Source organism: Microvirga sp., from assembly GCF_014699075.1.
In the GTDB taxonomy this organism is placed as follows: Bacteria; Pseudomonadota; Alphaproteobacteria; order Rhizobiales; family Beijerinckiaceae; genus Microvirga.
Window position 1 is genome coordinate 55,598 of record NZ_JACXAB010000007.1, and the last position, 57,042, is coordinate 112,639.

Consider the following 57,042-nt stretch of genomic DNA (forward strand, 5'->3'; position numbering starts at 1 on the left):
ACGGCCACCACCAGCAGGTTTTCGGGCTTGGAGGCCGCGATCTCCTGGGCCAGCGCCTCGTTGCGCTTGGCGATGGTGTCTTCGTCGAAAAGAACCCGGATGCGGTGGGCAGTGCTCATCATGATCGTCCAGAAAAGAAATACGAGGCTCTCAAAGCCGCCCCTTCACGACCATGCTTGGTCTGGGATGTCAAACAAACTCGGTGTTTTTTGAGCAAATCCATGACCCCAGTGTCGTTCCCGGCCGGAGCGCAGCGGAGGGGAAGGGAATCCATGGCGCTGCACCCGTGAGTGGATCCCCTTCCCTCGCTTCGCTCGCCGGGGATGACACCGCGCTTCGTCAGGGTCCTGCGGCACTATCCCGCGAGGGGTTCGCTTCCCGTTACAGTCCTGCAAGTTTATGGCTTGCTAACCATAACGGGGCGATAAGGAAGCGAATCGCCGCATTTCTTCCCTTCAAGGATGGCTCGGATACGTGTGAAAGCGCTCGATCACGACGATTATCACTACGATGAAGGCGCGCCGCCGGTCGTGCATTTCGAGAACGTGGGCGTGCGCTACGGCATGGGGCCCGAGGTTCTGCGCGACCTGACCTTCTCCATCGAGCCTAATTCCTTCCAGTTCCTCACCGGCCCGTCGGGCGCCGGCAAGACGACGCTGCTGCGCCTCATCCTGCTCTCGGTGAAGCCGACCCGCGGCCTGATCTCCATGTTCGGGGAGGATGTCTCCCGGATCTCGAAGGACGAGCTGACCTCCTTGCGCCGCCGCATGGGCGTGGTGTTCCAGGATTTCCGCCTGCTCGACCACCTGACGACCTATGAGAACGTGGCCCTGCCCCTGCGCGTGCAGGGCAAGGAGGAGGCGAGCTACCGGGCCGAAGTGGTCGAGCTTCTGCGCTGGGTGGGCCTGGGCGACCGCATGCACATGCTGCCGCCGGTGCTCTCGGGCGGCGAGAAGCAGCGTGCGGCGATTGCCCGTGCGCTCATCGTGCGCCCTGACCTGCTCCTCGCCGACGAGCCCACCGGCAACGTGGACCCGTCGCTCGCCCGCCGCCTCCTGCGCCTCTTCATCGAACTCAACCGGCTCGGAACCTCGGTGGTGATCGCCACTCACGATTTCAGCCTCATGGATCAGCTCGACGTGCGCCGCCTCGTGCTCGGCGACGGCCAGCTGCATATCGACGAGTGAGCTTGAGATGAACGCTCCCTCGCAACCGCGCCTGAGGAAGGCCGCCGCGGCCCCGGGCGGGCAGAAGCGCTCCCTGCCCGCGTCGTTGAGCCGGAACGCGCCCCTCGTGCCGGTGGACTCGGCCGGCGGTCAGGCGTTGGCGGCCGTCATCGCGATCCTCACCTTCCTGGCGGCCCTGTGCGCCGGCGGCGCAGAGCTTGTGGCGGCCTCTTCGGCCCAGTGGCGCTCCGAGATTTCCCGGGAAGTCACCATCCAGATCCGCCCCAACGCCCAGCGCTCCATCGACCAGGACGTGGAGCGCGCCGTGGCGCTGGCCCGGCAGGCGCCGGGGGTCGAGGTGGCCCAGGCCTTTTCCAAGGAAGAATCCGAGCGCCTGCTCGAGCCCTGGCTCGGGACCGGCCTCGACTTCAACGACCTGCCGGTGCCTCGCCTGATCGTGATCAAGATCCGGGAGGATGCGAAGCCGGATTTCAGCACTTTGCGGCAATCCCTCCAGCGCGACGTGCCGGGCGCGACGCTGGACGACCACGCCCTCTGGGTCTCGCGGCTCTCCACCATGGCCAACACCATCATCGGCGTCGGCGTGTTCCTGGTCAGCCTAGTGCTGGTCGCGGCGGCGCTCGCCGTCATCTTCGCCACCCGGGGCGCCATGGCGAGCAACCGGGAGGTGGTGGACGTGCTCCATTTCGTGGGCGCGAACGACGATTTCATCGCCAAGGAGTTCCAGCGCCGCTTCTTCCGGCTCGGGTTGCGCGGAGCGGCCATCGGGGCCGGCGCGGCCATGGTCCTGACCCTCATCCTGGGCCTCGTGACCCGCTCCTGGCGGGCAAGCCCCACGGGCGACCAGATCGAAGCCCTGTTCGGCGCCTTCACGATCAGCTGGCGGGGCTATGCGGTCGTGATCCTGATCGCGCTCTGCGTGGCCGTCATCACGGGCATCGTGTCGCGGCTCACCGTGAGACGCTTTCTTAACGAAAATGGTTGATGGTGAGAGTTAACAGGAAAGAGTGAGCTGCCTCTCCATTGCCGCAATCTCCATTATCCTCGTCCCGGATGACCTCGCAAACGCAGAGTTGGGGTGCGCCGGACGCCACGGAAACCGTCGGCTGGGGTTGGGCGATGCAGGAATCGCCTAAGGCTCCCGCCCGGCGGTCGTGGGCGCGACGCATCCTGGGCTACGGCTTCTGGGCCGCGACCTGTGCCGCCATCATCGGCTTCCTGGGCTTCCTCGCCTTCGTCTACAGCCTCGACCGCTCCGAGCAGCGGCCCGAAACCCGTGCGGACGGTATCGTGGCGCTCACCGGCGGCGCCCAGCGTATCGGCGATGCCATCGACCTTCTGGACAAAGGCTACGCCAAGAGGCTCCTGATCTCGGGCGTCAACGAGAACACCAGCCGCGACCAGATCGCCCGGCTCAATCCGGGCCAGCGGCGCCTGTTCGATTGCTGCGTGGATCTGGACTACCGGGCCCGCAACACCATCGGCAACGCCATCGAAACCCGGCGTTGGGCCGAGAAGAACGGCTTCGACACCATCATCGTGGTGACCTCGAACTACCACATGCCCCGCACGCTCGCGGAGCTCGACCACGCCCTGCCGAATCTGCAGAAGATCCCCTACCCGGTGGCCGCGACCATCGACCCGCATGACTGGTGGCACAATCCGGCGGTGGCCCGGGTGATCTTCACCGAATATCTGAAGTTCCTGGCGGTCTGGGTGCGCACCCATCTCGAGGACGACCCGGAGCGCTCCTCCGTCGCCCACCTCATCAGCGGCGGGTCCCCGGTCAAGGCGCAGGTCATCGCCGAGCCTCTCTGGCGCTAGACCCGAGGCGAAAACCTTCTATGGTGGGGCCGCGGGGCAAGAGGCTCCGCATTCCCTTTTCAAGACGCCATGCTGATCCTCCGCTCCCTGCTGTTCAACGTCGCCTTCTACGCCAACCTGATCCTGTGGCTGATCCTGCTCATCCCGGGCCTCCTGGTGCCGCGCCGGACCTTCATGCAGATGGTCAAGCTCTGGGGCCGCACGTCGATCTGGCTTCTGCGGGTCATCGCCGGCGTCAAGGTGGAGATCACAGGCCTGGAGAAGATCCCGCCGGGCGGGGCGCTGGTGGCAGCCAAGCACCAGTCGTTCCTGGAAACCTTCACCATCGTGACGTTCCTGGACGATCCCACCTACATCCTGAAGCGCGAGCTGATGTGGATTCCGATCTTCGGCTGGCATCTGGCCAAGGCTCAGTGCGTGCCGGTGAACCGCAAGGCCGGCACGGTCGCGCTGGTTCAGATGACTCAGCGGGCGAAGGAGGAAGCCCAGCACGGGCGCCAGATCATCATCTTCCCCGAGGGCACCCGCCGCCCGCCGGGCGCGCCGCCGGCCTACAAATACGGCGTGGCACATCTCTATCAGAACCTGGGCTTTCCCTGCATTCCGATCGCCCTGAACGCCGGCCTCTTCTGGCCGCGCCGACAGTTCATCCGCCGGCCCGGCACGGTGCGGATCGAGGTGCTCGATCCCATCCCGGCAGGACTGCCGCGCGACGAGTTCTTCCAGCGGGTTCAGGTTGAGATCGAGACGGCTTCGGACCGGCTCTACGAGGAGGGCCGGCAGGAGCTGGGGCTGGGTCCTGCCACGGCTTCGGAAGCGTCCCTATCGAAGGCTTAACCCCACCGGCATGCCCTCTCCCCGTCATGGCCGGCCTTGTGCCAGCCATCCCGATCCCGTGAGGTGCTACGCTTTTCCAATCGAGATCACCGGCGCAAGGCTGGTGATGACCAACGGAAAAATCCCGCAAACCCAAGCCCTGCCAAGCTTCTCGTTACCTTGACGACTCACCCGCCCGTTCTTACATATAAGAACATATGGCGAACAAACGAACCATATCCTGGAATGCGGCCATGCGGGATCTCCGCAACGACCGAATGCGGAGGGCTGGTGTGCGCGAGGAACGACTACGGGCGACCGCAGGGCTTCGCTCCTCTTCCACCTTGAGTTCCTGGCGCGGCCGCTCGGGCCGCCGCTACATCGTGGGCGTCCATCCTCTGAACGAAGAGGAGCTGCTCGACGTCACCGACGCCGTGATCCTGGCCGTCCGGCGCGACCGGGACGGCACCGGCACGGTGATCGACGCCGCCATGGCGGCGTCCGAGCCGGCCGAACACACCCGCATGCGCTGGCTGGCCAAGGTCCAGGAACTGGGCGCCACCGAGCTGCACATCCACCGGCTTGCCGCGACGGACGAGGATCGCCGCGCGATCTTCGAGGATCTGCGCGAGGACGAGACTCAGGCTTCCTGATCCAGCGCTTCCAGGATCTTGTGCAGCAGCGGATCGACCACGCTCATGCCGATGAGATGCTCATAGGTGTTGCGCACGTAATCCGGGTTGCGCCCGGAAACGCCCTGCGCCTGCCGCACATGCTTCAGCACATCCTCGAAGGACAGGCGCCCGGCATATTGCCCGTGATAACGGTCGACCACGTAGGCCAGGGCACGGACCCGCCGGCCATCGGCCAGCCGCACCGGCAGGCGGCGCTCCAGATAGACGGCCGTGACCTGCTCGCGCTCGCGCAGATATTGGATCGTGGCCTCAGCCTCCTCCGGGGCGACCCGGAATGCCACGCCATGGCAGCGCCCGCCGCGATCAAGGCCGAGCACCAGCCCCGGATGCTCAGGGGTTCCGCGGTGGACATGGGAGAAGACGCACAGCGAGCGGTGATAGCCGTAGAGATGGGCATGCACGCGCTCGAGAAAGGGAAAGCCCGGCCGCCACATGAGCGAGCCGTAGCCGAACACCCATAAATCCTCCGTGAGGTCCTTCATGTCACCCCGCCCGAACCTTGCCTGCTTCGGGCGCTACCAGCTAGGAAGCACCAACACAACAGGAGATCGCGCATGGATCAGGCCGCCCCCGGAGGGCATGTTCGCCGCAGTCGTTTCTGGCTCTATGCGCCCTTCATCCTGCTTCTCCTCCTCACCATCGCCTGGACCGTCGCCTGGTTCGTGATCCGCAACCGCACGGCGGAGGCGCTGGACGGCTGGCTCGCCGCGGAGGCGCGCGCCGGGCGGGAATGGACCTGCCAGGACCGCAGGATCGCCGGCTACCCGTTCCGCATCGAGGTGATCTGCACTGCGCTCGACTTCAAGCGGGGTGCGGTCACCGCCTCCTTCGGCCGCACCGAGGCCGTGGCGCAGGTCTATCAACCGCGCCGCATCATCACCGAGGTGGCCGGCCCCTTGAGGGTGACCGACGGCACCGTGACGGTGCAGGGCAGCTGGGACCTCTTCCAGGCGAGCCTCAACGCCTCGCAAACAGGACTGCAGCGCATCTCGGTTGCAGCCAATGCTCCGAAGGTGACGGTCACCGGTCTGCCGGCCGGCGAGTTGACTGGGTCGGGCAAGCGCCTGGAGCTGCATATGCGGCCCAACCCGTCGCGGAGCGCCGATCAGGCGCGCGACGTCGCGGCCTCCGTCACGGAAGCGCGCATTCCGCTTCTCGACGCGCTCATCGGCGGCGCCGAGGCGACGAACCTCAACGCGGATGTCACCGTCACGCAAGCCGACGGCTTCAAGGGCGGCACCATTGCGGACGAGATGGAGCTGTGGCGCAAAGCCGGCGGCAAGCTCGACATTCTGATGCTCTCGGCCACCAAGGGCACGCGCCAGATCGAGACCAAGGGCGAGCTGCGTCTCGACGAGCAGCACCGGCCGGCCGGTCAGCTCAACGTGGCGGCCGCCGGCCTCGACGGCCTCCTCGGCAACCTCACCGGCGGTCGCCTCGGCGGCAATCTGTTGGGCATGCTGCTGGGACAGGGGCCGCGCGCGAATGCCGCTCAGCCGAACGCGAAGCCGCAGCTCGCCTCCCTGCCGCCGTTGCGGCTTGAGAACGGCTTTCTCGCCATGGGTCCGTTCGTGATCCCCAACGTGAGGCTGCAGCCGCTATACTAATTCTCTTACCGCCACGTCATCACCGGCCTTGTGCCGGTGATCTCGATCCGAAAGGCATGGCGCTTCGCATCATCGGGATGGCCGGGCCAAGCCCGGCCATGACGCAGTGGTGTCATTCCCGGCCGGAGCGTAGCGGAGGGGAAGGGAATCCACTCACACGCTCAGCGCCATGGATCCCCTTCCCTCGCCTTCGGCTCGCCGGGGATGACACAGCGAGTATGTCTTAAGCCTTGTCTTCCCGCCTCCGGCCGAAATCCGGCTCCGGGGTTTCCTGGCCCGACGAGATGATGCCGCGGCGGATGGCGCGGGTGCGGGTGAAGAGGTCGAAGAGCTTGTCGCCCTCGCCCCAGCGGATGGCGCGGGCCAGCAGGGCAATGTCCTCGTTGAGGCGGCCGAGCATCTCCAGCACGGCCTCGCGGTTGTGCAGGAACACGTCGCGCCACATGGTCGGGTCGGACGCCGCGATGCGGGTGAAATCGCGAAAGCCACCGGCCGAGAACTTGATCACCTCGCCCTGCGTGACCGTTTCCAGATCCGCCGCCGTGCCGACGATGTTGTAGGCGATGAGATGCGGCACGTGGCTGGTGATGGCGAGCACCAGATCGTGGTGCTGCGCGCTCATGACCTCCACGTTGGAGCCCATGGCCTCCCAGAAGGCGCGCACGCGCTCGACCGCCGCCTCATCCGTGCCCTCGGGCGGGGTGAGGATGCACCAGCGATTGTGAAACAGCGTCGAGAAGCCCGCGTCAGGTCCCGAATGCTCCGTGCCCGCCACCGGATGGGCGGGCACGAAATGCACGCCTTCCGGCAGATGCGGCTGCACCTGGTTCACCACGGAGGCCTTCACCGAGCCCACATCCGACACGATGCAGCCGGGCTTGAGACCTGGGCGCATCGCTTCCGCAACCTTGCCGCAGACGCCGACGGGCACGCAGAGGATGACGAGATCCGCGTCCCGCACGCCGGCTGCCGCATCGGTGGTGGCCTCATCGGCGATGCCGAGCTCGCGCACGCGCGCCACCACGGTTTCGCTCGCATCCACCGCCACGATGGTGCGCGCGAGATTGAGATGACGGGCCGCGCGGGCAATCGATGAGCCGATCAGCCCGAGGCCGATGAGTGCGACGCGCTCGACGAGCGGCGTGTCACGCGGGGGACCGAGACGCTCAGGCATGTTTGCCACCGAGAAAATCGCGCAAAGCCGCCACGACGAGGCCGTTCGCCTCCTCGCTGCCGACGGTCAGGCGCAAGGCATCGGGCAGTCCATAGGCCGCGACCTGGCGCAGGATGAGACCACGCGATGAGAGGAAGCTATCTGCCTCCTTCGCCGTGCGGCCTGCTTCCTGCGGGAAATGGACGAGCAGGAAATTGCCGACGCTCGGCGTGACTTTCAGGCCGAGCGCCTCGATCTCGCGGGTGAGCCAGGCGAGCCAGCGCTCGTTGTGCTCGATGGCTTTTGCGATATGCGCCTCGTCCTGGATCGCCGCGATGCCGGCGGCGATGGCCGGGCCGCTCACGTTGAACGGGCCGCGGATGCGGTTGATCGCGTCAGCGATGTGGGGAGGCGCCACCATCCAGCCGAGACGCAGGTTGGCCAGTCCATAGATCTTCGAGAAGGTACGCGTCATCACCACGTTCTCGGACGTGGCGACGAGCTCCAGGCCCGCCTCGTAGTCGTTGCGGCGCACATATTCCGCATAGGCTGCGTCCAGCACCAGCAGCACATGCGGGGGCAGGTTGGCGTGCAGGCGCTTCACCTCGTCGAATGGAATGTAGGTGCCCGTCGGGTTGTTGGGGTTGGCGAGGAAAACGATCTTGGTCCTGTCCGTCACCTTCGCCAGGATCGCGTCCACATCCGTGCGCAGATCCTTCTCCGGCGCTACGACGGGCGTGCCGCCTGCGGCCTGGATCGCGATGCGGTAGACCAGGAAGCCGTGCTCCGTGAAGATGCCCTCGTCGCCCGGTCCCACATAGGCATTCGTGATGAGCGACAGCAATTCGTCGGAGCCCGTGCCGCAGACGATGCGGTTCGGATCGAGTCCGTAGCGGGCCGCAATCGCCTCGCGTAAGCGCGTGGCGGCGCCGTCCGGATAGAGCTCGAGATGATCGAACGTCCGGATCGCTTCCATGGCTTTGGGCGAGGGGCCGAGCGGCGTCTCGTTGGAGGAGAGCTTGTGGATCTTTGCAACCCCTGCGGCCTTGCTCTTGCCGGGCACATAGGCGTCGATCTGCATCACGCCGGGACGGGGCTGAGGGCGAGCGGACATTTTTTAGTTCCTAGCAATCGATCTGTTGGCTGATGCTCTAGCGCAGGCTTGATTTCATTTCACGTGGAAACGTTCGGCATGGCTGCCGACCTCGGCGAGCTGGGCGAGACTCGCCCCCGCCTTGGTCAGGGTCTCGTGCAGCTCGGCAGGCTCGACGGTGCCGGGCACCGCGATGAGCTCCGACAGGCCATGGGCGTCGGCGGCGCTCGCCACCACCTCGCCGCCGAGGCGGACGAGGGCCTGGTTGGCGCCCCGGTGCCAGCGCTCGAACTGGGCGGCATAGAGCACCACGTCGCGCACGGCCGCATCCACCAGGGGCTTCGAGATGACGAAGACCGGGGTTCCGGCCGGATGGTCGGGCCGCTCGATGAAGGGCAGGCGCGCGATGACCTTCGGGCGGTTGCGGTCGGCGAGCGTGCGCCACCAGGCGCCGCTGGTTGCCCCCTGGTCGAGGCGGAAGATGCCGAGATCGCCGCCGGAGGAGGCCACCGCCTCGATCACTGCCGCGGCGCTGGGATGGGTGACGTAGGGCACCGTGAAGCCGAAATGGAACCGGGCCGAGTCGCGCATGGGCGCATCGCCCCCGGAGATGTCGGCATGGACGGAATAGTTCGACTGCACATAGGTGAAGGTGCCGATGATCACCCGCCAGATGCTCTCCACCGTGTCGAGCGGCAGCAGGCCCTCGTGGCGCTCGGCGAGCGCCTTCATCATCGAGGCCTCGCGGCCGGGGCGGAAGGCTGACGCGATGCCCGTCTTCGAGGCCTTCTTGGAGGCGATCAGCCGGTCGATGATGGTGCCGCGCTCCATGAGCAGCCGGTGCATCGCCTCGTCGATGCGGTCGATCTCCTGGCGGAGTTCGGCAAGGGCAGGTGCGGCCTGCTCGGCGGGCTTCTCGGCGGACATGGGCTGGGATCCTTAAGGAGAGCCTCTTCTTTGACGGGTTTGCCCAATCTTGTCATCCCCGGACGACAGGCGGCCTAGGGCTCGCGAGGCATCATGCGCGTTGACGCCATGGCCGCCCCGCAGTACCGATTGTTCGAAAGAACGAACGTTTCCATAGAAAAGCATGTCCTTTGCCCCCCTTGTCTCCGAACCGCGAAATCAGGTCGACGATCCGTCGAGCCTGGTCATGCGCTTTGGTGCGGACGAGCCCCTGATGATGGATGCCGGGATCGCGCTCGCGCCCTGGCAGATCGCCTACCAGACCTACGGCACGCTGAACGCCGATAAGTCAAACGCGGTCCTGATCTGCCATGCGCTCACCGGCGACCAGCACGTGGCGAACGACAACCCGGTGACGGGCAAGCCCGGCTGGTGGCTGACCATGGTGGGGCCCGGCCGGCCAGTGGACACCAAGCGGTTCTTCGTGATCTGCGCCAACGTGATCGGCGGCTGCATGGGCACCACGGGCCCCGCGTCGATCAATCCGGCCACAGGCCAGCCCTACGCGGTCGATTTCCCGGTCGTGACTGTTCCCGACATGGTGCGCGCGCAAGCCGCCCTCATCGACCGGCTCGGCATCGAGAAGCTGTTCTGCGTGGTCGGCGGCTCCATGGGCGGCATGCAGGTGCTGCAATGGGCCGTGAGTTATCCGGACCGGGTTTTTGCGGCGCTTCCCATCGCGACGGCCGCCCGCCATTCGGCCCAGAACATCGCCTTCCACGAGGTCGGCCGCCAGGCCGTGATGGCCGACCCCGAGTGGCGCGGCGGGCGCTACCTGAGCGAGGGCACGCGCCCCTCCAAGGGGCTCGCGGTCGCCCGCATGGGCGCGCACATCACCTACCTGTCGGAGGTTGCCCTGCACCGGAAGTTCGGGCGCAATTTCCAGGACCGGGCCGCGCCGACCTTCTCCTTCGATGCGGATTTCCAGATCGAGAGCTACCTGCGCTACCAGGGCATTGCCTTCGTCGAGCGGTTCGATGCCAATTCCTATCTCTACGTGACGCGGGCGATGGATTATTTCGACATCGCGGCCGAGCATGGCGGCTCGCTCGCGAAAGCCTTCAAGGGCACGCCCACGCGCTTCTGCGTGATCTCGTTCACCTCCGACTGGCTGTTTCCCACATCCGACTCGCGCGCCATCGTGCATGCGCTGAACGCGGCGGCGGCCTCGGTCGCCTTCGTCGAGGTGGAGAGCGACAAGGGGCACGATGCCTTCCTGCTCGAGGAGCCGGAGATGTTCGCAGCCGCCCGCGGCTTCATCGATGCGGCCGCGCGCGTCCGGGGGATCGCATGAGCCTGCCTGCCACCCTGCCCCTCACCGACACGGAGAGCGGCCACCGCCTCGACTTCCTGCTCGTCGCCGACATGGTGGAGCCCGGCTCCCGCGTGCTCGATGTGGGCTGCGGCGACGGAGCACTTCTCTCGCTCCTGCGCGACCGAAGGGGTGTCGACGGACGCGGGATCGAGATTTCGCGGGAGGGCGTGAATGCCTGTCTCGCCAAGGGCCTGCCGGTGATCCAGGGCGACGCCGACACGGACTTGGCCGATTACCCGGATGATGCCTTCGACTACGTGATCCTGTCGCAGACGATCCAGGCCACGCGCCAGCCCAGGGTGGTGCTGGAGCATCTCCTGCGCATCGGCCGCCGGGCCATCGTGTCCTTCCCCAATTTCGGCCATTGGCGGGTGCGCTTCGAGCTCGGAATCCGGGGCCGGATGCCCATGACCGAGAACCTGCCTTATTCCTGGTACGACACCCCCAACATCCATTTCTGCACCATCCGCGATTTCGTGGAGCTGTGCCGCGACGTCGGCGCGCAAATGGAAAAGGCCGTGGCGCTCAATGCCGGCGGCCAGCCCATGCGGGTCACGCTACCGTGGTGGGTGTGGAACCTGCTCGGGGACCAGGGGGTGTTTTTGTTGAAGCGGCGGTAACGTTCCCAAGTGCTGTCATTCCGGGGCGAGCGTAGCGAGAGCCCGGAATCCATAAACACGACGTTTCAGGTAAGCGCGATCAGCGTCACGTTCTTTTCTAGGATATTAGCGGTTATGGATTCCGGGCTCGCCTTTGGCGCCCCGGAATGACAGCGCGGGTGGGCTTTACCCCTCCCCGCCCTCCGCGAGCGGATGCAGATCCCGCACCATGCTCTTCAGGCGCTCGTCCAGCACGTGGGTGTAGATCTGGGTGGTCGAGATGTCGGAATGGCCCAGGAGTTCCTGCACCACGCGCAGATCCGCCCCGTTCTGGAGCAGGTGACTGGCAAAGGCGTGGCGGAGCACGTGGGGGCTGACCTTGTCGGCGCGAAGGCCCGCCGCGCCGGCCGCCGCCTTCAAGTCGCGGGCGAAGGCCTGGCGGGTCAGGTGGCCGCTTTCGCTGTCGGCCGGGAACAGCCAGGGGCCGGCGGCCTTCTTCTGCTCCTCAAGGAGACCCAGGTAGGTGTTGGCTGCTTCCTTCGCCGCATCCGTGAGGGGCACCAGCCGCTCCTTGGCGCCCTTGCCGCGCACCACGAGAAAGCGGTCCCGGGTCTTGGCGGCGCTTTTGGGCAGGGCAATCAGCTCGGAGACGCGCAGGCCCGTGGCGTAGAGAAGCTCCAGCAGGCAGGTCATGCGGGCAGAGCGCAGGCGCTCGGACGGCGTGGCCTGCGGATGGGCGATGCCCTCGGAAGCCACCTGCAGCAGACGGTCGACCTCGGCCACGGAGAGCACCTTCGGCAGCGCCCTGCCCCGCTTCGGCGCCGACACGGCGGCCGTCGGGTCGGCCGGGGCATAGCCCTCCACGTAGAGAAACTTGTGGAACTGCCGCACGGCCGAGAGCCGGCGGGCCGCGGAGGACGCCTTGAGGCCCCGCTCCTCCAGGCTCGCCATGAAGCCCCGGATGGTGGCGGAGGTCGCGCTGTCGGGCTGGGCGCCCGCTTCGCTCAGAAAGCCGAGGTAATCGTCAAGGTCGCGCCGATAGGCGTCGAGCGTGTTCTTTGAGGCGCCGCGCTCGGCGGCAAGCATGTCGAGGAAGAGGCTGGCGTGGCGGGCGCCGCTCATGAAGAGGAAGGCGGACGGCCGGTCTGGACCGGAACGTTGATCTCCCGCGGATCGGGATCGACAAGGGTCGCCAGGGCGAACATGGCGGCAAAGCCAAGGCCTGCGAGAATGGCGACAACGAGGAGAAACCGAAAGAGCGTGGGCACCTGAGCCTCTTGAACTGTTACCCGCTAGAACCATGCCGGAGCCTGTAAGGCAAGCCCCTGTGAGCGGTTAAGTTTCGGAGCGCTGAAAGGTAACACCCTTGTGACAGGCCGCCGCGCCCATGCTAGGACATGGAGCCATGAACAAAATCAGCCGCTTCAATTCGCTCGATGAAGCAGGCGGGCAAGACCAGGCAAGCCAGCGCGGCCATCCCATTAGCCGCCTGCTCGGCACGCGATCGCTCGTGCTCGTCGGCCTCATGGGCGCCGGGAAGAGCACCGTGGGCCGCAGGCTCGCGCAGTCGCTCAAGCTGCCTTTCCGTGACGCCGATCACGAGATCGAGGCTGCTGCCGGCATGACGATCCCCGAAATCTTCGCCGTCCACGGCGAAGAGCATTTTCGCGATGGCGAGCGCCGCGTAATCGCCCGCCTCCTGCAGGAAGGGCCCATCGTGCTCGCCACCGGCGGCGGCGCCTTCATGAACGAGGAGACCCGCGGGCGCATCGCCGAGCGCGGCATCTCGATATGGCTCAAGGCCGATCTCGACGTTCTCATGCGCCGGGTCCGCAAGCGCTCGACCCGCCCCCTGCTGCAGAACCCGGACCCCGAGGGCACCATGCGCCGCCTCATGGACCTGCGCCACCCGGTCTATGCCACGGCCGACATCACGGTCGATTCCCACGAGGCCCCGCACGACAAGGTGGTGACCGAGCTCATCAAGGCGCTGCGGGAATGGTTCGAGCACGAGAAGCAGGAGCGCGCCCGCACATGACCTCTGCCTCTGCCCGGATGGACAGCCCATCCTTGATCACTGTGCCGGTCCCCCTCGGGGATCGGGCCTATGAGATCCTGGTCGGGCGCGGCCTGATCGGGACCGCCGGCGCGCGCATTGCGGCCTTGGGCGCGCGCGCAGCCGCCATCGTGACGGACGAGCATGTAGGCCCGCTCTATGCCTCTGCGCTCGCGGCTTCGCTTGAAGGCCAAGGGTTGCGCGTCTCCGTCATCACCCTGCCTCCCGGCGAGGCCACCAAATCCTATGTCAGCCTGGAGCGGGTCTGCGACGCGGTTCTGGCTGCGAAGATCGAGCGTGGCGACCTCGTGGTGGCGCTCGGCGGCGGCGTGATCGGCGATCTTGCGGGCTTTGCCGCCGCTGTGGTGCGCCGGGGCGTGCGCTTCGTCCAGGTGCCCACCACCCTGCTCTCCCAGGTCGACTCGTCCGTGGGCGGCAAGACCGGCATCAATTCACGCCACGGCAAGAACCTCGTCGGCGCCTTCCACCAGCCGGGCCTCGTCATCGCCGACACGGCGCTGCTCGACACGCTCCCGCTCCGCGAGATGCGCGCCGGCTATGCGGAGGTGCTGAAATACGGGCTCATCGACGATGAGCGGTTCTTTTCCTGGTGCGAGGCGAACTGGCGTGGTGTCTTTGCCGGCAACCGTGAGCGCGACGAAGCCGTGGCGCAGAGCTGCCGCGCCAAGGCCAGTGTCGTGGTGCGCGACGAGCACGAGAACGGCGACCGCGCGCTGCTCAATCTCGGCCACACCTTCGGCCACGCGCTCGAGAAGATCACGGCTTACGATTCCACGCGCCTCGTTCACGGCGAGGGCGTCGCCATCGGGTTGGCGCTCGCCTTCCGCTTCTCCGCATTCCTCGGCCTCTGCCCGCCGGCGGAGGCGGAGCGCGTTGAAGCGCATCTGAAGGCCGTCGGACTTCCCACGCGCCTGTCCCAGGTTCCGGGAGGCTGCGGCACGGTCGATGAACTGCTCGACGCCATGGCGCAGGACAAGAAGGTGAAGGGCGGCGCCCTGACCTTCATCCTGGCGCGCGGCATCGGCCGGAGCTTCATCGCCCCGGGCATTGCAGCCGACGACGTTCGCAGGTTCCTCGCAGGCGAGATCAGCGCATAAAATCATGATCGAAGAATCCTCCGGCAGTCTTTGGCTTGCAGCGGCGGTTGTCGTTTTCTGCCTGCTGCTCTCGGCCTTCTTCTCGGCGAGCGAGACGGCTTTCACGGCGGCCTCGCGGTCCCGCATGCTGGTGCTGGAAAAGGGCGGCGACCGGCGTGCCAAGCTGGTGAACCGGCTGCTCGAGATGCGCGAGCGCTTCATCGGCACCGTGCTGATCGGCAACAACATCGTCAATATCGGCGTCTCGGCCTTTGCCACCAGCGTGCTCGTGGCGATCTTCGGCGACGAGGGCGCGATCTACGCCACGGTGATCATGTCGATCCTGGTGATCGTGTTCGCCGAGGTGCTGCCGAAGACGATTGCCATTTCCTCCTCAGACCAGGCATCCCTGTTTCTCTCGCGGCCCATGTCCTGGGTTGTGGCGCTCTTGGGGCCGCTGGCCATTGCCATCGAGCGCATGGTGCGCCTCATGCTGCTGCCCTTCGGCATCCGGATCGGCGAGAACACGCCGATTCTTTCAGCCAGCGAGGAGATCCGCGGCCAGGTGGCCCTGCTGCACAAGGAGGGCGGCGTCGCCAAGGCCGACCGCGACATGCTGGGCGGCCTGCTCGACCTCAAGGACCTCTCCGTCTCGGAGGTCATGGTCCACCGCACCAAGATGCGTACGATCAACGCAGACCTTTCCTCGGAAGAGATCGTGCGCGAGGTGCTGTCCTCGCCCTATACGCGCATGCCGCTGTGGCGCGAAAGCCAGGAGAACATCGTCGGCGTGTTGCATGCCAAGGACCTGCTGCGGGCTCTCGATGCCGTGGGCGGCGATGCCGGCAAGCTGAAGGTCGAGGCGATTGCGCTGGAGACCTGGTTCGTGCCGGACACCACGTCGCTCCGCGATCAGCTCAAGGCGTTTCTCGCCAAGAAGACGCACTTCGCCCTCGTGGTCGACGAATATGGCGAGGTGATGGGGCTTATCACCCTTGAAGACATCCTCGAGGAGATCGTCGGCGACATCAAGGACGAGCACGATCTCTCCGTGCAGGGCGTGCGGCCTCAGCCCAACGGCTCGGTGAATGTGGACGGCTCCGTGCCGATCCGCGACCTCAACCGCGCCATGGACTGGAACCTGCCGGACGAGGAGGCCACCACCATCGCGGGCCTCGTGATCCACGAGGCGCAGGCCATTCCCGACACGGGCCAGATCTTCACCTTCCACGGCTTCCGCTTCCAGGTGCTGCGCAAGTCCCGCAACCGGATCATGGCGGTGAGGATCACGCCGCTGTCGCTGGTGCGGACGAGAGCTGAGTAATTCTGACCGTTCAAAGCCTCATCCCTGAGCCCTCATCCTGAGGAGCGCAGCGTCTCGAAGGACGAGGGCGCCTCCAGTTCACACTGGACCCTCCTTCGAGACGGATTGCTCGCGCAATCCTCCTCAGGATGAGGACGGAGTTTGATTTGCTAGCCCTTCAGAAACTCCACCAGCGCCGCGTTGACCGCCTCCGGCTCCTCATGCTGAACCCAATGGGTGGCGCTCTCGATCCAGCGGATGCTGCCGGTCTCACATAACGAAAGGCTCGCCTCCGCGAGCCCCTTCTCCAGGAACCGGTCCTTGCTGCCCCAAATCACCAGCGTGGGTGCGCGAACCGCAGCGTCCTTCATGTCGGGCTTGAACGGAAGAGCGCGATACCAGTTCAGCATGGCGGTGAGTGCGCCGGGCTGCGACCATGTTTTTTCGTAAATCGCGATATCCTCGTCCGAGAACGTGCCCGGACGGCTCGTGCGCCGGAGCGCATCCTTGAGACTGCGGTGGCCGTTGGCCGAGAGCATCGTCTCGGGCAGGAGCGGGATCTGGAAGAAGCCCACATAGAGGCTTCGCACCATCTGGCTCGGGTGCGAGCGCATGTACGCGCCGGCCACATTCGGATGAGGCGCGTTGAGGATGCCGAGGCTCTTCACGCGATCCGGGTGGCGCGACGCCGTCCACCAGGCCACGAGCCCGCCCCAGTCGTGGCCGATCAGGGAAAAGCTCTGACGGCCGAGCGCGTCGGCCAGGCCGACCACGTCCGTGGCCAGCATGTCGAGATCGTAAGCCCGCCGGCCCGCCGGCTTGTCGCTGAGGTTGTAGCCGCGCTGGTCGGGCACGAGCACGCGAAAGCCTGCGTCAGCCAACGGCCCGATCTGGTAGCGCCATCCCCACCAGAACTCGGGAAATCCGTGGAGCAGGATGACGAGTGGACCGTCCTCCGGCCCTGCCTCGATGGCATGAAGCGTGATGCCGTTGGTGCGGTGGCGGGTGCCGGGCGTGCTGGGATCGAAGGTCCGGCTCATGCGTGCGCCGACACCTTCACGCGCTTCGGCGGCTCGTCCGGAGCCATGAACTGTGCCCTGGCCAACTCCGCGAAGCGTCCGCCCTTCGCCACGAGTTCGTCGAAGGTGCCGCTTTCGATGACGCGCCCCTGATCGAACACGAGGATGCGGTTGGCATTGCGGATCGTGGCGAGGCGATGCGCGATCACGAAGGTGGTGCGCCCCTTCATAACCTCGTCGAGGGCCAGCTGCAGCTTGCGCTCGGTGGCGGCGTCCAACGCGCTCGTTGCCTCGTCGAGGATCAGGATCGGCGGGTTCTTCAACAGCGCGCGGGCGATCGACAGGCGCTGGCGCTCGCCGCCCGACAGGGAGCGCCCGCGCTCGCCGATCACCGTATCGAGGCCATCCGTCTGTCGTGCAATGAACTCGATGGCCTGCGCCCGCTCCAGCGCCTCGATCATCTCCGCATCCGTCGCGTCCGAGCGGCCGACCTGCAGGTTCTCGCGGATGGTGCGGGCAAACAGCATCGGCTCCTGGAACACCACACCGATGTTGCGGCGGAGCGACGACAACGTCACATCGCGGATGTCGAGACCATCGATGCGAATGCAGCCCGATTGCGGATCGAAGGCGCGATGCAGGAGGCCGAGCGTGGTCGACTTGCCGGAGCCGGTGGCGCCCACCAGCGCGACGTTTTCTCCCTCGTGGACGGTAAAGGACACGTCCTGCACGGCGGAGCGCTTGCCGTCATAGGAGAAGCTGACATTGTCGAAGACCACGTCGCCCTTATAGCGCTCCACGTTCCTGGCGTTGTGCCGGTCGTGCACGACCGGCGCCGTGTCGAGGATCTCGAAGAATTCCTGCAGCTTCGGCGCCTGCATGAAGAGCTGATTGATGAAGCTCACGGCCTGCTCCAGCCGGCCGATCAGCATGGTGGCCATGCTCATGAACATGACGATCTCGCCGATGGTGGCAAGCCCGTTCAGGTGCAGCCACGTGCCGAGCAGGAAGATCGCCGTGACCGTGATGGTGGCAGACGCCCGCGACGCAACGGCGGCGATGGCCCACCAGGACAGAACCGGGTTCTGAGCCTGGAGCAGCTGGTGGATGATGGTTCTGAGCGAGCGCGTCTCAGCCTCGACGCGGGTGAAGGACTGGATGACCGGCACATTGCCGAGCGCGTCGGAGGCATGCTCTGCGAGATTGGAGTGGTAGCGCTCGACGGAGCCCTGCAGCGTTTCGGTCTTGCGCAGGACCACAGCGGTCAGCACCGCAAACACGGCGACGAGCGCAACGAGCAGGAGACCGAGGCGCCAGTTCAGGAACACGGTGAGCGGCAGCAGCACGACAAGCGCGATCAGGGCGGACATGTGCTCGCGGAAGAAGCCGAGCCACAGCCAGGACATGGCGCCCGAGCCGTCCAGCATCACCTTCAGGACGCGGCCCGAATGGGTGGAGGTGTGGAACGCGAGCGGCAATTCGAGCACGTGCTCGAAGTAGTTCGCCACCACGGCGAGGCGCCGGCGATGGGCGAGCCGGTCCGCATGCAGCGCCACGAGGGCGCCGGCCCCGATGGAGAACATGCCGAAAGCCACCCAAGCGAGGATCAGCGGCATCAGGACCCCGAAGGTGACGGGCGGCGTGCCCGGCAGCTGGCCGCGGGTGAGCACGTCGATGATGCGGCCGAACAGGATCGGCTCGGCGAAGGCGGAAATCGCCAGTGCCACATTGGCAAGCGCCAGCAGGGCGCCGACCCGGATGTCGGACCCGAGCTCGCCGAGAACACGGATGTAAAGCCTGATCAGCCGCATGCGGATTATCCTGGCGACGGGAGGGACCTTAGGACGAAAACTCCGCTCCCGATAGAGAGTTGCGTACCTCCGGAGCATGGCGCCCGCATCGCGTCATTCTCCCGGGGCATGAGCCGGCCGCAGCCTCCGCCTGAAGCGGCCGATCCATTTCGGTCCCAGCTTCGGCTTTGAGTGACGCACCGGCCGCGCGAGAAGAACGGCGCCTTCGCTGGTCTTGCGGATGTGCAGGGTGCGGGTGTGGAACTCCTCCAGGCCCGGACGGTGCCCGATGGAGAGCACGCTGGCGCCCTTCAGCTCGTTCTCGAACAGCGCCAGCATGGAGGCCTGGTTCTCCTCGTCGAGAGCCGAGGTCGCCTCGTCCATGAACACCCATTGCGGCTTGTGCAGGATCACCCGGGCGAAGGCCACCCGCTGCTGCTGTCCGAGCGACAGGCTCCGGTCCCAGCGCTCGTGCCGGTCGAGCATGTCGAGGAATTCGCCGAGGCCGCAGCGCTCGAGCGCCGCCCGCACGTCGTTGTCGTCAAAGGTGTCGGGCGAGGCCGGATAGCTGATGGCCGCCCGCAAGGTTCCCAACGGCAGGTAGGGACGCTGCGGCAGGAACATCATCTGCTCGGGCTTCGGAACGCGGACCTTGCCGGAGCCCCAGGGCCAGAGGCCGGAGATGGCGCGGAAGAGCGTGCTCTTGCCGGCTCCCGATTCACCCATGATCAGCACGCGCTCGTCGGGCTTGATCTCGGCCGTCGCGTCCTCGATCAGAATGCTGCCGTCGTTGAGCGCGATCGACACGCCCTCGAAGCTGAGCCAGCCTTTCGGATGCGGGGCGATGTCAATGCGGCGGTTCTCGGCCGCGACCTCATCGAGATCGAGAGCCGCCTGGCGGAAGGTGGCCACGCGCAGCACCGCCGAGCGCCAGTCGGCGATCTTCGGGAAATTGTCGACGAAGTAGCGCAGGGCCGACTGCACCTGATTGAAGGCGCCCACCACCATCATCATCTCGCCGAAGGAGAGGCGCCCGGCAAAATAGTCCGGCGCGGCCGCCAGGATCGGCACCACGATGGCGAGCCAGCCATAGCCCGACGTGATCCAGGTGAGCCGGGCCAAGCCGCTGGAGAGGCGCCGCGAGGCCTTCAGCACAGCCTCGACGAACTCGTCCAGGCTGCGGCGCTCGTCCGGCTCGCCGTTGTAGAGCGCAACGCTCTCCGCGCTCTCGTTCACACGCACGAGTGCGAAACGCAGATCCGCCTCGCGGGCATAGCGTTCGGTGTTGAGCCGGATCAGCGGCCGGCCGACGAGCCAGGTGAGGCCCGACCCGATGCCCGCATAACCCACGGCCACCCACACCATGTAGCCGGGGATCGTGATGGCGTTGCCGGCAATCGTGAAGGTGACGGGGCTCGACAGCCCCCAGAGAACGCCGATGAAGCTGACGAGCAGCAGAAGCGCCTGCAGCATGCCGACCCCGAGCTCCGTCGAGAGTTCGGAGAACAGGCGACAATCCTCCTGCATGCGCTGGTCGGGCTGCGACCCGCTCTTGCCCATGAAGCCGAGCTGATAGGCGTGGTTGGGCCTGAGCCAGAGATCGAGCAGAACTTGGGTGAGGCGCTCTCGGAGGCGGATTTTGAGCCGCTCCTGCAGCCATGTCTGCGCCACAACGAGCGCAAGCAGGACGACCACGATCACCAGAAAGACGAGGAGCTGGTCGAAGAACGCCGAGGTGGCGCGCTTCTCCACCGCGTCGAAGAAGGCGCCGTTCCACTGGTTCAGCCGCACCTGACCGAACATGTTGCCGATGAGGACCACGAGAATGGCCAGGGAGAGCCGCAGCATGGGCCAGCCCTTGCGGCCCCGGAGCATGTCGCGAAAAAGCGCATAGAGCTCCCGGCCGATGCTGGGCTTCGCCTCGGAGAGGGCATCGTCAGGATGGTGCGGGTCGGGCTCGTGCGCGGCGGCTTTCTTGGCTTCCTTGGCCAACGTGTTGTCCTGGCCGGGACCGACTTCCTGCTCACGTCCTGTCGCCGGCGGCGGGGGCACTTGTCTGCCCAATTTCGGGTCGTAGTCCGGCATGTTACGAAACGCGCACTCGTTAAGCTTGAGAGTTCCTCAAGCTAAAGCCCGCTAACATGGGTTAAGTTCCGGAGCCCGCCGTCTCAGACTGTCGCAGGCGATCAGCGCTTCTCAGCCGCGACGGCCAGGGCCCAGTAGACCTTGTACTTGGAGTTCGGCGCATAGGCCGTGGCGATGCCGATCCGGGTCGCTCTGGAATCGAGAAGCACCCGGTTGTGCGACGGGCTCTCGCGCCAGCCGGAGAAGGCCTCGGCCAGGGTGTGATAGCCGGCGGAGAGGTTTGCGGCCGGCTGGGCAAAGCCCGTGGAGGCAAGCCGCGCCTTGAAGCTGTCGGCGGAGCTGGGCCTGTCGGCCCGCGCCATGGCGTCGGCCTCCGCCTGGGCCGCAGCCTGGAGATCCGGGTCGAGGGCCAGGGGGCGCAGGCCGTTGTTGCCGCGATAGGCGCTGATCATGTCGCGCGCCATGGCGGCATCCACTTGCGCATCCGCCTTGGCCATGGAGATGTAGAAGCTCGGGGTCTGGCTCCGGGGGACGGGCTTCTCGCTCTGGCAGGCGGCCACGGCGAGGGCGGACAGGCTGATGAGGATGAGACGCTTCATGCGGGCGTCTTATCCTTGAGAAGGGTTAAGGTTTCGTCCTCTTTGTCCTCGACCTTGGGCGCTTTCTCCTCCGGCTCCTCAGGCTCGGGAGCCGGTGCGGGCGCAGGAGCCCCGATGCCGGCCTTGCGCAGGCCACGGAAGATATCGAAATAGAGCTCGCTCGACACGCGCGCGGCCGCATCGATGTCATCGACGAAGCAGACGAGGTCGAAGTCGATGGTGTTTTCCGTCACCTTCTTGAACAGCACGCGCGGATTGGGCTCGCTCATCACCTCCCGGTGGGCAAGAGCGGCCTTTCGCATGATCTCCGCCACGTGATCCGGATCGGACGCGCGGGGCACCGGAACCGACACGAGCACGCGCCCCACGCGGTCGTTGCGCACGCGATTGCGCACGATGCCGGAGATCAGGTTCGAGTTCGGCACGATCAGCATCGAGCGGTCGAAGGCCTGGATCTCGGTGGAGCGCACGTTGATCCGGCGCACATAGCCCTCGCCGTCGCCCACCACCACGAGATCGCCCACGCGGATCGGGCGCTCCCACAGCAGGATCAGGCCGGAGATGAAGTTGTTGACGATGGATTGCAGGCCGAAACCGATACCCACCGACAGCGCACCGGCCACGATGGTGAGCCGCTCCAGGCTCAGGCCCAGATAGGTGAAGGCCACCACGCCCGCCGTGATGATGCCCACATAGCCCGCCGCCGTGCGGATCGAGTTGCGCAGGCCCGCATCGAGATCGGTGGCCGGCAGGAACGTGTTGTCGAGCCAGCGCTGAATGATGCGGGTGATGGTGAAGCCCCCTGCGAACAGCAGGGCGGCGATCAGGATCGACGACAGCGAGATCGTCACGTCGCCTACATTGAAGCCGAAGAACAGGGCCCGGAGCGAGCCCGTCACGTCGGTCGATTCGATGCCCCAGGGCAGCAGCACGAGCAGGATGGCGATGATGATCAGCGCAAGGCGCGCAACGCCGCTCACCAGAATGCCGATCTGCTCGAGCGAACGGCGGCGCAGGCCCGTATTGGCCTGGAGCGTCGTGGCAATCCGGCTCTGGCCGCGCAGGGAGCCGCCGATGAACTCGTCGGCGAAAGCGATGCCCAGCACCAGCAGGGCGATGATGATGGAGATTCCCACCGCCTGATCGACCAGGAAGGACGCCAGGGCGATGTAGCCGCCCACCACGCTGCCGATGATCAGGGCGACGATGAACCAGCCGAGGCTGCGCAGGGGGCCGCCGATATCGACCTCCTGCGGGACATAGGGCCCGAGGCAGGCCTCGTCCTGCGACTCGCGGGTCGCGAACCGCCGGAGAAGCTCGGCGAAGACCAGAGCCGCCGCGAGGGCAAAGACCGCCCGGGTGATCACCGTGATCGGCAGCGCCGCCGCAATGGCCTTGTTGAAGGCCTCGATCACCTTGCCGACGACCATGACCGTCGAGAGGGTGATGGAGAAGCTCATGATCCGGGTGGCGGAGGCATCCCGCACCGGGATCAGCCGCCACGAGGTATGATCCGGCGCCAGGATGGCGTCGATCAGGGCCCGCACGAAGGCGATGAAGGCAAGCCCACTGAGCATGGCCCTGCCCACCTGCTCCAGCCGGGGCGGCACCACATCGGCGGAATCGAAGGCCACCCAGACGATCCAGCTTCCGGCAATGGCCGGGCCCGCCCCGAGAACGAGAACGCCGAGCGCCGCCAGCAGGCGGCTGCGCCGGGACGGATCGTTGATGGCCCGGTCGCGACGCACGAGTCGGGGCGCGATGGAGCGGCGGCCGACATAGAGCGCGATCGCCGCCCCGATGGCCAGCCCGAGAAGGAGCAGGACACCCAGGGTTGCGCTGCGCCGGAGCTGCTCCAGGGCATCCTCGGCGATGATGCCCAGCGCCCGGAACTCCCGCGGAACCGCCTGCACCACATTCATCCAGAGGCTCGGACTGAACAGGCCGTCGCTCTGCTCGAACAGGGCGCGGGTGAAGCCCGTCCGGCGCAGGTCTCCGATCTGCGTGCTCAGCTGCTCGGCTTGCACCAGCAGGGCACGGCCGAGGCGCTGGGTCTCATCCAGCTCCGCAACAGCGGCCTCGCGCTCCGCGCGGTCCCGGGCCACGTCGGCGCTCTCCTCGGGCTGGCCCTTCTCGGGCTTGGGGCCGAGCTGCGACAGGCGCTGCTTGCTGGCCTCCAACCTCGGGGTCTGCTCGTCCACGACGGCCCGGATATCGGCGATGATCGGCTCGATCTGCTGGCGGATGTTCTGCAGATCCGTGTCGGACATGGTCCGGCCCTGGATCGCCGCCTCCTTCTGGTCGAGGTCGGCCTTGTAGCCGTCGAGCTTGGCGCGGGCGGCCTTGGTTTCCGCTGAAATCGTCGCGGGAGCAGGAGCCGCCTGAGGCTGCGGTTGAGCCGGCGCTTGCGCCTGAGGATTGGGAGCAGTCTGTACGGGCTGCGCATCGGACGTGCCGCCGGTGGCCATCGCCAGCACGATCACGGCGGCCCCGAAGAGCCGCTTGAGGCCAATACTCATCATTCGGTCTACCCCATCGCATTCTCGGAGCATGGGACCCGTCCCGTGCTCCATTCTGCCAGCTCCGTTCGCGCAAGAAGCGTAAGCGGGCCGGTTCTTCGCGAATCATTACGGCGAAAACTCGCCGCAGGGCAGACCATGCGCAACAAAAAAGCCGGGGAGGCCATGACGCCTCGCCCGACTGCCTTTGCGGAAGCTGCGTTACCGCTTCGGAGGCTCGTTCGCCGAAGGCTGTGCGCCAGGCGCCGGATAGGCCGGATTCGCCGGCGCGATCCGGTTGGTGGGGTTGGCATTGGACGAACCGGTCGTGGAGCCCGTCGTGGCCGAGCGGGCTGCATCCGTGCCGGGATCGTCGGGCGAGGTCGATCCGACCCAGATCATGTAACCGCCGACGGCAACGGCCAGCAGCAGGAGCGAGCCGATCAGGACACCCAGAACCGGGCGGCCGGAGCCTCCCTGGCGGGTGCGATCGTCGGGGATCAGTTGAGCCATCTCGAGCCTCTTTCAGTAAGGGTGTCTGTCGGGCGAGCAGCAAGGCTCGGCGTTATCAGGGCAACGCCAGATAGGAGTGGCGGTTCCTGCCAGGTCCGATCTTGGCCGTTCGGCATGCCGGGCGCCTCTGCCCGCTGGATCCAATGAAGCTTTTTCCCGTTGTCCGACATAGGCCACCAATCACGGTCAGAGACGAGGGGCCGATGGGTCGAGCGAGCGGGCGTGCACGAGGTGTCGCAGGGTGGGCAACAGCCGCCGCCGGGCTGCTCTCAGCCATGTTTTCGCCGTTTTCGAGACCCTTGGGTAATCTCTGATTCAAGGAGAGATCATGCTGGACAATCGCATCAGTCTGGACGGGACTTGGGAATTTTTGCATGTGGCCGACGACCGTCTCGCTGGCCCGGCGGAGGTTCGCCAGATCACGGTGCCCAGTCCTTGGCAGGCCCAATTCGCGGACCTGCGGATGCGGGCCGGCATCGGCATCTACCGCAGGACGCTCGAAGTCGCGGAAGAGTGGCTCCACGACAGCATCTGGATCCGTTTCGGCGCGGTCTTCCACAACACGAAGGTTTTCGTGAACGGCGAGGCGGTGGGCCACAACGAGGGCGGCTTCCTGCCGTTCTCCTTCGACGTGACCCCCTACCTCAAGCCCGGTGCGAACGAGATCAAGGTCCGCGTCGACAGCCCCACCGACAACCCGGCCGAGTTCCCGGACTCGCCCTTTGCCGAGATCCCGTTCGGCAAGCAGAGCTGGTACGGCCCCCTCTCCGGCATCTGGCAGTCGGTTTATCTCGAGCGCCGGATTCCGGACCACATGAGCCGCGTGCGCCTCGTGCCCAACCTGACTACGGGCCGCGTGACATCGGGCGTGTTCTTCGCGCGTCCCCTCACGGACGCGACGCAGATCCGCATCCAGGTGACCGACCCATCGGGCGACGTGGTGCTCGACGAGATGCATGAGACGCAGGTGGGCGTCACCTCCATGCCGTTCGAGTTCACCCTCGACGACGTGCGCGCCTGGTCGCCCGATCACCCCCACCTCTACCGCATTCGCCTGGAACTCATGCGCGACGGCGAGGTGAAGGACGAGATTGCGGACTATTTCGGCTTCCGCTCCATCGAGACCCGAAACGGCAAGTTCTATCTCAACGGCGAGCCGCTCTACCTGCGCTCCGCGCTCGACCAGGATTACTACCCGGACACGATCTGCACCGTGCCGTCGGTGGAGTTCCTGGAGGACCAGTTCCGCAAGGCGAAGGAGATGGGCCTCAACTGCCTGCGCTGCCACATCAAGGCGGCCGATCCCCGCTACTACGAGGTGGCGGACAGGATGGGCCTGCTCATCTGGACCGAGCTGCCCAACGGCGGCATGGCCACCGACCGCTCGCGCGGCCGCAAGGAAAAGCTCCTGAAGGGCATCGTCGATCGCGACGGCAACCATCCGTCGATCATCATCTGGACGATCATCAACGAGAACTGGGGCGTCGACCTCGTCAACGATGCGGACCACCGCGACTGGCTCAAGCGTACCTTCGCGTGGCTGAAGGCCTACGATCCCACGCGCCTCGTGGTCGACAACTCGCCGTTGGCGCCGAGCTTCCATGTGGAATCCGACATCGCGGATTATCACTTCTATGCCGCCTATCCCGATCACCGGGAGCAGTGGGACCAGTTCGTGGACGAACTGTCGGGCCGCGCCTCCTGGCTCTACTCGCCCCATGGCGATGCGGTGATCACCGGCCGCGAGCCGCTCATGTGCTCGGAGTTCGGCAACTGGGGCCTGCCTTATCCGAAGGACCTGCGCGACGAGAAGGGCGAGGAGCCCTGGTGGTTCGAGACCGGCCACGACTGGGGCGAGGGCGTGATGTATGCCCACGGGGTCGAGAACCGCTTCTCGGACTGGAGCCTCGACCGGGTGTTCGGCGACCTGCGCCGCTTCGTGATCGCTGCCCAGTGGCAGCAGTTCCGGGCGTTCAAGTACGAGATCGAATCCATGCGCCGGAAGCCGAATCTTGCCGGCTACGTGATCACCGAGCTGCATGACTGCCACTGGGAGTCGAACGGCCTTCTCGACATGCGCCGCAACACGCGCGTGTTCCATGAGCTCTTCCCCATCATCAACTCGGACACGATCATCGTGCCCAAGTGGGAGCGCGCCTCCTATTGGTCCGGCGAAACGGTCGCCCTGGACCTGGCGGTGGCGCATGGGGCAGGCCCTGTCCTGGAGGATTGCCGGCTGGAGGTCACGGTCGCCGGTGAGAGCCAGACGCTGCCTCTGCCTCGCGTCGAGGCGCCGGACGTGCTCGATCTGGGCCGCGTGGAGATCAAGCTGCCGGTCATGGACGAGCCATCCCTGCGGCGGATCAATTTCGATCTGCGTAGCTCCGACGGCCGCCTGATCGCGCACAACCACCACGACATCGCGATCCATCCCAAGCGCACGCGGCCCGTTCATGCGCGTGAGCTGGTCTGGTCGCCGGATGAAGACATCCGCGAGCACTTCCGGGCGCTGGGCTACACCCTGGCCCGCGCCTTCGAGGAATCGACCCTGGTTGTCGCCCGCACGCACAACAAGGCGATCGCCGATCACGTGCGCGCCGGCGCCAAGCTCCTGCTGCTCCCGGAAAGCGACATGAGCCTCTACCCGTTCTTCCCGCACTGGCAGGCGGTGAAGGTGCAGGCGCGTAACGGCACGCTGTGGTCGGGCGACTGGGCATCGTCTTTCGGCTGGCTGCGGCGTTCGGGCCATTTCGCCCGCTTCCCCTCCGGGCCGCTCCTCGACGAGACCATGGACCGGGTGCTGCCGGATCATGTGATCTCGGGCTGCAACCTGCTCGACTTCCAGGCCCGCGTCTTCGCCGGTCTCGTGGTCGGCTGGATCCACAAGCCGGTGGCGCTCGGCGTGGAGCGCTCCTACGGACGCGGCCGCCTGGTCGCCTCGACCTTGCGTATTCTCCGGGATGCGCCGATGGCCGACCCGACGGCGACGATGCTCACCGATGCCCTGGTGGAGCTCGCGGTCGAGTCGCGGGCAGCGCGTCTCGAAGAAGCGGTCAGGGCTGCGGAAGCGGCTGCGTAACGCGCTTTAACATCACCCACAAAAAGGGGGGCGCAGAAACCTCTGCGCCGCCCTTTTCTTCGCGCGCCACATAGAAAAGACCGACCTTATGCCGGTCTTTTCCGAGCATGATCAGGATGAGGATAATCTACTCGGCCGCCACCTTCATGGCGTTCTCCGACCACTCGACTTCGTTGTCGGCGAAGAAGCGGTCGAGGGCGCTCTCGAGGCGCGGCATGAGAATGCCGCGCTCGGTGGACAGCGCCGTGTTGAGTGCCGGCAAGTCGCCCGCATCGGTGACGAGGCTGGAATCGAAGCCCGCGCGCTCGGCCGCCATGGCTGCGAGATCCCGCCAGGAGGTCTCGCCGATATTGGCCATGTGCCAGATACCCGTTCCGCCGTCGATCAGCAGATCGAGGGAGGTGTTCACGAGATCGGGCACGTAAGTGGGCGACACCACATCGAGGCTCGCCTCCACGCCCTCTCCCTTGCTCAAGGTATTGAGAATGGACCAGACGAAGTTGTAGCGGTCCCAGGGGCCGAAGAAGGCGCTCGTGCGCAGGATGAGCGCCTTATCGTGAGCCTCCAGCACGCGACGCTCCGCCTCGGCTTTGCTCTCGCCATAGACCGTGGTCGGATTGACCGCATCGCTCTCCACATACGGTCTGTCGAGAGTGCCGTCGAAGACGAGATCGGACGAGAAGGTCACGAGCGGGATTCCGAGGTCGGCGCATACCTTCGCAAGAACCTCGGCACCCCTGGCATTTTCGCGGAAGCAGGCCTTGCGGTCGTTCTCTGCTTCCGCGACGCGCACGTAGCCGGCGGTGTTGATCACCGCCCAGGGCCGGTGGCATTTCAAAGCTTCGGCAACGCTCTTGGCGTCTGCGATGTCCATGTCCTGGCGCGAGAGCAGAGCGTGATTGAGGCCGCGGAAATCGCACAGGCGCGAATAGGCGCGCCCCAGGGTTCCCGTGGCACCCGTGATCAGGAGCTGGCGCGGCTCGTCGGCCAGCCAGCAGGACTTCGACTGCCGGGCCGGCGGCTTGTAGAAGCGGATGTCGCGCTTCCACCAGCCGGCGCGATCGAGCACCGGATGATCGAAGGTGCCGGTTTTGGCCAGCGCTTCCGCGGCATGCGCCAGCGCGGTGCGCCGTGGCACGGATGTGCGAACATCGAAGGGACCCGGCTCGTAGAATCCGTTGCGGCGGGTGAGAAGGCTGTTCCAGTCCACCGCCCCATAGAGCGACCAGACGGTGACGGCGCGAATGTCGGCGCCCTCGTCACGGAGCGTGTTGACGTCGTTCCACACCTCCATGAGCCAACGGAGCTGATCGTCTCGGGTGCTGCCGTGATGGGCCTCGGTGACGGCGATCGGCCGCCGGTAGCGCTCCCACACCTCCCGCAAGCGGGCACCTGGACCAAGATCCGCGGCGGGCAGCGGCATGCGAACCGCTTCGGCATCGGCATATTGATGCCGGCCGTTGCCGCCCCAATGGTGCTCGGGATAGCGGCGCATGCGCTCATCGAGGTAGCGCTCGCTGGTGAGATAATGATTGATGCCGATGATGTCGGGCGCAGCATCCGCCTCGAGCAGGAGTTCGAGATCGGCCTGCTCAACCCCATGATCGAGCAAAATCCGCCACCACGGATGATTCCGGTCGACCATGCCGCACAGAAGATCGAAGCTTAGGAAACGGCGCTGGTTCTCGTGCTCCGCCTGATAGGCGAGGGTCGGCGTCGAGAAGGTCTTGCCCATATCGTCTGTCTGCACGAGCTGCGCATCGGGCCGCACCTTTCGGATGGCGCGCATGGACAGGACGGTTGCCTTGCACTCGCTCACGAGGATCTTGAGGAAAGCCTCATAGCTTGTGCCGTGCGGATACCAGTGGCCGTAGAGCCCTGAGAACCGCGCGGTGGTGAGCGGCTCATTGACCGGCGTGTAGAGATCGAGATGGGGATAGCGCTCCGCCACGTTGGCGGCATGGCGCGCCAGAAGCTCGGGCCAGGCGGGATCGAGCATGTTCGTATAGCGCGGCCCGCTGCCGTGATGGCACAGGCCCGCAATGGCGCGGATGTTCAGCTCTTGCAGGCGCTTCAGGCGCGTATCGTGCCAGGAGAAGTCCGTCCGATCCGGGCTCTCGGGAGAGATCTTCTCCCAGAGCACCGGATGACGGAGCGTGCGGATTCCGAGTTCAGCGATACGATCGAGATCCTCGATGCGATCCTGATAACCGGTCTCCAGGCTTTGGTCGCGGTAGTCGTCGCCTACGCGTGCGACAGTACATTCCAAACCGCCCCAAAGCTCTAGTGATTGCTTCATCGTACAACTCCGAGCTATTTCACTAAGCGTTCTTCAACAATTCTTAGCGCGGATTGTTCGATGAATATTTTCATCAGGAGACGAGACCTGCCGAAGGCGATACGACCTTGACAGCCGATGTATCCGCTCCGGCCGGCAGGGATTCGTTGATGCGCCGGAAGGTGGCAAGCGCCTGGCCGACGATCTGGTCCATGTTGTAGTAGCGATAGGTTGCCAAGCGTCCCACGAACCACACATCGGGCGTGGCGAGAGCCAGGCGCTCGTATTTCTTGAAGAGCTCCTGGTTCTCCGCCTTCGGGATCGGGTAGTAGGGATCGCCTTCTGCCGCCGGATACTCGTAGGTGAGAGCCGTCTTGGCATGCTCCTGACCGGTCAGGTGCTTGTATTCCGTGACGCGGGTGTAATCCTGCGTCTGCGGGAAGTTCACCACGCCGACGGACTGGTGCCAGGCCTTGTCGAGCGTCACGTGCTGGAAGCGCAGCGAGCGATAGGGCAGCTTGCCGAACTGGAATTTGAAGTACTCGTCGATCGGCCCGCAATAGATGACCCGGCGATGCGGGATGACATTCTTGACGTCGTCGTACTCAGTCTGCGTCATGATGTCGATGTTCGGATGGCTCAGCATCTTCTCGAACATCCGCGTGTAGCCGTGCTTCGGCATGAACTGGAACTCGTCCGTGAAGTAGCGGTCGTCCCGGTTCGTGCGGGTGGGCACGCGGGAGGTCACGGACTTGTCGAGTTCCGAGGGATCGAGGCCCCATTGCTTGCGGGTGTAGCCGCGGAAGAACTTTTCGTAGAGCTCGCGGCCGACCACGGACACCACCACGTCCTCGGACGTCTTAATCTCGCCGATCGACTCGGCGCGCTCGGCAAACCAGTCCTGCAACTGCTCGGAGGTCAGGTTCAGGCCGTAGAGCTTGTTGACCGTGTCGAGATTGATCGGGATCGGCACCTGCATGCCGTCCACCTCCGCCAGCACCCGGTGCTCGTAGAAGCGCCATTCGGTGAACTTGGAGAGATGGTCGAAGATCTGCTTGGAATTGGTATGGAAAATGTGCGGTCCATACTGGTGAATCAGCAGCCCGTCATCGTCATACCGGTCATAGGCGTTGCCGCCGATATGAGGACGACGGTCGATGAGAAGGACGCGCTCGTTGCGCTCGCTCGCAAGACGTTCCGCCAGAACACTGCCCGCAAAGCCGGCGCCGACAATTAGCCAGTCATACATTCCAGGTCACTCCGCAGGCGTGGTGGCATAAACGGGATGGGACGAAGCCGGGCGATCCGTAGCGGCATCGCCGGTGGCATCCAGCATCAGCTTGTGCATGGCGCCCCAGGTCTTGTCCCAGGAACCGGCGGCGAGGTGCCGGTCCACCCTGGCGAGCCAGGGATCCTTCGGCCGGGCCAAGACGGTTTCGACCTTGGCGACCACCTCCTTGGCGCTCCTTGCGATCTCGACGAGACCCTTCTCGCCGTAGGGGCGCACCACGTCGGTGATCGCGGTCGAGACGACGGGAACGCCGGCGGCCAGGAACTCGGGCGTCTTGGTGGGGCTGATGAACTTCGTCGCCTCGTTGAGGGCGAAGTTCATGAAGCCCACGTCCCAACCGGCGAGGTAGTGCGGCAGTTCATTGTACGATTTGCCGCCGAGCCAATGAATGTTGGGTGCTTGCGGCAGGCTCGCCGGATCGATCTTCACCACCGGGCCGATCATGACGAACTGCCAGTCGGGGCGCAGCTCGGCGACCTGCGCGAGCAGATCGATGTCCATGCGCTCGTCGACAACACCGAAGAAGCCGAGGCGAACATGCGGAATATGCGCCTGATCCTCAGGATCCTGATCGATCGAGCGCGCCTGCGAGAAATGATTGAAGTCAATCGACGACGGGAAACCATGGACGCTGCGATGGCGGCTCTTCTTGGCCTCGTAAAGGCTCATGCCGCCGGTGAACACCAGATCGCAGCGCGAGAACAGCGCGTTCTCGAGGTCGATGAGTTCCTGCGACGCTCCGCGGAAGAGCGAAAGCTCATCCATGTTGTCGTAGATGCACAGATCGCACTCGAAATCGCTGGTGAAGGCCATGGCCATCGGCGTGTAGTACCAGAACACGCGCGAGCCGGTGGATTCGCGTCCGATCAGCTCTTCGATGAGGTCATGCTGTTCAGAAAGCACATCCTGGTGGGATAAACCCTCAGGGAGCATGGGAACGGCGATGGTGACGCCCTGCGGGCGCTCGCTCACGTCCATGTGCGGGGTGATGCCAGCCTTGAACATCGGCTCTTCGATGATCAGCACGTTGTAGTGCTTGGCGGCGCGGCTGAGAAGGTGTTGAGGACGCTGCCAGACGAAGTCCCAGCGGAGGTGAGAGAAGCAAACGAGGAGGGGCTTTTCCGAACCGGCTTTGATAGGCGAACGAAGGGCGTAGGACTGCGTCATCAAACGCTCATGCATAGCGCGAACCTCAGATAAAGGTGTGTTGTCACGATCGGACAGAAGAACCCGGTCCGGAGCGAATAAATCGATGTCTTAAGTGAAGCGCACCGGCGAAGGGTCACGGTCGCAATCGTTTTTACAACGCAGACGGAGCAGTTTGGTTCCCTCTGCGTTCATCTTCGTGAACGGCTATTCATGGGAATAGTGGACATCACTTCTTTTCGAGCAGGAGTGTTCCTTGCTTTTGGATGAAGGTCTTTGCCTTCTCCGCAATCATCGCAAGTATCCACGGCAACTGGACTTCGACACGCACCTGATCTTGCATGACTTCAAGATGGCCGCTGACGTTCTGGCCCATGGCGCCGACACGAAAGTCCATCCGGTTTCCGCTCCAGGTTTCCTGGATGGACGCGACCTTGTCCCCGAACTGCGATTTCACGCCTGCCATGCCACCCTGAAGCCGCCGCATGGCTTCGGCTTGGCCCAGGTTATGGGGAATGGAAACGACGAGGGGCTTCGACATAGGAGTGCTCCGCTTTTTGATGGAACAAGCGAAGCCGTGCCGTATCGGTTCCGTGGCTAGAGCATTTCGACGCGAATCGCCCGCATGACGATCGCTTCCTGATCGAAGCGGCGTTCCAGTTCAGCGCGGTAGCGCTCCCACCAGGGGTGATCGATCTCGCGCGCCATGACCTCGAACACGACGATGTCGTCATGGGCCGTATGGCCACCTTCCTTCCAGACGCCTTCGGCCGGCGCGCGCGTGAAGCTCGTGATGCCGCCGAAGCGCTCGGCCAGTTCCGAGCGCACCCGTCCAAAAGCTGCGCCGTCGAAGCGGCGGCCCGCATTGTCGGCAAGCGGCAGAAGGATTTGAATCAGGTGCATCGCCTTCCCCTGGAGTGCCATGGCCAGAGCAGGACATAGCTCACAAGGCGGGAAAGGCGAGCCCTGGACGCGCTCAGGCCTGCAAGGCAGCGAACAGGTCACGGTCCGCTTCAGGAATGTCGGTATCGATCCGGTAGCGGCCTGAGGGCTTCGAAATGCGCCAGGGCAAGGCCGTGGAGGCTTGAAAAGCCTCGGAGGGGCGAAGCCGCCGGCCCATGCCGTCACCTTGGATTTCATCGATGACGACAAAGCCGAAGATGGTGAGCCGCGTCGCCATGGCCTTCATCACGCGATCGTCGGCGCGGATTGTCAGTGAGCCCGCGGAATACACTGCGTCCATGAGGCTCTTCTGGTCGTGGCGTGTATTGGCCGACGAGCGCGCGCCCGGAAAGCGGATGACGTTCGTCGGCTGAGACGATCTCGATTCCATGTAAGCAACCCGTGGTCCCGAATCGGGCCAAGAATCGCCGCAAGGGATTAAGAAGCGCCTAATCCAGCCGATGAAGGGAGACGTAGCCGACCCCGGACGCGGTCAGGCCGAGAGCCTGGGCCGGCCCCTTGGCGAGATCGATGATGCGCCGGTGGGCGAAAGGCCCGCGATCGTTCACCCGCACGACCACGGAACGGCCGTTGGTCTCATTGACGACCTTGAGTCGGGTACCGAACGGCAGAGACCGGTGGGCAGCCGTCATGTCGTAGGAATTGAATCGCTCGCCGCTGGCGGTCTTGCGGCCATGAAAACCGGGTCCGTACCAGGAGGCGGCGCCGCGCTGAAAGGCTTTGCCTGTCTCGATATTGGCGGTTGAGATGGATCCCGTGACGGTGGGATCGTTGGACGCGGTTGTATTGCAAGCAGCAATAAAAAGAAGTGGCATCATTACAGATGCTCGGGTGAGGATATTCTTCAAGGACAGTCTCCCCTTCCGTTGTGATTGGAAGTGAAGCTGAACTTTAAAAAGGCAAGAATAAGGCGCCTAAATATTTTCAGAGGCCGCTCATACTTCAGAGATATGGAACTGTTGGCAAAACTAGCCTGAAGAATTTTTTTCGTGCCACTCTCTATATGGAACAACGTTTCCTTAGCTTCTGGAAGGTTTTCACTGTTCTGTGATCGCCAGATTGTGACTCTGGCCGGACAGCCAAGCCGCTATAGGTAAAGGCTCCACTGTTCCCAAGACGGCCGAGGGCCCACGTTCGATGCTGAAATCCTCCCCATCCCCGCATGTTGCCATTGTCGGGGCCGGTCCAGGCGGCTTGGCATCTGCCATGCTGCTGGCCCGTGAGGGGATTCCGGTGACCATCTTCGAGCGTGAGCCGGCCGTCGGCGGCCGCACCCGCACGATCCATGCTCCGGGCGGCTACAAGTTCGATATCGGCCCTACCTTCTTCCTCTATCCGCGTGTTTTGAAGGATATTTTCGAGGCCTGCGGCGAGCGCCTGGAGGACCATGTCGAGCTCCGGCGCCTCGACCCGCAATATCATCTTGTCTTCGAAGGTGGCGGCTCCATTCGCGCAACCTATGACCTCGACCGCATGGAGCAGGAGATCGCCCGGCTTGCGCCTGCGGATGCCCGCAACGTGCGGCGCTTCCTCGACGACAACCGCGAGAAGCTCGAAGCCTTCCGGCCCGTGCTGGAACAGGCGTTCTCGAGCCCGGCGGATCTCTTCTCGCCGGCCATGCTGGCAGCGCTGCCGAAGCTCAGGCCGTTCTCGAGCGTCGATGGCGATCTCAAGCGCTACTTCGCCGACCCGCGCGTGCGCCTCGCCTTTTCGTTCCAGACGAAATACCTCGGCATGTCGCCGTTCCAGTGCCCGAGCCTGTTCACGATCCTGTCGTTCCTCGAATACGAGCACGGCGTGTTTCACCCAATGGGCGGCTGCGGCGCCGTGTCGGAGGCCATGGCGAATGTCGCACGCAAGATGGGCGTCGACATCCGTCTGAACACGCCTGTGGACCGCATTCTCTACGAGAACGGAGAGGCCGTTGGCCTCGTGGCGGCCGGCGAGCGGTTTGCTGCGGGCTCCGTTGTGGTGAACGGCGATTTCGGACACGCCATGCGCCACCTCGTACCCGAAGAGATGCGACCGCGCTGGACAAACAAGAAGCTCGATCGCGCAAAGATCTCCTGCTCCACCTTCATGCTTTATCTCGGCATCGAAGGCGATGTGGGGGATCTCGCCCATCACACGATCCTGCTGTCGAAGGAATACGAGCGCAACATCCACGAGATCACCAACGGCATCGTGCCCGAGGAGCCGTCGATCTACGTGCATCATGCGGGCGTGACCGACCCGTCGCTCGCACCCAAGGGCCATACGAGCCTCTACGTGCTCGTCCCCGTGCCGAACCTGCGCTGCGATATCGACTGGGAGCGCGAGGCCCCGCGCTATCGCAGGATCGCCCTGGAGCGGCTGAAAGTGCTCGGCATCACCGACATCGAAAGCCGCATCCGCTATGAGCGCGTGGTGACGCCACGCGGCTGGGAGGACGATTTTGCGGTCTTTGAAGGCGCCACCTTCAATCTCGCGCACAACCTCACGCAGATGCTCTACTTCCGGCCGAACAACCGTTTCGGACGCAACGTCTATCTCGTCGGCGGCGGCACGCACCCGGGCAGCGGGCTCCCGGTCATCTACGAAGGCGCACGCATCACCACGCGCCTGCTGCTCGAAGATCGTGAGCGTCGCAAGATCGGGAATGACAGCCCGGAGCCGGTCGTTGCACCGCTGGGCGAAGCCGCTTTGTGAGGGAGCCTGTCATGAGCCGAATCGGATTGCTCGCATTTCTGTTTCTCGTTCCCTCATCATCGCCCCCATCCGCGCCAAAGCCACCCGGCTGGCCGGGATCGTCGTCGAGGACCTCTCGATGACGGCCTCACCGTCAATCCGCTAGACCCTCATGCTGTGGCGCGCTTATGCCCTTCTGTCCCACGGGGGAGACCGCTTCGGCCTCGGCTCCGTTGGCCTTGGCTCCTGGCGCATTCCGGCCCGCTTGCCGACCTTCCGAAAAGCTGACGATGTTCTGAAGGTGCTTGAAGAGGCCGACACCGCCATCTGGTCGGCGAGCGCCCTGTCGGCTTGCGCCGAGAGCGGTCTGCTCGCGCGGCTCGGTCAGGCGGCCACCATTGGCGAGCTGGCCTTAGGCCTGTCGCTTCCGCCGGCTCTCGTGCAGACCCTGATCGACAGCCTCACCACCTTCGGCTTCGTTACGTGGGAGGACGGCCGGGTACGGGCCTCGCCCGCACTCATGCCGTTTACATCCTCCGAGGGTGCCGAGACCTTCAAGGCAGCGTTGCGCGCACCGCTGCTGCAGAGCGAGGACTTCCGGCACAGGTTGACGACGGGCAGCTTACGCCTCGACGGCTGGTCCCATACGAATGACGCCATCATCGAAGCGCAGGGCACCCTGACCCGGCATTGGACCACGCGGGCGCTGCCGAAGCTGAAATTCCTGCCCGGCCTCATCCCACAACTCGAAGCTCCCGGAGCAGCACTTCTCGACGTGGGAGCGGGCGCGGCGGGCCTGTCCATCGCGCTCTGCCGGCACTTCCCTCACTTGAGCGCCGTAGCGCTCGAGCCGGCATCGCATCCGGCTGAAATTGGCGAGAGGCATGTGCGGCAGGCAGGTCTGGCAGATCGCATCGCGATCCGCCAAGAGCGCGTGGAAGAGCTGCGGGAGGACAAGGCGTTCGACCTCGCCTTCCTGCCTCAGATGTTCCTGCCCGATGCAGTCATCGAGGAGGCCCTCCGCCGGATCTTCCGCGCCTTGAAACCGGGCGGCTGGCTCCTGGTTGCTGTGCTTTCCCATGACGGTCCGGGCACGGTCTCCGTGGTCAACCGGCTGAAGAACCTGCTCTGGGGCGGCAACACCCGGGACGTGGCTCGTATCAAACCATTGCTGGAAGCGGCCGGCTTCGACCCGGTGATCCGGGCGCCGGGCCGGCAGTCCCTGCGCATGATCTGCGCCCGTCGCCCAAACCTGCGTGATCTGCCTTGAAGTGGGTCATGCGATTTCTAGAACCAACACAACTGGACATAGGCCTTGGAACGATTAGGCTTGTGCCCTGCAGGAGGACATCGTGAGCGCTCAAGGTACTTCGGTTGCAGTCATCGGCGGAGGGCTGGGCGGTTTGGCGGCGGCCTGCGTTGCGGCCGCCCGTGGCCACAAGGTCACGCTTTACGACAAGAACGCCTGGATCGGCGGCAAGGCCGCGGTGCTGCACGAAGACGGCTTTCGGTTCGACATGGGCCCGACGATCCTCACCGTGCCGCGCGTTCTGGAGCGCATCTTCGCGGAAGCCGGGCGCAACCTTCACGACTATCTCGACCTCGTGCGGCTCGATCCGCAATGGCGCTGCTTCTTCGACGACGGCACGCAGATCGACCTGCAGGAGAACATCGGTGCCATGGCTGAAGCGATGGACCGCTTCGCACCGGGCAAGAATACGGGTGAGGGCTACAAGCGCTTCCAGGAAATCTCTGCCCATCTGCACGAGATCTCGAACAAGTTCTTCTTCTGGAAGCCCGTGGAGGATCTCTTCGACACCATCAACATCCGGGCCAACATGAATCCGGGTACGTTGCGGGACGTGCTGTCCCTGCGAATGGGCACATCGGTGGCGGGCACCATTCGGTCCAAGGTCAAGGACGAGCGCCTGGCGCAGATGCTCGATCACTTCACGCAATATGTCGGCTCGTCCCCTTATGGTTCGCCCGCGGTGCTCTGCGCCATCGCTCATATGCAGGCAGCAGATGGCGTATGGTATCCCATGGGCGGCACGCGCGCGGTTGCCGAAGCGCTGGCGAAGCTCGCGACGGAACTCGGCACCACGATCAAGACCGACAGCGACATTGCATCTCTTAAGATCGTAAACGGCGCGGTGGAAGGCGTCGTTCTCGCCAACGGTGAGACGGTGGCCTACGACAATGTGATCTCCAACATGGATTCGATCCGCACCTATCGCGAACTCGTCGGTGGCGAGGTGGGCGAGCATTACGCGCGCAAGGATTTCGAGCCGGCCTGTTCCGGCGTGGTGCTCTATCTCGGCCTCAACAAACGCTACGATCACGTCCTCCACCACGACTTCGTGTTCTCGCGCGATCCGGAGGAGGAGTTCGACTACATCTATCGCCGCGGCGAGCCTGCACCTGATCCGACCTGCTATCTCGCGGCACCGGCCGCGACCGATCCGAGCGTCGCGCCGGAAGGCGGCGAGGCGCTCTACGTTCTGGTGCACACGCCGTATCTTCGCCCGCACCATGACTGGTCTCAGATGTACCCGGCCTACCGGCAGGTGATCATCGACAAGCTGAAACGCACGGCCGGCATGGAGGACATCGAGGAGCGCATCGTCGTCGAGCGCCATCTCACGCCGCAGGACATCCACGACCGGTACAAGGTGCTCAACGGCGCCATCTATGGGCTCGCCAGCCACGGCAAGTTCATGGGTGCCTTCAAGCCGGGCAACCGCAGCCGCCAGGTGCAGGGCCTTTATCTCGCCGGCGGCGCGGCCCATCCGGGCCCCGGCATGCCGATGGTGATGATGTCGGGCTGGATCGCCGCCGACGCCCTCGATGCGGACAGCAAGGCTTCAGATTTACGGAACGTGTCTTGAGGCAGGAAGCGACCACAACCGCCGGAGACCGCTCCCCGCCTCACCGGGCGGGATCGTCTCCTGTGGCGCGTCGCTCTCCTCTCATCCACCGCTTCATGGTCTCGACCTTCCGCCGCTATTTCACGCGGCACATGAATGCCCTGCGGGTCGCCTCATGGGGCCTGCCGCCCGTTCCGCAGAGCGGGCCGATCATCGTCTATTCCAATCATCCGGCATGGTGGGATGCAGCCGTCTATATCCTGGCCGCGGACCATTTCCTTCCCTCGCATGAAAGCTACGCGCCCATTGATGCCGCGATGCTGAAGCAATACGGGGTCTTCGGCCGCATCGGCGCGTTCGGCGTCGATCTCGCCAGCCCTCGCGGCGCGGCGGAGTTCCTGCGCACCAGCGCCGAAATCTTATCGTCGCCGACTCATGCCCTGTGGGTCACCGCGCAGGGGCGTTTCAGTGATGTGCGCGAGCGTCCACTTGGCCTCAAAGCCGGCGTTGCGCGGCTTCCCGAACTCGCCCCCGACTGCACCGTGATCCCGCTTGCCATCGAATACGGCTTCTGGCTTGAGCGCGGCGCCGAGGCCTTTCTTGCTTTCGGCAAGCCGATGCGCGGCCAGGATCTTCTGGATCTTTCACGTCCCGCTCGTCTAGAGCGTCTCGAGGCGGAGCTCGCGACCACCCTCGACCGGCTGAGCGCCGATGTCCAGAGCCGCGACCCGGCGCGCTTCCGCGCCATGCTCGAAGGCCGCGCCGGGGTGGGCGGCATCTATGACGGATGGCGCCGGATGATGGCGACCGTTCGGGGCCGAGCCTTCGATCCGTCGCATGAGGGACGCCCCTCATGATTGTCCTCGGTCTCGTCCTCATAGCTCTTGCAGCGCTTCCCTTCGCGTTGGCACTCGTGAACCTGAGCATCCTGCGTGCAACGCCGCCCCATGCACCGGAAGGCGACGTTCTCGTCTCGATCCTTATTCCCGCTCGCAACGAAGCGAAGAACATAGGCCCTGCCCTCGATGCCGCTCTGGCCAGTGTCGGTGTGCCCGTCGAGATCCTGGTCATGGACGATGGTTCCACGGACGCCACGCCGGAGATCGTCAGAGCCTATGCTGCACGCGATGAGCGCGTACGACTTCTCACGGCTCCTCCGCTCGCGGACGGATGGACCGGCAAGGTCCATGCCTGCCACCATCTCGCTGAGGCCGCCAAGGGCACGCATTTCCTGTTCGTGGATGCCGATGTGCGCTTGGGCTCGCAGGCGGCCGCCCGTCTCGCAGGCCATGCGCAGGAGACCCATGCGGGTTTGGTGAGCGCCGTTCCGCGCCAGATCATCCGCTCGCTGGGCGAGCTGTTGACGGTGCCCACCATCAACCTGCTGCTTCTCGGCTATCTGCCCATGGGCTTCATGCGCCTGTCGCGCGATCCCGGTCTCGGCGCGGCCTGCGGCCAGCTCATGCTCGTCGAGCGGGAGGCCTATCGCGCCAGCGGCGGCCATGCGGCCATCCGCACGCGCATCCATGACGGTATTCAGCTGGCGCGGCTCTTCCGCCGCAAGGGCGTCATGACGGATCTCGTGCCGGGCGATCATCTCGCCTCCTGCCAGATGTACACACGCTTCAGTGATGCCTGGAATGGCTTTGCCAAGAATGCCCATGAGGGCATGGCAACGCCGGTTGCCTTGCCGATCTGGACGATGCTTCTTCTCGGCGGGCATGTCCTGCCCTTTACATTGCTACCATTTGCACCGACCTTTCCCATCGTGGCCGCAGCGCTGCTGTCGCTTGCCACGCGGACGCTCGTGACGGTTGCGACACGGGAGAATCTCTGGTCCATCCCCCTGCATCCCTTCACCGTGCTGGTGGGGCTTGCGATCCAGTGGAGCGTGCTCCTGCGGATCGGCACGACCCGCAGTGCCGGATGGAAGGGAAGGCTTTATCCCGTGGGGGTGAAGCCATGAGTGCAGCGATCACCCAAGCGACGAAGCAGCCGCGAGACGAGAACTTTCCGGTGGCCTCGCTGGTGCTCTCGCCCGAGCACCGCGATGCGACACTCGCCTTCTACGCCTTCGCCCGCATGGCCGATGACATTGCCGATGCGTCCGACCTGAAGGCTGCTGAAAAGCTCAACCGGCTCGACGCGCTTGAGCAGGCGCTTATTGCCGGCGATCCTGCGATCCCTCAAGCCGCGCGCCTGCATGCAGCTGACAGGCAGCACAAGGCCGGGATTGTGCAAGCCCGCGATCTCCTGCGCGCGTTCCGGCAGGACGTGGTGAAGGCCCGCTACAACGAGTGGGCGGAGCTCATCGAGTACTGCCGCTTCTCGGCCAATCCGGTCGGCCGTTTTCTCTTAAGCCTCCACAACGAGCGCAGCGCCGCCCAGGCTCCGGCAGACGCCCTGTGCACGGCGCTGCAGATCCTCAACCACCTGCAGGATTGCGGAAAGGATTATCAGGGTCTCGGCCGCATCTACGTCCCCTTGCGCTGGATGATGGGAGCAGGCTCCGAAAAGGCCTTCTTCGATCCGGCTCAGGCTGCTTTCCGCCGCAGCGTGATCGATGCCATGCTCGACCGGGTCGATGCGCTGATCGATCAGGCGCAATCCCTGCCGGAGCATGTGCAGAACCGGCGCCTGCGGGCGCAGAGCATCGCCACCATCGCGCTCGCCCGTCGTTTGAGCGATCGCCTGCGCCGCACCGACCCGGTTCTGGAACGGGTGCAGGTGAGCAAGTCTGACGCCTGCATGGCGTTCCTGCGGGGCTTGAGCGGCACGTTGCGCCGGCCGATCAACAGCGATCATCGCATCACGACCGCGATGGTGCGGCGTTCCGGATCGTCCTTCCGCCTCGGCATGCAGAGCCTGCAGAGCGAGCGCCGGCGCGCCATGCATGCGGTCTATGCCTTCTGCCGCGCCGTCGACGACATCGCCGACGGGGCCGCGCCGCCTTCCGAGAAGCGTGTTTTCTTAAGCGAATGGCGGCGCGAGATCGACCGGCTGCATCGCGCGCCTGAAACCCCTATCGGGCGGGAGCTCGCCCGTGCGTCCACGCTCTTCAAGCTGCCGGTGGAGGAATGCCACGCGCTCCTCGACGGCATGGAGATGGACAGCGCGGAGCGGTTGCGGATCACGAGTGATTACGAGCTCAATCTCTACGGCCGCCGTGTTGCGGGCTCGGTCGGAGCCCTGTCGATCCTCATCTTCGGCGTGCCCTCCGCGCATGATTTTGCAATCAATCTCGGGCGCACCCTGCAGCTGGTGAACATTCTTCGCGATGTGGACGAGGATGCCGCCTGCGAGCGCGTTTACGTTCCTCTCTCGCGACTGGCGCAGCTTGGATTGCAGGATGCGCCGGCCGCTACCCTCGTGGCCGATCCGCGCTTCGCCCGCGTGTGCGAAGGCTTGGCAGAGGAGGCGCGCGCAGGCTTTGCGGCTGCCGATGATGCCTTGACGCGCCTTGACCGCGCGGCACTGAAACCGGCGATCCTGATGATGGAGAATTATCGCCGCGTGCTCGCTCGTTTGCAGGCCCGCGGCTGGGGCACGCGCCAAGGCCGGCTGCGCCTGAGCACCACCGACCGCCTGCACCTGATCACCCGCGCCATGAGGCCCGCATGACGGCGCGGCGCACTCATATCGTGGGAGCGGGCGTTGCGGGCCTGAGCGCGGCGCTCGCTGTTACGGCCGATGGCGGGGAGGCCGTGCTCTACGAGGCCGCTCCTCATCCAGGCGGGCGCTGCCGCACGCTGCACCCCGCCGATGGCTTTACCCATGACAACGGCACCCATGTGCTGTTCACGGCCAACGCGCGTGCGCTTGAACTCCTGAAGACCGTGGGCGCACGCGAGCGCTGGATCGAGCCCGAACCCAAGGGCCTTCCGCTCTATGACGGCCGCACCGGCGAGATGCGCCGCGTCGGCCTCTCGCCCTGGTCCTGGCTGCTGCCGTCCCGGCGTCCACAGGGGCTGACCCTGCCCGATCTTGTGCGGATTCTTCGCCTCGTCTTCGCGTCGAAGGATTGCCCGGTCGCCGCCATCATCGGCAAGCGGCCGATCATGGACAGCCTCATCGAGCCGCTGACCGTGGCGGTTCTCAACACGCCACCCGAACAGGCGTCTGCGCAGCGCCTTGCCGGTGCGCTTCGCCAGCTCATCCGGCCCGGCGCCGGTCGGCTCCTGGTGGCCAGGAACGGCCTGGGCCCGGACCTGATCGAGCCTGCCGTCGCAACCCTGCAGGCCAGGGGCGTGCCCGTTCTCAACGGACAGCGCTTGCGCACCCTTCTCACCGCCAACGGGCGCGTCATCGGGCTGGCGCTGAGCGACCGCACGGTGATGCTCGGCCCGGACGACCGCGTGATCCTGGCGCTCCCGCCTTATGAGGTGGAGCGGCTTCTGCCTGATCTGCCCGTGCCGACGCAGTTCGAGCCGATCCTCAACGTGCATTACCGCATGAAGGGGCTGGCTCATCCGCGCTTCATCGGCTTCACCGGCACGCTTGCCCAATGGGCGCTGGTCCGCGAGAACCATGTGAGCGTCACAGTCTCCGCGGCCGATGCCGTGGTCGACCAGAATGCATCCGACGTGGCAGCACGGATCTGGCGCGAGATCGCCCCGGCGTTGCGCTCCCTCGGCCTCGATGCGCAGGCCGACCGGCAGCCTGACACGCGCGTGGTGAAGGAAAAGCGCGCCACGATCCGCCAGGCCGCCGAGACCCTGCCGCAGCCGCCCCTGCGGCCGCTCGCCAACCTGGCGCTGGCCGGCGACTGGATCGGCTCGCTTCCCGCCACCATCGAGAGCGCCGTGATGGCAGGCGAACACGCCGCATCCATCCTGCACCATGCCCGCGGCACCCGGGCCACTCTCTCCAAAGACCGAGCCTTGAAGACGGAGGACGCGGCATGATTCAGGACCATCCGCCGCTCACCGTTCTGCTTGCGGCGCCGCGCGGCTTCTGTGCCGGCGTCGAGCGCGCCATCCAGGCCGTCGAGGATGCCCTGGAGCGGACGGGGAAGCCCGTCTATGTGCGGCACGAGATCGTGCACAACAACCGCGTGGTGGACGACCTCAAGCGCAAGGGCGCGATCTTCGTCGACGACATCGCGCAGATTCCCGACGGCGCGGTTGCGATCTTCAGCGCCCATGGGGTGTCGCGCGCGGTGGAGCGCGATGCGACAGGCCGCGGCCTCTCCGTACTCGACGCCACCTGCCCACTGGTGCGTCGCGTTCATCTCGAAGGGCAGCGCCATGCCAGGGCAGGCCGCGAAGTCATCGTCATCGGCCACCGAGGGCATGTGGAGATCGAGGGCACGACGGGGCAGATCGACGGAACCGTGCATGTGGTCGAGAGCGTCGCGGAGGCGCTCACCGTCCCGGTTCTGAACCCGGAGCGCATCGCCTACATCACCCAGACCACGCTGTCCGTGGACGACACCCGCGAGATCATCGCGGCCCTGAAATCGCGTTTCCCAAGCATCCAAGGTCCTGACGTAAAGACGATCTGCTACGCGACGCAGAACCGGCAGATGGCTATGCGCGTCATCGCCCGGCGGGCGGAGCGGATCATCGTGTGCGGGGCGCGCAACTCCTCGAACACCAACCGCCTGTGCGAGGTTGCCGTCAACGAGGGCCGTCAGGCGCTTCTCCTGCAGGACCCGAAGGATCTGACGCTCTCCTTCATCGACGGCGCCGCGGTCATCGGTCTGACCGCCGGGGCCTCCGCGCCCGAGGATCTGGTGCAGGAGGCCCTAGCGCGGCTCGCGCAGTGGCGGCGTCTCACGGTGGAGGAGGTGACCGTGACCCGCGAGGATGCGCAGTTCGCCCCCGTGGATCTGTCACGTCTCGTCTCTGACGCATCGGACCCAAAAGTGGACACCACTTTTGGGACCAATCCGATGCTCATCTCTTGAGTTGGCGCATCGTTCGGCGCGGACCCGGAGGGCCGCGCTAGCGAAAACCGGATCCACTTTTCACTGACGTGGCCCTCTGGGTCCGCACGATGTGCTAGCTCGCAAACGCTTCCTGAACGTCGGCCGGCGTGGCCGTGACGAGCCCGAGCCGGTCGCGGCGCAGCCAGCGCCACAGCATCAGCCCAGCCACCACAGTCAGACCGCTGGCGAGCCCGATCCAGATGCCGATGCCGCGCAGCGGCGTGTTGAAGGCCAGGATGATGCCGAGCGGCAGGCCGCCGCCCCAATAGCCCAACGCTGCATAGATCATCGGCACCCGCGTGTCCTGGAGACCGCGCAGCATGCCGGCGCCCACCGCCTGCGCACCGTCCACCAGCTGGAAGATGGCAGCCACCACCAGGAACGAGCGCGCCAGATCGACCACGAGCGCATTCTTCGGGTCGCCCAGGTCGAGGAAGGCGCCCAGCAGCAGGTGCGGCGCGAACATCATGAGAGAGGCCGTAATGACCATGAAGCCGGTGCCCAGGGCAAACGACGTCCAGCCGGCGCGGGCAACCCCAGGCGCATCCTGCGCACCATAGGCGCGGCCCACGCGCACCGTGACGGCCTGCCCGATGCCGAGGGGAACGGAAAAGCAGAAGGAGGCGATCTGCAGGGCCACCGCATGGGCGGCCAGCTCGCTCGCGCCAAGCCGGCCCATCAGCATGGCGGCCGCGTTGAAGATCGTCACCTCGAACATCAGCGTCAGGCCGATGGGAACACCGAGCCGCCACAGGGTGCGATAGCGCGGCCAGTCAGAGCGCCAGAAGCGCCCGAACACATGATAGCGCCTCAGCTTCGGATCGAGGGTGATCACCAGGGCAAGCGCCAGGAACATGAAGGTGCTGGAGATCACGGTGCCGAGACCCACGCCGACCAGCCCCAGGGCCGGCAAACCGAACGAACCCACCATCAGGGCATAGGCTGCGCCGAAATTCACCGGAATGGCCAGCAGGCCCATGAACAGCGCCCAGCCCGGACGCTCCAGGGCCGCCAGGAAGGAGCGCAGTACCAGGAAGAACAGGAACGGCAGCAGGCTCCATTGGAGCGCGCGCATGTACTCGCCGGCATTCTGGGCGAGCTTGGGCTCCTGGCCGATGGCAAGGAGGATCGCCTCTCCGTTCCAGGCGACGATCCAGATCGGAATCGCGACCGTCACCGAGGCCCACAGGCCTTGGCGAACCGTGCGCCGCACCTCGCGCACGGAATGGCGCTTGCGGCCAAGCTCTTCGGCGATGATCGGCGAGGTGGCGTTCACGAGGCCGATGCCGAAGATCAGAAAAGCGAAATAGAGATTGGTGCCGAGCGCACCCGCCGCGAGAGATTCCGAGCCCATCCAGCCCATCAGAATGACGTCCGTGGTCATCAGGGCGCTCTGCGCCAGGGTGGCGAGAACGAGCGGCCAGCCGAGGGCCAGAGTCGCGCGGAGTTCCGCCACCCAGGCGGCGCGCTCGATCAGTGATGGGCGATGAATCATGGTGTTGGGCTTGTAGCCAACCTGCCGCCGGAAAGCCACCGCAGGAACTCTCAAGCCCAAAAAGGAACCTGAACTCAAGCGCGTCCGTTCCCCTCCTTGCTCACGTTTCCGTGTTGGTTTCCCGGAGTTCTTCATGGCGCAGCCGGCGCTTCTCACCGCAATCGACTTCGCCCTGCCACCGGTCCTGCACAACGAGCGGGGCGAAATGCGCACGGTCGGGGTCGAGATCGAATTCGTCGGCCCCTCGGCCGAGAAGACCGTGCAGGCCCTGCAGGAGGCGCTCGGAGGCCGGCTCATCGAGGAGGACCCGCACGCCTTCGCCCTGAAGGAATCCGCCATCGGCGATCTGACCGTGGAGCTCGACAGCCGCATCCTGCACCCCGGCAAGCAGGCCGGCACGCAGCGCGGCGTGCTGCCCAAGATCGCCGCCCTGTTCGGCTTTGCTGCGAGCTATCTCGTGCCCTGCGAGCTCGTCACCGCTCCCACCCCCATCGACCGGCTGGAAGAGCTTAACCGTATCCTGACGATCCTGCGCAGGCTTGGCGCCAAGGGCACGCAGGATGCGCCCTTCTATGCCTTCGGGCTGCATTTCAATCCGGAGATCCCGCGCCAGGATGCTGCAACCCTCACGGCCTTCATGAAGAGCTTCGCGCTGCTCAACCCTTGGCTCCGGCGCGAGGCTTCACCGGACACCACCCGCAATCTCCTCGGCTTCGCGGACCCCTTCCCGGCCGAATACGTGCGCAGGATCGTTCAGCCGGATTACCAGCCGGATATCGCCGCCTTCATCGACGACTACTTGAGTCATAACCCGACGCGGAACCGCGATCTCGACCTCCTGCCGCTTCTGCACCATCTCGATGCGAAGCGCGTGCGGGCCGTGCTGCCGAACGAGAAGATCAACGGGCGCCCCACATTTCATTATCGTCTGCCCGACGCGCGGGTGAGCGATCCCGGCTGGAGCATCGCGCCGGACTGGAACCGCTGGGTGTGCGTCGAGCGCCTGGCTGCCGATCGCGAGACGCTGGATGCGGTGGGCTCCGCCTATCTCGCCTTCGAGGGCGAGGACAAAAGCTGGGCCAACGTGGTGGAGCAGGTCGTACGCGCATGACCAGACCTCTCATCGGCGTCACCACGTCTCGCCGCGGCGGCTGGCGCAGCTACCTCATGCACCGGCTGGCGCTGTATCGCGCGGGCGCGCGCTCCATTCGCCTCGTGCCGGGCAATCCCCTGCCGGCGGAGCCGCTCCACGGTCTCGTCATCGGTGGCGGCGACGACATTGGCGCAGAGATCTATGGCGGGAAGGTTCTGCCCGACGTGCGCATCGATCCCGAACGCGACAAGCTGGAACTCGGGCTGCTCAAGGCGGCTCTGCCCGTGGGCTTGCCGGTGCTCGGCATCTGCCGCGGATCGCAGATGATCAATGTGGCGCTCGGCGGCTCGCTGCACACGGACATCTACGAGGTCTATGTGCAGGCGCCGAAGATGCGTACGGTTCTGCCGCGCAAGACGGTGTCCGTCGAGCCGGGATCGCGCCTCAACGGCATCCTGCGCTGCAATCCCTGTCTTGTGAACGCCTTACATCATCAATCCGTGGATCGGCTCGGACAGGGCCTCAGCATCGCGGCCCGTGACGAGATCGGCATCGTGCAGGCCATCGAAAGCCCGAGCGCACCGTTCCTGATTGGCGTGCAATGGCATCCGGAATTGCTGGTCTGGAAGAAGCCGCAACAACGGCTGTTCGCAGCCCTCACCGAAGCGGCCCAGGAGGCGGCACTTCCTCTGTCGGCAGCACCGCTTGCAATCTAGATCAGCGGGCTCGTTTCGATGCGCGCGGGAAGAGCGGGATCACCTTGCTGTCGCGGGGCGGGTTCAGGTGCCGCTGGATTGCCGCATGAAGATCGCGGCTGACGATGGGTTTCTGCAGCAGCGGGAATTCGCTTTCCTCCCCAACTGCTCCAGGATTGCCCGTGATCAGCAGAACGGGAAGAGACGGTGCAATCTGCCGGATCTCACGCGCCAGCATGATGCCGTTCATCGTGCCCGGCATGGCGATATCCGCCAGCACCAGGGCAGGCCTGCGGGCGTTCAGGGACCTGATCGCCTGCGCGGCATCGGTGGCGATGCTGGTCACGTAGCCGAACTCCTCCAGGCTCGACTGAAGGGCGAGCGCCACTTCGAGTTCGTCGTCCACCACGAGAACCTCGGTGTGGTTCGGCACCGGCTCCTCAGGGGCGTCGTCCTCGCTCGGCGAGCCGAGCGGCAACAGGGTCGCCGCATCCGCCCGGGGCAGGTAGAGGATGATCGCGGTGCCGTTTTCGTCCCGGCGCACTTCCGAGGCGCCGCCGAGGCCCTCCAGGAAATGCAGGCTTTGCCGCAGGGACAGCCAGGACGAGAGATCGAGGTTGCGCAGAACAAAGGCCTGCTCGAGATCCGCCTCTGCAGCGCGGTGCCCGTCATCGGGTCCTGAGCTGCGGATCGTCAGCTGCACGAAATCGCCCTCGCGCGTCAGGTCCGGCAGCGCTCCCCTCTCGACCGAAACGTTGCAAGCTTCGAGCGTGATGGTGCCCCCCTGAGGCAGGGCATCCCGCACATGTCCGCTGAGCATTACGATAGCCGTCTGGATATCGTCCGGATCGGCCTCCACGGACCAGACGTCTTCCGCCAGGGACAGCCGCATGTCGACGGTATCGCGCAGCAGGGATCGGCTCATCAGATCGGCCACCGAGGTCACCTGCTCGGCAACGTTCACATACTGGACCTTTGCCTCGCCCTGGCGGGCAAAAGCCGTCGAGCGGGCGATGAGCTTGGCGGCCTGGTCGGCGGCTACGAGAGCCGACAGCAGCTTGCGCTGCAGGATCGGCTGATCCTTCAGTTGACGTGCCGCAGCATCAATATTGGCGCTGATGACCATGAGCCGGTTGTTGAGGTCATGGGTGATGCCGTCACGCAGCCGATCGACGGCTTCCGCCTTCTGGAGGCGGCGCAGGGCCTCGTCCTCATCCGAGGCGGACGTCACGTCAGGGAACGCATCCTCGGCGAAAGCGAACGGGACGGCGGGCTCTTCGATCTGGCCGGCCGTGACATCCTCGAACACGGAGAACTCATCGGACGCGTCGGTGTCCTTGTCCTGGAGAGCCTCCCGGATCTGGCGCCCGATCAGCAGCGGAGCCCCGGCCACCAGCAGCAGGAACAGCCCCGCCGCGGCGGCGATCAGCGTGGAATCCCTGAAGAAGGCAGCGCCGGCCAGCGCGAAACCCGACAGGATCAGGGCGCAGGACAGGGCCAGCAGAGACAGCTTCAACAGGGCAGGCAGCAAAGGCACTCAAGCTTCCCGAAAATTTGCATTGACCCGGCGCCGCTCAGACGCCACTTCCAACCGCTATCTTGTGTAGCACGAACCGGCGGCAAGCGCGGTTGCCTCGCGATAAAGTGTTACTGTCCGACAAAGGAGATGATTGTGCGGCTTTCTGATGTCCATGGATTGGCCAAGCTGGCGCTCGCGGTGGTTTTGACGGCCTCTTCCGTCCCGCAGGCCAAGGCCCAGGAAACATCCGGGCAATCCATCGAGCGCCGCGTCAATGAGCTCCTCGGGCAGATGACCCTGGAAGAGAAGGTCGGCCAGCTGAACCTCGTCTCGCACGGTCCGCCCCTGCGCTGGGAGGACATCTCCGAGGGCAAGGCCGGAGCCCTGCTCAATTTCAACAGCGCACAGGACGTCGCCCGCGCCCAGTCGCTTGCGCGCCAGAGCCGCCTCAAGATCCCGCCGCTCTTCGGTCTCGACGTGCTGCACGGGTTCCGCACGCAGTTTCCGCTTCCGTTGGGAGAAGCCGCAGCCTTCAGTCCCCGCGTCTCGCGGCTCGCATCCGAATGGGCCGCGAAGGAAGCGGCCTATGTGGGCGTGAACTGGACCTTCGCGCCCATGGCCGACCTCTCCCGCGACAGCCGCTGGGGCCGCATTGTCGAAGGTTTCGGCGAAGATCCGTATCTCGGCTCGGTTCTGACGGCGGCCCGCGTGGAAGGCTTCCGCCAGGGAGGCCTTGCCGCCTCAACCAAGCATTTCGCCGGCTACGGCGCCCCCCAGGGCGGGCGCGACTACGACACCACCTACATCCCGCGCGCCGAGATGTACGACACCTATCTGCCGCCGTTCCGGGCTGCCGTGGAGGCGGGCTCGGCGAGCTTCATGGCCGCCTTCAATGCGCTGAACGGCGAGCCCTCCACGGCCAATCCCTGGCTGCTGACCGATGTGCTGCGCCGGCAATGGGGCTTCGACGGTTTCGTCACCTCCGACTGGGTGGGGATCGGCGAGCTGATCAACCACGGCATCGCGGCTGACGGCGCGGAGGCCGCCCGCAAGGCAATCCTCGCCGGCGTCGACATGGACATGATGGGGCTGCTCTACATCAAGCACCTGCCCGACGAGGTGCGCGCCGGCCGGGTGCCGGAGAGCGTGATCGACGAGTCGGTGCGCCGGGTGTTGCGCACCAAGTTCCGCATGGGTCTGTTCGACCGCCCGGACATCGACCCGTCGCGCCTGGACACGGCCTTCCCGTCGCCGGAATCGCGCCAGGTGGCCCGAGAAGTGGCACGCGAAACCTTCGTGCTGCTGCAGAATCGCGGCGACGTGCTGCCGGTGCCGGCCAGCGCCCGTTCGATTGCGGTCGTCGGCCCGCTCGCCGATGCGCCGCACGATCAGATGGGGCCGCATGCCGCCCGGGGGCACAAGGAGGACAGCATCACGGTTCTCGAGGGCATCCGCCGTCGCGCGCAGGGCACCGGCATCACCGTGCGCAATGCTCCCGCCTGCGATCTCTTCTGCCGCGACACCAGCGGGCTCCAGGCGGCCCTCGATGCCGCGAAACAATCCGATGTCGTGATCGCCGTCTTCGGCGAGCCGCAGGAGCTCTCCGGCGAGGCTGCATCCCGGGCTCATCTTGAGCTCAACGGAAAGCAGATCGAGGTGCTGGAGGAACTGGCCAAGACCGGCAAGCCCATTGCCCTCGTTCTCCTGGGCGGACGCCCGCAGGTGCTCGGATCGGTGGGCGAGCGCATCCCCGCGATCCTGATGGCCTGGTACCCGGGCACGGAAGCCGGACCCGCCGTGGCCGACGTGCTGTTCGGCGACGTGAGTCCGAGCGGCAAGCTGCCTGTGACTTGGCCCCGCGCCACAGGGCAGCTGCCGCTCTACTACAACCGGCTGCCCACCGGCCGGCCGACAAAGCCGGAGAACCGCTTCACCCTGCAATACATAGACGAGTCCATCACGCCCCTCTACCCGTTCGGCTGGGGCCTGAGCTACACGCAGTTTTCCTATTCCGATGCCGCGATGACGCACAACCAGCTCGACCAGGGCGGGGTGCTGGAAGTTGCGGTGAGCGTCAGGAACACGGGCGCGCGGGAAGGCCAGGAGGTCGTTCAGCTCTACACCCGTGACCCGGTGGCAAGCCGCAGCCTCCCGTTGCGTGAGCTGAAGGCCTTCGAGAAGGTTACGCTCAAACCCGGCGAGACCAAGCGCGTGACCTTGCGCGTGCCCGTGGAGTCGCTCGGCTTTCATCTCGATGACGGCACCTATCTGGTCGAGGCCGGCACCATCGAGGCGTTTGTCGGCGGCTCGTCGCTCGCTGAAAAGGTCGGGCAGGCCGAGGTCATGAAAACCTTCCGGATCCCGCCCATGGAGCGGCGCGCCTCCGCATCGACCAGCGTCGCGCAGTAGCCGGAGGCACACGATGCCCGGATATGGCTTCCGGGCAGCCTTTCGATGCAGCAGCGGTTGCCCCGGATGCTCCTTCAGCGAGCGGAACATCAATGGAGGCTTGGCGGTTCACTCCTGACAGAGGGGAGTCGTCACCCATGCCAAATCTCAGCCGCAACCCCGTCGAAACCCTGGCCCGGTTCGGCTATGGCGCAAGGGGCGTGGTCTATGGCCTCGTCGGCGTCTTGGCGCTCCTCGCGGCGATCGGCTCCGGGGGCCAGACCGGCGGCAGCCGCTCTGCCCTTCAAACGCTTGTCTCCCAGCCATTCGGCAAGGTCTGGCTCGTCCTGATTGCGCTCGGCCTGTTCGGGTTCTGCGCCTGGCGGATCCTGGAGGCGCTCACCGATGCGGACCGTCGCGGCTCCGACATGAAGGGCTTGGGCATCCGGGGCGCGCATCTGATCAGCGGCATCATCTATGCGGGTCTCGCCCTCTTCGCCCTGAACCTCGCCCTGGGGCGCGGACAGGGAGGCGGCGGTGAGGATCAGGCCGCCCAGGATTGGACCGCCTGGCTCATGAGCCAGCCCTTCGGCCAGTGGCTGGTGGGCCTGGTCGGCCTCGCGATCGCCGGAACGGGTCTCGCCTTCATCGTAAAAGCCTGGCGCAGCCGGGTGGCGGACCGCCTCTCCCTGCCGTCCGACAAGCGGGACTGGTTCGTCACCCTGGGCCGCATGGGCTTTGCCGCACGCGGCGTGGTCTTCCTGATGATCGGCGGCTTTCTGGTGCTTGCCGCGCTCCACGCCTCCTCCTCCGAGGTGCGCGGCCTCGGCGGAGCCCTGGAGGCGTTGCAGCAGCAGCCCTATGGCTGGGTGCTCCTGGCGCTGACGGCGCTTGGCCTCTTCGCCTTCGGCCTCTTCGGCCTGATCCAGGCCCGCTACCGCCACATCGACGCGCCGGATCTCAACGACGCCAAAGCCGCCGTCGCACGGGTGAGCCGATAAGCAGTTTGTCGCTAATTGACTGGCGATCCCGGGAAGACTCGAACTTCCGACCTTCGGTTTAGGAAACCGCTGCTCTGTCCTGCTGAGCTACGGGACCGCTTGAGACGGGGATTTAGCACGGTCGGCAGGGGCATTCCAGTGGCTTGCCACCGCGGGACCCGGATCGGGCGGCTCTCTCAAACGATTACAGCGTCAGGCTGAAGGAACTCGCCACGGCCAAGCCGGTTGGTGAAGGCAACTGGAGGCACACCATGGCGCAGACGCTTCGCGATTTCCTGAAACAGGTCGAGAACCTTCCCCCCGACACCCTGCTTTGCGTCGCCGAGGTGGACGAGGCCTTCGCCGCCCATGTGGCGGAGATCGAGATCATCGAGGATGCGAAGTCTCAGAACCGCAAAGCGGAGGGGGTCGAGGCGGTGGAACTCGGCAATGGTAAGGAACGGGTTGTCGTGATCCGCTGGTAGCCTACGCACCGGTTTTGGTGACATCCCGCTGGAGGGTAATGGCGGCTCGAATACCCACAGTTCGCAGCACGAGCAGAGCGACGGGTCCCATCAGGAAAGCCGGGACCACAACAAGCACAACAACTCGGGCCAGAGCGGGCACAAGCCGCAGCAGCACAGCCCGGCGAAGGAAAAGCACTGACCCGGCCACCCCAGGCGTAGCCGTTTTATCCTGATTGGGTATGATCCCGTCCCATGAAGGGATCGACCCTGCGGATGCTGTTGGCCTTGGGCCTTGGACCTGCTCTGGATATCGGCATCCAGGAGGCCCTTGCACAGACACGTTCCATGCAGCGGCCTGCGGAATGCATGGGCGAGGTGCGCAGCGACCGGCTGCAGGGCCTCACGGCGGAGGGCGATCTCATCCTGATGGCCGGGCAATTGGCCCGTTTGTCGGGAATCCGCCTTCCCGACGCCCCGCCTCATCGCGAGCACGCTCTCTCTTGGCTCAGAGCGCGCATCGGTCAATCGGCTCACGTTCAAGGACCTGATAAATGCGACCGGTGGGATCGGACCTCTGTCCGTATCCGGTCGTCCGGCGAGCCTCCGGCGCTCGACTGGGCCCATGGATTGGTCGAAGCCGGCCTCGCCCTGGTGGATGCGGGGCTGGACGGCGCTTTCTGCCAGCCCGAACTCCTCGCCCTGGAGGCCACGGCCCGCGAACGACGCCTTGGTGTTTGGGCCGATGACCGCTATAAGCCCCTTGATGCAAATCACTCCGAGCGCCTGCGCGAGCAGGTCGGCAGCTTCGTGCTGGTCGAAGGCCGCGTCAGGAGCATCGGCGAGCGCAAGCAGCGCACCTATTTGAACTTCGGGGGGCTTTGGGCAGAAGACTTCACGATCATCATCCCGAGGACAACCTGGAAGCAGATGCTGGATCGCGGCGTGGGCGCCGAGGCGCTCAAGGGCCGGCCGATCAGGACCCGAGGCATTTTGCAGTCTTGGCAAGGCACCGCTGTTGCGATTGTCATACCGGATATGATCGAACGTCTTGAAGGCGATCATCTGCCACGATGAACGAGCATGATGGGAACACGTCGGACAGGTAGCACCGGAATTCTCGGCAGCCTCATGCTCGCAGCCTTGCTCGCGGGCTGCTCCGGCTTTGGCGGGGATGTGTCGCTCCCGGCGAACGCCCCGCGGGTCATCGGCCCGGACCGCGACCGGGATCATGTGCGCCTTGTCAGGGCCTTCGGCGGAGAGGGTCGCGCGCCGCAGCTCCAGCAGCTCCTGACCGATGTGACGAACCGGCTCGTCATGGCCACCGACCGGCCGGACGAGGCTTTCCAGGTGACGATCCTGAACTCGCCCGCAGTCAATGCCTTCGCCCTGCCGAACGGGCGCCTTTACGTAACGCGCGGGCTCCTGGCGCTTGCCAACGACACCTCCGAGGTGGCGGCCGTCCTGTCCCACGAGATCGCCCACGTGACCCTGCGTCACGCCTCTCAGCGCAGCGAGCTGCAGGCCCGCTCGGCCCTGATCGAGCGCGTGGCCGAGAACGTGCTGAACGATGCCGAGGAGGCAGCCACGGCGCAGAACCAGTCCCGCTCGACCCTTGCCAGCTTCTCGCGGGCGCAGGAACTCGAGGCGGACCAGACCGGCGTGAAGGTTCTGGCCCGCGCCGGCTTTGATCCTTTCGGAGCGCCGCGATTCCTGACGTCTCTCGGGCGCTCGGGCACGAGTTCCGACAACCAGACAGGGGACCGGCTGGCCTCGCATCCGAGCACCAACGACCGTGTCTCACGGGCGTTGCAGGCCGCGCGGCGAACGGAGTTGGCCGGCACCGGCGAGACCGGGCGGCTGGCCTATCTCTCGGCTCTCGAGGGGCTTGCCTATGGTGACGATCCGGCCGACGGCGTCGTGAAGGGCCGCCGCTTCATTCATTCCCGGCTCGGGGTTGCGTTCGAGGCTCCCGATGGCTTCAGCCTGGAGAACACCTCCCAGGCCGTGCTTGGATCTTCTGCCGACGGCGAGCGTCGCCTGCTTTTTGACGCCGCCGACACCCCGGAGGGCCAGAGCCTGGAAGACGTGCTGCGCTCCACCTGGACGGACACTATCGAGCCTGGCACCCTCACGCCCGGCACAGTGAACGGCCTGCCCGTGGTGACGGCCCTGTCCAACGGCAAGGAATGGACCTTCCGCCTCTCGGCCGTCCGGATCGGCAGCACCACCTACCGGCTCATCATGGCGACCCGCGGCAACAGGGGCGATCTGGAAGGCATCTTCCAGCAAACCCTGAACAGCGTCCGACAGGTGCAGCCCGAGGAGGCGAGGCGGATCAGGCCGCTCAAGCTGCAAATGGTGACCGCACAGCGGGGCGATACCGCGCAGGCGCTTTCCGCCCGCATGCCGATCGACCGGCCGCTCGAACGCTTCCTGCTGCTCAACGGCCTCGACAGGAATGCTCCCTTGAAGGTGGGCGAGCGCTACAAGATCGTGGTGGAGTAGGAACCGCGCCTTCAAGTCCAAGAATGCAATCGGCGAGGCAGTTGCCTGCCTCGCCGATTGCATATTCCAGAAAGGCTTGTGCGTCTTACACAAAGGCGCCGGAGGCCTGAGGATAGCGCTCCACGAGCGCGCGCTTGAGCTTTTCGAGCGCGCGGTTCTCGATCTGACGAACGCGCTCCTTCGAAATCCCCAGCCGATCGCCAAGGAACTCCAGAGTCACCTGCTCGTCGTCGAGACGGCGGGCGCGCAGGATGCGCAACTCGCGTTCGTTGAGAACTTCGAGCGCCTGCTGCAGCCAGCGCACGCGGCGCTCGGTGTCGATGGAGTCAGTGACGGTCTCGTCGGGCAGAGGGCTGTTGTCGACCAGGAACTCGACCCGTTCGGCGGAGTTCGACGAATCGGCGTCCAGAACCGGTGCGTTGAGCGAGGTGTCCGGCCCCGACAGGCGTGCATCCATCAGCGCCACATCGGCCTTCGACACGCCGATCGCCTCGGCGATCTTTGCATGAACGTCGGAGGAGATGCGCTCTTCCCCACCACGCGTGAGGCGCGCGCGCAGGCGGCGCAAATTGAAGAAAAGAGCTTTCTGGGCGGAACTCGTTCCGCCGCGGACGATTGACCAGTTACGAAGGATGTAATCTTGCACGGAGGCGCGGATCCACCAGGTCGCATAGGTTGAGAAACGGACTTCCCGTTCAGGCTCGAACCGGGCTGCGGCTTCGAGAAGCCCCACATGGCCTTCCTGAACCAGATCCGCCATCGGCAGGCCGTAGTGACGGAAACGGGCTGCCAGCGCAATGACGAGGCGCATGTGGGCAGCAGTCAATTGATGAAGCGCCGCCTCATCGCGGTTCTCTTTCCAGCGCACAGCAAGAAGGTGCTCCTCTTCTCTCTCAAGAAAAGGTGCATTCATGGCAGCGCGGACGAACCGGCGGCGAACCCCTGAGATTTCTCCCATTGTGTGCTCTCCCTTGGCAGAGACACAACGAGCGAGGCCGCAAAAAGTTCACTTCCAACAGCCGAGTTCTGCAAAATAGATTCCGGCCTCTGAAAGACAAGGCTCCGGGCACAAAAAAGCCCGGCTCCAGGCCGGGCTTTTGATACTTTGAGACAGGCGGCCGATTAGGCGGCCTCTTCCTGCATATCGTCGCCTTCGCCATCGCCATCCTCAGCGCCCTTCACGCGGCGCGGAGACTTGGCGAGACTCTGCTCGATGAGCTTGAGAGCTTCCGTGTCCGTGATCTTGTTCACGGCCGCGATCTCGCGCACGATCCGGTCGAGGGCGGATTCGTAGAGCTGGCGCTCGCTGTAGGACTGCTCGGGCTGAGCCTCGGAGCGATAGAGGTCACGCACGACCTCCGTGACGGCGATCAGGTCGCCGGAATTGATCTTGGCCTCATATTCCTGAGCGCGACGCGACCACATGGTGCGCTTCACGCGGGCACGACCCGTCAGAACGTCCAGG

51 protein-coding genes and 1 tRNA gene (2 of these 52 only partly in view) are annotated in these 57,042 nt (G+C 65.4%); 27 read left to right on the forward strand and 25 right to left on the reverse strand.

The genetic code is table 11. The annotated features are described in order from the left end of the window. On the reverse strand, positions 1–122 hold the start of the coding sequence (hpt, locus tag IC232_RS13215; protein WP_190845450.1) for a hypoxanthine phosphoribosyltransferase. The gene continues 454 nt to the left of window position 1, outside the view; only the first 122 of its 576 coding nucleotides appear in the window; it begins with the start codon at positions 120–122; the stop codon falls past the left edge of the window. A gap of 354 nt (positions 123–476) precedes the next feature. Between hpt and ftsE the strand changes: the two genes are divergently transcribed. From ftsE to IC232_RS13240, 5 genes are all read left to right on the forward strand, one after another. Beyond that, the gene (gene ftsE / locus IC232_RS13220) at positions 477–1,187 is read left to right on the forward strand and encodes a cell division ATP-binding protein FtsE (protein ID WP_190845451.1); all 711 of its coding nucleotides are present in this window, start codon (positions 477–479) and stop codon (positions 1,185–1,187) included. 7 nt (positions 1,188–1,194) lie between these two features. Beyond that, positions 1,195–2,172, forward strand: a complete 978-nt coding sequence (locus IC232_RS13225; RefSeq protein WP_190845452.1) for a cell division protein FtsX — start codon at positions 1,195–1,197, stop codon at positions 2,170–2,172. Between the two features lie 134 nt (positions 2,173–2,306). Continuing rightward, positions 2,307–3,011, forward strand: a complete 705-nt coding sequence (locus tag IC232_RS13230) for a YdcF family protein (RefSeq protein ID WP_246812197.1) — start codon at positions 2,307–2,309, stop codon at positions 3,009–3,011. Between the two features lie 69 nt (positions 3,012–3,080). Next, positions 3,081–3,848, forward strand: coding sequence for a lysophospholipid acyltransferase family protein (locus tag IC232_RS13235; RefSeq protein ID WP_190845454.1), 768 nt, complete (start codon positions 3,081–3,083; stop codon positions 3,846–3,848). Between the two features lie 233 nt (positions 3,849–4,081). Next, on the forward strand, positions 4,082–4,480 hold the full coding sequence (locus IC232_RS13240; RefSeq protein WP_246520545.1) for a hypothetical protein: 399 nt from the start codon (positions 4,082–4,084) through the stop codon (positions 4,478–4,480). Here the strand turns inward: IC232_RS13240 and IC232_RS13245 are convergent. After that, positions 4,468–5,004, reverse strand: a complete 537-nt coding sequence (locus IC232_RS13245; protein WP_190845456.1) for a gamma-glutamylcyclotransferase — start codon at positions 5,002–5,004, stop codon at positions 4,468–4,470. The genes IC232_RS13240 and IC232_RS13245 overlap by 13 nt on opposite strands. Positions 5,005–5,076: 72 nt before the next feature. On the opposite strand from IC232_RS13245, the gene IC232_RS13250 reads away from it, so the two are divergent. Next, positions 5,077–6,129, forward strand: a complete 1,053-nt coding sequence (locus tag IC232_RS13250; RefSeq protein ID WP_190845457.1) for a DUF2125 domain-containing protein — start codon at positions 5,077–5,079, stop codon at positions 6,127–6,129. A gap of 223 nt (positions 6,130–6,352) precedes the next feature. On the opposite strand, the gene IC232_RS13255 is transcribed toward IC232_RS13250, so the two are convergent. From IC232_RS13255 to IC232_RS13265, 3 genes are read right to left on the reverse strand one after another with little or no spacing between them, the layout of a single operon-like run. Next, entirely contained in the window at positions 6,353–7,303 is a 951-nt protein-coding gene (locus IC232_RS13255) for a prephenate/arogenate dehydrogenase family protein (RefSeq protein WP_190845458.1), read from the reverse strand. After that, positions 7,296–8,396 carry a histidinol-phosphate transaminase gene (hisC, locus tag IC232_RS13260; RefSeq protein ID WP_190845459.1) on the reverse strand — a complete coding sequence of 367 codons (1,101 nt, stop codon included), beginning with the start codon at positions 8,394–8,396 and terminating at the stop codon, positions 7,296–7,298. Before hisC ends, IC232_RS13255 begins: the two co-directional genes overlap by 8 nt. A 54-nt stretch (positions 8,397–8,450) precedes the next feature. Continuing rightward, positions 8,451–9,302, reverse strand: a complete 852-nt coding sequence (locus tag IC232_RS13265) for a chorismate mutase (RefSeq protein WP_190845460.1) — start codon at positions 9,300–9,302, stop codon at positions 8,451–8,453. A gap of 163 nt (positions 9,303–9,465) precedes the next feature. Between IC232_RS13265 and IC232_RS13270 the strand changes: the two genes are divergently transcribed. Further along, positions 9,466–10,635 carry a homoserine O-acetyltransferase gene (locus IC232_RS13270; protein WP_190845461.1) on the forward strand — a complete coding sequence of 390 codons (1,170 nt, stop codon included), beginning with the start codon at positions 9,466–9,468 and terminating at the stop codon, positions 10,633–10,635. Then, entirely contained in the window at positions 10,632–11,276 is a 645-nt protein-coding gene (gene metW / locus IC232_RS13275) for a methionine biosynthesis protein MetW (protein WP_190845462.1), read from the forward strand. Before IC232_RS13270 ends, metW begins: the two co-directional genes overlap by 4 nt. A 165-nt stretch (positions 11,277–11,441) precedes the next feature. Here metW and xerD read toward each other — a convergent pair whose 3' ends face one another. Both xerD and IC232_RS13285 read right to left on the reverse strand, forming a co-directional pair. After that, positions 11,442–12,377, reverse strand: a complete 936-nt coding sequence (gene xerD / locus IC232_RS13280) for a site-specific tyrosine recombinase XerD (RefSeq protein ID WP_190845463.1) — start codon at positions 12,375–12,377, stop codon at positions 11,442–11,444. Then, entirely contained in the window at positions 12,374–12,523 is a 150-nt protein-coding gene (locus IC232_RS13285; RefSeq protein ID WP_190845464.1) for a histidine kinase, read from the reverse strand. The genes xerD and IC232_RS13285 overlap by 4 nt, the downstream gene beginning before the upstream one ends. 137 nt (positions 12,524–12,660) lie before the next feature. Here IC232_RS13285 and IC232_RS13290 point away from each other — a divergent pair, with 137 nt between their 5' ends. The 3 genes from IC232_RS13290 to IC232_RS13300 are packed head-to-tail and all read left to right on the forward strand — an operon-like array spanning position 12,661 to position 15,732. Continuing rightward, entirely contained in the window at positions 12,661–13,293 is a 633-nt protein-coding gene (locus IC232_RS13290; RefSeq protein WP_210335354.1) for a shikimate kinase, read from the forward strand. Further along, entirely contained in the window at positions 13,290–14,429 is a 1,140-nt protein-coding gene (gene aroB / locus IC232_RS13295) for a 3-dehydroquinate synthase (protein ID WP_246812198.1), read from the forward strand. The genes IC232_RS13290 and aroB overlap by 4 nt, the downstream gene beginning before the upstream one ends. Before the next feature lie 4 nt (positions 14,430–14,433). Beyond that, positions 14,434–15,732, forward strand: a complete 1,299-nt coding sequence (locus tag IC232_RS13300) for an HlyC/CorC family transporter (protein WP_190845465.1) — start codon at positions 14,434–14,436, stop codon at positions 15,730–15,732. Between the two features lie 149 nt (positions 15,733–15,881). Here IC232_RS13300 and IC232_RS13305 read toward each other — a convergent pair whose 3' ends face one another. From IC232_RS13305 to IC232_RS13330, 6 genes are all read right to left on the reverse strand, one after another. Beyond that, positions 15,882–16,751 (reverse strand): alpha/beta fold hydrolase, encoded by an 870-nt coding sequence (locus tag IC232_RS13305; RefSeq protein ID WP_190845466.1) that lies wholly within the window; start codon positions 16,749–16,751, stop codon positions 15,882–15,884. After that, the gene (locus tag IC232_RS13310) at positions 16,748–18,541 is read right to left on the reverse strand and encodes a glucan ABC transporter ATP-binding protein/ permease (protein ID WP_190845467.1); all 1,794 of its coding nucleotides are present in this window, start codon (positions 18,539–18,541) and stop codon (positions 16,748–16,750) included. Before IC232_RS13310 ends, IC232_RS13305 begins: the two co-directional genes overlap by 4 nt. A 93-nt stretch (positions 18,542–18,634) precedes the next feature. After that, on the reverse strand, positions 18,635–20,605 hold the full coding sequence (locus IC232_RS13315) for an ABC transporter ATP-binding protein/permease (protein WP_190845468.1): 1,971 nt from the start codon (positions 20,603–20,605) through the stop codon (positions 18,635–18,637). Positions 20,606–20,706: 101 nt separating this feature from the next. Then, positions 20,707–21,204 (reverse strand): CAP domain-containing protein, encoded by a 498-nt coding sequence (locus tag IC232_RS13320; protein ID WP_190845469.1) that lies wholly within the window; start codon positions 21,202–21,204, stop codon positions 20,707–20,709. Further along, positions 21,201–23,726 (reverse strand): DUF3772 domain-containing protein, encoded by a 2,526-nt coding sequence (locus IC232_RS13325; RefSeq protein WP_246812199.1) that lies wholly within the window; start codon positions 23,724–23,726, stop codon positions 21,201–21,203. Before IC232_RS13325 ends, IC232_RS13320 begins: the two co-directional genes overlap by 4 nt. A gap of 198 nt (positions 23,727–23,924) precedes the next feature. Further along, complete coding sequence (locus IC232_RS13330; RefSeq protein ID WP_190845470.1) at positions 23,925–24,215, reverse strand: hypothetical protein; 291 nt, start codon at positions 24,213–24,215, stop codon at positions 23,925–23,927. Between the two features lie 328 nt (positions 24,216–24,543). Between IC232_RS13330 and IC232_RS13335 the strand changes: the two genes are divergently transcribed. Beyond that, positions 24,544–27,294, forward strand: coding sequence for a glycoside hydrolase family 2 protein (locus IC232_RS13335; RefSeq protein ID WP_190845471.1), 2,751 nt, complete (start codon positions 24,544–24,546; stop codon positions 27,292–27,294). Between the two features lie 127 nt (positions 27,295–27,421). Here the strand turns inward: IC232_RS13335 and IC232_RS13340 are convergent, their stop codons facing one another. From IC232_RS13340 to IC232_RS13370, 7 genes are all read right to left on the reverse strand, one after another. Further along, positions 27,422–29,593 carry a family 1 glycosylhydrolase gene (locus IC232_RS13340; RefSeq protein WP_190845472.1) on the reverse strand — a complete coding sequence of 724 codons (2,172 nt, stop codon included), beginning with the start codon at positions 29,591–29,593 and terminating at the stop codon, positions 27,422–27,424. A 73-nt stretch (positions 29,594–29,666) separates the two neighbouring features. After that, on the reverse strand, positions 29,667–30,821 hold the full coding sequence (gene glf, locus IC232_RS13345; protein WP_190845473.1) for a UDP-galactopyranose mutase: 1,155 nt from the start codon (positions 30,819–30,821) through the stop codon (positions 29,667–29,669). A 6-nt stretch (positions 30,822–30,827) separates the two neighbouring features. Next, positions 30,828–32,030 (reverse strand): glycosyltransferase family 1 protein, encoded by a 1,203-nt coding sequence (locus IC232_RS13350; RefSeq protein WP_246812200.1) that lies wholly within the window; start codon positions 32,028–32,030, stop codon positions 30,828–30,830. A gap of 208 nt (positions 32,031–32,238) precedes the next feature. Continuing rightward, entirely contained in the window at positions 32,239–32,550 is a 312-nt protein-coding gene (locus tag IC232_RS13355; protein ID WP_190845475.1) for a polyhydroxyalkanoic acid system family protein, read from the reverse strand. A gap of 56 nt (positions 32,551–32,606) precedes the next feature. After that, positions 32,607–32,912, reverse strand: a complete 306-nt coding sequence (locus IC232_RS13360) for a hypothetical protein (RefSeq protein WP_190845476.1) — start codon at positions 32,910–32,912, stop codon at positions 32,607–32,609. 73 nt (positions 32,913–32,985) lie between these two features. After that, the gene (locus IC232_RS13365; RefSeq protein WP_190845477.1) at positions 32,986–33,342 is read right to left on the reverse strand and encodes a hypothetical protein; all 357 of its coding nucleotides are present in this window, start codon (positions 33,340–33,342) and stop codon (positions 32,986–32,988) included. Between the two features lie 58 nt (positions 33,343–33,400). After that, positions 33,401–33,787 (reverse strand): septal ring lytic transglycosylase RlpA family protein, encoded by a 387-nt coding sequence (locus IC232_RS13370; RefSeq protein ID WP_190845632.1) that lies wholly within the window; start codon positions 33,785–33,787, stop codon positions 33,401–33,403. 322 nt (positions 33,788–34,109) lie between these two features. Here IC232_RS13370 and crtI point away from each other — a divergent pair, with 322 nt between their 5' ends. The 8 genes from crtI to ispH all read left to right on the forward strand — a co-directional run bounded on the left by crtI (position 34,110) and on the right by ispH (position 44,414). After that, positions 34,110–35,660: a phytoene desaturase family protein gene (gene crtI / locus IC232_RS13375; RefSeq protein ID WP_190845478.1), complete on the forward strand. Its 1,551-nt coding sequence runs from the start codon at positions 34,110–34,112 to the stop codon at positions 35,658–35,660. A gap of 151 nt (positions 35,661–35,811) precedes the next feature. Then, positions 35,812–36,909 (forward strand): SAM-dependent methyltransferase, encoded by a 1,098-nt coding sequence (locus IC232_RS13380; RefSeq protein ID WP_190845479.1) that lies wholly within the window; start codon positions 35,812–35,814, stop codon positions 36,907–36,909. A gap of 82 nt (positions 36,910–36,991) precedes the next feature. Next, positions 36,992–38,527, forward strand: a complete 1,536-nt coding sequence (locus IC232_RS13385; protein ID WP_190845480.1) for a phytoene desaturase family protein — start codon at positions 36,992–36,994, stop codon at positions 38,525–38,527. 95 nt (positions 38,528–38,622) lie between these two features. Next, positions 38,623–39,363, forward strand: a complete 741-nt coding sequence (locus IC232_RS13390) for a lysophospholipid acyltransferase family protein (RefSeq protein ID WP_190845633.1) — start codon at positions 38,623–38,625, stop codon at positions 39,361–39,363. Beyond that, the gene (locus tag IC232_RS13395; protein ID WP_190845481.1) at positions 39,360–40,472 is read left to right on the forward strand and encodes a glycosyltransferase; all 1,113 of its coding nucleotides are present in this window, start codon (positions 39,360–39,362) and stop codon (positions 40,470–40,472) included. The genes IC232_RS13390 and IC232_RS13395 overlap by 4 nt, the downstream gene beginning before the upstream one ends. After that, entirely contained in the window at positions 40,469–42,127 is a 1,659-nt protein-coding gene (locus tag IC232_RS13400; RefSeq protein ID WP_190845482.1) for a squalene/phytoene synthase family protein, read from the forward strand. The genes IC232_RS13395 and IC232_RS13400 overlap by 4 nt, the downstream gene beginning before the upstream one ends. Next, positions 42,124–43,410 carry an FAD-dependent oxidoreductase gene (locus tag IC232_RS13405; protein ID WP_190845483.1) on the forward strand — a complete coding sequence of 429 codons (1,287 nt, stop codon included), beginning with the start codon at positions 42,124–42,126 and terminating at the stop codon, positions 43,408–43,410. Before IC232_RS13400 ends, IC232_RS13405 begins: the two co-directional genes overlap by 4 nt. Continuing rightward, entirely contained in the window at positions 43,407–44,414 is a 1,008-nt protein-coding gene (gene ispH, locus IC232_RS13410) for a 4-hydroxy-3-methylbut-2-enyl diphosphate reductase (protein WP_190845484.1), read from the forward strand. Before IC232_RS13405 ends, ispH begins: the two co-directional genes overlap by 4 nt. 94 nt (positions 44,415–44,508) lie before the next feature. Here the strand turns inward: ispH and IC232_RS13415 are convergent, their stop codons facing one another. Next, entirely contained in the window at positions 44,509–45,930 is a 1,422-nt protein-coding gene (locus IC232_RS13415; RefSeq protein WP_190845634.1) for an MATE family efflux transporter, read from the reverse strand. A 133-nt stretch (positions 45,931–46,063) separates the two neighbouring features. Between IC232_RS13415 and IC232_RS13420 the strand changes: the two genes are divergently transcribed. Together IC232_RS13420 and IC232_RS13425 are read left to right on the forward strand one after the other, a co-directional pair. Beyond that, positions 46,064–47,041 carry an amidoligase family protein gene (locus tag IC232_RS13420; protein WP_190845485.1) on the forward strand — a complete coding sequence of 326 codons (978 nt, stop codon included), beginning with the start codon at positions 46,064–46,066 and terminating at the stop codon, positions 47,039–47,041. After that, positions 47,038–47,739 carry a gamma-glutamyl-gamma-aminobutyrate hydrolase family protein gene (locus IC232_RS13425; RefSeq protein WP_190845486.1) on the forward strand — a complete coding sequence of 234 codons (702 nt, stop codon included), beginning with the start codon at positions 47,038–47,040 and terminating at the stop codon, positions 47,737–47,739. The genes IC232_RS13420 and IC232_RS13425 overlap by 4 nt, the downstream gene beginning before the upstream one ends. A gap of 1 nt (position 47,740) precedes the next feature. Here IC232_RS13425 and IC232_RS13430 read toward each other — a convergent pair whose 3' ends face one another. Beyond that, a complete protein-coding gene (locus tag IC232_RS13430; RefSeq protein WP_190845487.1) occupies positions 47,741–49,255 on the reverse strand; it encodes a response regulator in 1,515 nt (504 codons plus the stop codon). 129 nt (positions 49,256–49,384) lie between these two features. Here IC232_RS13430 and IC232_RS13435 point away from each other — a divergent pair, with 129 nt between their 5' ends. Then, positions 49,385–51,646, forward strand: coding sequence for a glycoside hydrolase family 3 N-terminal domain-containing protein (locus IC232_RS13435; protein WP_210335355.1), 2,262 nt, complete (start codon positions 49,385–49,387; stop codon positions 51,644–51,646). A gap of 137 nt (positions 51,647–51,783) precedes the next feature. Beyond that, the gene (locus IC232_RS13440; protein ID WP_190845489.1) at positions 51,784–52,626 is read left to right on the forward strand and encodes a DUF1206 domain-containing protein; all 843 of its coding nucleotides are present in this window, start codon (positions 51,784–51,786) and stop codon (positions 52,624–52,626) included. A gap of 20 nt (positions 52,627–52,646) precedes the next feature. Here the strand turns inward: IC232_RS13440 and IC232_RS13445 are convergent. Next, a tRNA-Arg gene (locus IC232_RS13445) sits at positions 52,647–52,723 on the reverse strand. A gap of 46 nt (positions 52,724–52,769) precedes the next feature. Between IC232_RS13445 and IC232_RS13450 the strand changes: the two genes are divergently transcribed. The 3 genes from IC232_RS13450 to IC232_RS13460 all read left to right on the forward strand — a co-directional run bounded on the left by IC232_RS13450 (position 52,770) and on the right by IC232_RS13460 (position 55,577). Beyond that, positions 52,770–53,090: a hypothetical protein gene (locus IC232_RS13450; protein WP_246812202.1), complete on the forward strand. Its 321-nt coding sequence runs from the start codon at positions 52,770–52,772 to the stop codon at positions 53,088–53,090. 234 nt (positions 53,091–53,324) lie between these two features. Further along, a complete protein-coding gene (locus tag IC232_RS13455; RefSeq protein WP_190845490.1) occupies positions 53,325–54,146 on the forward strand; it encodes a thermonuclease family protein in 822 nt (273 codons plus the stop codon). 6 nt (positions 54,147–54,152) lie between these two features. Then, on the forward strand, positions 54,153–55,577 hold the full coding sequence (locus IC232_RS13460; RefSeq protein ID WP_190845491.1) for a M48 family metalloprotease: 1,425 nt from the start codon (positions 54,153–54,155) through the stop codon (positions 55,575–55,577). 85 nt (positions 55,578–55,662) lie between these two features. Here the strand turns inward: IC232_RS13460 and IC232_RS13465 are convergent, their stop codons facing one another. Both IC232_RS13465 and IC232_RS13470 read right to left on the reverse strand, forming a co-directional pair. Further along, complete coding sequence (locus tag IC232_RS13465; RefSeq protein WP_190845492.1) at positions 55,663–56,535, reverse strand: RNA polymerase factor sigma-32; 873 nt, start codon at positions 56,533–56,535, stop codon at positions 55,663–55,665. Between the two features lie 164 nt (positions 56,536–56,699). Beyond that, positions 56,700–57,042, reverse strand: the 3' portion of a protein-coding gene (locus IC232_RS13470) for a CarD family transcriptional regulator (protein ID WP_190845493.1). Its footprint extends 239 nt past the window's final position; the window shows 343 of its 582 coding nt (coding positions 240–582); the start codon falls outside the window, past its right edge; the stop codon is at positions 56,700–56,702.

Bases quoted from the DNA above. Each gene is read 5' to 3' on its own strand.
- IC232_RS13405 (WP_190845483.1), top strand. From the start codon at position 42,124: ATGACGGCGCGGCGCACTCATATCGTGGGAGCGGGCGTTGCGGGCCTG.
- IC232_RS13350 (WP_246812200.1), bottom strand. From the start codon at position 32,030: ATGACGCAGTCCTACGCCCTTCGTTCGCCTATCAAAGCCGGTTCGGAA.
- IC232_RS13360 (WP_190845476.1), bottom strand. From the start codon at position 32,912: ATGCACCTGATTCAAATCCTTCTGCCGCTTGCCGACAATGCGGGCCGC.
- IC232_RS13440 (WP_190845489.1), top strand. From the start codon at position 51,784: ATGCCAAATCTCAGCCGCAACCCCGTCGAAACCCTGGCCCGGTTCGGC.
- IC232_RS13315 (WP_190845468.1), bottom strand. From the start codon at position 20,605: ATGCCGGACTACGACCCGAAATTGGGCAGACAAGTGCCCCCGCCGCCG.
- IC232_RS13305 (WP_190845466.1), bottom strand. From the start codon at position 16,751: ATGAGCCGGACCTTCGATCCCAGCACGCCCGGCACCCGCCACCGCACC.
- IC232_RS13290 (WP_210335354.1), top strand. From the start codon at position 12,661: ATGAACAAAATCAGCCGCTTCAATTCGCTCGATGAAGCAGGCGGGCAA.
- IC232_RS13270 (WP_190845461.1), top strand. From the start codon at position 9,466: ATGTCCTTTGCCCCCCTTGTCTCCGAACCGCGAAATCAGGTCGACGAT.
- IC232_RS13425 (WP_190845486.1), top strand. From the start codon at position 47,038: ATGACCAGACCTCTCATCGGCGTCACCACGTCTCGCCGCGGCGGCTGG.
- IC232_RS13365 (WP_190845477.1), bottom strand. From the start codon at position 33,342: ATGGAATCGAGATCGTCTCAGCCGACGAACGTCATCCGCTTTCCGGGC.
- crtI (WP_190845478.1), top strand. From the start codon at position 34,110: ATGCTGAAATCCTCCCCATCCCCGCATGTTGCCATTGTCGGGGCCGGT.
- xerD (WP_190845463.1), bottom strand. From the start codon at position 12,377: ATGAGCGGCGCCCGCCACGCCAGCCTCTTCCTCGACATGCTTGCCGCC.
- IC232_RS13355 (WP_190845475.1), bottom strand. From the start codon at position 32,550: ATGTCGAAGCCCCTCGTCGTTTCCATTCCCCATAACCTGGGCCAAGCC.
- IC232_RS13300 (WP_190845465.1), top strand. From the start codon at position 14,434: ATGATCGAAGAATCCTCCGGCAGTCTTTGGCTTGCAGCGGCGGTTGTC.
- IC232_RS13455 (WP_190845490.1), top strand. From the start codon at position 53,325: ATGAAGGGATCGACCCTGCGGATGCTGTTGGCCTTGGGCCTTGGACCT.
- IC232_RS13330 (WP_190845470.1), bottom strand. From the start codon at position 24,215: ATGGCTCAACTGATCCCCGACGATCGCACCCGCCAGGGAGGCTCCGGC.
- hisC (WP_190845459.1), bottom strand. From the start codon at position 8,396: ATGTCCGCTCGCCCTCAGCCCCGTCCCGGCGTGATGCAGATCGACGCC.
- IC232_RS13325 (WP_246812199.1), bottom strand. From the start codon at position 23,726: ATGATGAGTATTGGCCTCAAGCGGCTCTTCGGGGCCGCCGTGATCGTG.
- IC232_RS13380 (WP_190845479.1), top strand. From the start codon at position 35,812: ATGCTGTGGCGCGCTTATGCCCTTCTGTCCCACGGGGGAGACCGCTTC.
- IC232_RS13245 (WP_190845456.1), bottom strand. From the start codon at position 5,004: ATGAAGGACCTCACGGAGGATTTATGGGTGTTCGGCTACGGCTCGCTC.
- IC232_RS13340 (WP_190845472.1), bottom strand. From the start codon at position 29,593: ATGAAGCAATCACTAGAGCTTTGGGGCGGTTTGGAATGTACTGTCGCA.
- IC232_RS13225 (WP_190845452.1), top strand. From the start codon at position 1,195: ATGAACGCTCCCTCGCAACCGCGCCTGAGGAAGGCCGCCGCGGCCCCG.
- aroB (WP_246812198.1), top strand. From the start codon at position 13,290: ATGACCTCTGCCTCTGCCCGGATGGACAGCCCATCCTTGATCACTGTG.
- IC232_RS13415 (WP_190845634.1), bottom strand. From the start codon at position 45,930: ATGATTCATCGCCCATCACTGATCGAGCGCGCCGCCTGGGTGGCGGAA.
- glf (WP_190845473.1), bottom strand. From the start codon at position 30,821: ATGTATGACTGGCTAATTGTCGGCGCCGGCTTTGCGGGCAGTGTTCTG.
- IC232_RS13400 (WP_190845482.1), top strand. From the start codon at position 40,469: ATGAGTGCAGCGATCACCCAAGCGACGAAGCAGCCGCGAGACGAGAAC.
- IC232_RS13370 (WP_190845632.1), bottom strand. From the start codon at position 33,787: ATGCCACTTCTTTTTATTGCTGCTTGCAATACAACCGCGTCCAACGAT.
- IC232_RS13395 (WP_190845481.1), top strand. From the start codon at position 39,360: ATGATTGTCCTCGGTCTCGTCCTCATAGCTCTTGCAGCGCTTCCCTTC.
- IC232_RS13240 (WP_246520545.1), top strand. From the start codon at position 4,082: ATGCGGGATCTCCGCAACGACCGAATGCGGAGGGCTGGTGTGCGCGAG.
- IC232_RS13230 (WP_246812197.1), top strand. From the start codon at position 2,307: ATGCAGGAATCGCCTAAGGCTCCCGCCCGGCGGTCGTGGGCGCGACGC.
- IC232_RS13235 (WP_190845454.1), top strand. From the start codon at position 3,081: ATGCTGATCCTCCGCTCCCTGCTGTTCAACGTCGCCTTCTACGCCAAC.
- ispH (WP_190845484.1), top strand. From the start codon at position 43,407: ATGATTCAGGACCATCCGCCGCTCACCGTTCTGCTTGCGGCGCCGCGC.
- IC232_RS13390 (WP_190845633.1), top strand. From the start codon at position 38,623: ATGGTCTCGACCTTCCGCCGCTATTTCACGCGGCACATGAATGCCCTG.
- IC232_RS13320 (WP_190845469.1), bottom strand. From the start codon at position 21,204: ATGAAGCGTCTCATCCTCATCAGCCTGTCCGCCCTCGCCGTGGCCGCC.
- IC232_RS13465 (WP_190845492.1), bottom strand. From the start codon at position 56,535: ATGGGAGAAATCTCAGGGGTTCGCCGCCGGTTCGTCCGCGCTGCCATG.
- IC232_RS13255 (WP_190845458.1), bottom strand. From the start codon at position 7,303: ATGCCTGAGCGTCTCGGTCCCCCGCGTGACACGCCGCTCGTCGAGCGC.
- IC232_RS13420 (WP_190845485.1), top strand. From the start codon at position 46,064: ATGGCGCAGCCGGCGCTTCTCACCGCAATCGACTTCGCCCTGCCACCG.
- metW (WP_190845462.1), top strand. From the start codon at position 10,632: ATGAGCCTGCCTGCCACCCTGCCCCTCACCGACACGGAGAGCGGCCAC.
- IC232_RS13335 (WP_190845471.1), top strand. From the start codon at position 24,544: ATGCTGGACAATCGCATCAGTCTGGACGGGACTTGGGAATTTTTGCAT.
- IC232_RS13435 (WP_210335355.1), top strand. From the start codon at position 49,385: ATGATTGTGCGGCTTTCTGATGTCCATGGATTGGCCAAGCTGGCGCTC.
- IC232_RS13250 (WP_190845457.1), top strand. From the start codon at position 5,077: ATGGATCAGGCCGCCCCCGGAGGGCATGTTCGCCGCAGTCGTTTCTGG.
- IC232_RS13310 (WP_190845467.1), bottom strand. From the start codon at position 18,541: ATGCGGCTGATCAGGCTTTACATCCGTGTTCTCGGCGAGCTCGGGTCC.
- IC232_RS13460 (WP_190845491.1), top strand. From the start codon at position 54,153: ATGATGGGAACACGTCGGACAGGTAGCACCGGAATTCTCGGCAGCCTC.
- IC232_RS13265 (WP_190845460.1), bottom strand. From the start codon at position 9,302: ATGTCCGCCGAGAAGCCCGCCGAGCAGGCCGCACCTGCCCTTGCCGAA.